The 57,671-nt window shown below is 51.6% G+C and carries 53 protein-coding genes and 1 other RNA gene (2 of these 54 only partly in view); 23 read left to right on the top strand and 31 right to left on the bottom strand.

The features are described 5' to 3' along the window. The 4 genes from X965_RS01055 to X965_RS01040 all read left to right on the top strand — a co-directional run. Window positions 1–9: the 3' portion of an efflux RND transporter periplasmic adaptor subunit gene (locus tag X965_RS01055; RefSeq protein WP_015422955.1), read on the top strand. It extends 1,188 nt beyond the left edge of the window; only the last 9 of its 1,197 coding nucleotides appear in the window; its start codon lies off the left edge, out of view; it ends in the stop codon at window positions 7–9. A 14-nt stretch (window positions 10–23) separates the two neighbouring features. Continuing rightward, the gene (locus X965_RS01050) at window positions 24–3,200 is read left to right on the top strand and encodes an efflux RND transporter permease subunit (RefSeq protein WP_015422956.1); all 3,177 of its coding nucleotides are present in this window, start codon (window positions 24–26) and stop codon (window positions 3,198–3,200) included. A gap of 562 nt (window positions 3,201–3,762) precedes the next feature. Next, a complete protein-coding gene (gene tomB / locus X965_RS01045) occupies window positions 3,763–4,122 on the top strand; it encodes an Hha toxicity modulator TomB (protein WP_004236473.1) in 360 nt (119 codons plus the stop codon). A gap of 63 nt (window positions 4,123–4,185) precedes the next feature. Further along, entirely contained in the window at window positions 4,186–4,389 is a 204-nt protein-coding gene (locus X965_RS01040; protein ID WP_024474604.1) for an HHA domain-containing protein, read from the top strand. A gap of 550 nt (window positions 4,390–4,939) precedes the next feature. Here the strand turns inward: X965_RS01040 and ffs are convergent. Then, window positions 4,940–5,036: signal recognition particle sRNA small type (gene ffs / locus X965_RS18810), an RNA gene on the bottom strand. A 225-nt stretch (window positions 5,037–5,261) separates the two neighbouring features. On the opposite strand from ffs, the gene tesB reads away from it, so the two are divergent. After that, the gene (gene tesB / locus X965_RS01035; protein ID WP_032097922.1) at window positions 5,262–6,125 is read left to right on the top strand and encodes an acyl-CoA thioesterase II; all 864 of its coding nucleotides are present in this window, start codon (window positions 5,262–5,264) and stop codon (window positions 6,123–6,125) included. 60 nt (window positions 6,126–6,185) lie between these two features. On the opposite strand, the gene amtB is transcribed toward tesB, so the two are convergent. From amtB to X965_RS01010, 5 genes are all read right to left on the bottom strand, one after another. After that, entirely contained in the window at window positions 6,186–7,475 is a 1,290-nt protein-coding gene (gene amtB, locus X965_RS01030; protein WP_015422958.1) for an ammonium transporter AmtB, read from the bottom strand. 19 nt (window positions 7,476–7,494) lie between these two features. Further along, window positions 7,495–7,833, bottom strand: a complete 339-nt coding sequence (locus X965_RS01025) for a P-II family nitrogen regulator (protein ID WP_004236467.1) — start codon at window positions 7,831–7,833, stop codon at window positions 7,495–7,497. 201 nt (window positions 7,834–8,034) lie between these two features. Next, window positions 8,035–9,831: a SmdB family multidrug efflux ABC transporter permease/ATP-binding protein gene (locus X965_RS01020; protein WP_004236466.1), complete on the bottom strand. Its 1,797-nt coding sequence runs from the start codon at window positions 9,829–9,831 to the stop codon at window positions 8,035–8,037. Then, window positions 9,824–11,563 (bottom strand): SmdA family multidrug ABC transporter permease/ATP-binding protein, encoded by a 1,740-nt coding sequence (locus X965_RS01015; protein ID WP_036416661.1) that lies wholly within the window; start codon window positions 11,561–11,563, stop codon window positions 9,824–9,826. The genes X965_RS01020 and X965_RS01015 overlap by 8 nt, the downstream gene beginning before the upstream one ends. A gap of 30 nt (window positions 11,564–11,593) precedes the next feature. Next, window positions 11,594–12,070: an Lrp/AsnC family transcriptional regulator gene (locus X965_RS01010; RefSeq protein ID WP_024474599.1), complete on the bottom strand. Its 477-nt coding sequence runs from the start codon at window positions 12,068–12,070 to the stop codon at window positions 11,594–11,596. 114 nt (window positions 12,071–12,184) lie between these two features. Between X965_RS01010 and X965_RS01005 the strand changes: the two genes are divergently transcribed. Together X965_RS01005 and queC are read left to right on the top strand one after the other, a co-directional pair. Then, on the top strand, window positions 12,185–13,225 hold the full coding sequence (locus X965_RS01005) for a PLP-dependent cysteine synthase family protein (protein WP_004236463.1): 1,041 nt from the start codon (window positions 12,185–12,187) through the stop codon (window positions 13,223–13,225). Between the two features lie 46 nt (window positions 13,226–13,271). Next, a complete protein-coding gene (gene queC, locus X965_RS01000; protein WP_004236462.1) occupies window positions 13,272–13,970 on the top strand; it encodes a 7-cyano-7-deazaguanine synthase QueC in 699 nt (232 codons plus the stop codon). 51 nt (window positions 13,971–14,021) lie between these two features. Here queC and X965_RS00995 read toward each other — a convergent pair whose 3' ends face one another. The 9 genes from X965_RS00995 to bolA form a co-directional block, all read right to left on the bottom strand. Continuing rightward, window positions 14,022–14,432, bottom strand: a complete 411-nt coding sequence (locus tag X965_RS00995) for a thioesterase family protein (protein WP_004236461.1) — start codon at window positions 14,430–14,432, stop codon at window positions 14,022–14,024. A 77-nt stretch (window positions 14,433–14,509) separates the two neighbouring features. Continuing rightward, window positions 14,510–14,842, bottom strand: coding sequence for a helix-hairpin-helix domain-containing protein (locus X965_RS00990; protein ID WP_004236460.1), 333 nt, complete (start codon window positions 14,840–14,842; stop codon window positions 14,510–14,512). 152 nt (window positions 14,843–14,994) lie between these two features. Beyond that, on the bottom strand, window positions 14,995–16,863 hold the full coding sequence (gene ppiD / locus X965_RS00985) for a peptidylprolyl isomerase (RefSeq protein ID WP_004236459.1): 1,869 nt from the start codon (window positions 16,861–16,863) through the stop codon (window positions 14,995–14,997). A gap of 157 nt (window positions 16,864–17,020) precedes the next feature. Then, window positions 17,021–17,296 carry a nucleoid-associated protein HU-beta gene (gene hupB / locus X965_RS00980; RefSeq protein WP_004240390.1) on the bottom strand — a complete coding sequence of 92 codons (276 nt, stop codon included), beginning with the start codon at window positions 17,294–17,296 and terminating at the stop codon, window positions 17,021–17,023. A 220-nt stretch (window positions 17,297–17,516) separates the two neighbouring features. After that, window positions 17,517–19,874, bottom strand: a complete 2,358-nt coding sequence (gene lon, locus X965_RS00975) for an endopeptidase La (protein WP_024474593.1) — start codon at window positions 19,872–19,874, stop codon at window positions 17,517–17,519. A gap of 193 nt (window positions 19,875–20,067) precedes the next feature. Next, window positions 20,068–21,348, bottom strand: coding sequence for an ATP-dependent protease ATP-binding subunit ClpX (clpX, locus tag X965_RS00970; protein ID WP_004236456.1), 1,281 nt, complete (start codon window positions 21,346–21,348; stop codon window positions 20,068–20,070). A 108-nt stretch (window positions 21,349–21,456) separates the two neighbouring features. Beyond that, window positions 21,457–22,077, bottom strand: a complete 621-nt coding sequence (gene clpP, locus X965_RS00965) for an ATP-dependent Clp endopeptidase proteolytic subunit ClpP (protein WP_004240392.1) — start codon at window positions 22,075–22,077, stop codon at window positions 21,457–21,459. A 267-nt stretch (window positions 22,078–22,344) separates the two neighbouring features. Then, window positions 22,345–23,655 (bottom strand): trigger factor, encoded by a 1,311-nt coding sequence (gene tig, locus X965_RS00960; RefSeq protein ID WP_004236454.1) that lies wholly within the window; start codon window positions 23,653–23,655, stop codon window positions 22,345–22,347. A gap of 270 nt (window positions 23,656–23,925) precedes the next feature. Continuing rightward, a complete protein-coding gene (gene bolA, locus X965_RS00955) occupies window positions 23,926–24,255 on the bottom strand; it encodes a transcriptional regulator BolA (protein WP_015422960.1) in 330 nt (109 codons plus the stop codon). A gap of 178 nt (window positions 24,256–24,433) precedes the next feature. On the opposite strand from bolA, the gene X965_RS00950 reads away from it, so the two are divergent. From X965_RS00950 to X965_RS00910, 9 genes are all read left to right on the top strand, one after another. Next, window positions 24,434–25,015 (top strand): YajG family lipoprotein, encoded by a 582-nt coding sequence (locus tag X965_RS00950; protein WP_004240394.1) that lies wholly within the window; start codon window positions 24,434–24,436, stop codon window positions 25,013–25,015. A gap of 93 nt (window positions 25,016–25,108) precedes the next feature. Beyond that, window positions 25,109–26,596: a muropeptide MFS transporter AmpG gene (gene ampG, locus X965_RS00945; RefSeq protein ID WP_015422961.1), complete on the top strand. Its 1,488-nt coding sequence runs from the start codon at window positions 25,109–25,111 to the stop codon at window positions 26,594–26,596. Window positions 26,597–26,837: 241 nt separating this feature from the next. Then, a complete protein-coding gene (locus X965_RS00940; RefSeq protein WP_004236449.1) occupies window positions 26,838–27,596 on the top strand; it encodes an outer membrane protein OmpK in 759 nt (252 codons plus the stop codon). Window positions 27,597–27,953: 357 nt separating this feature from the next. Further along, window positions 27,954–28,913, top strand: coding sequence for a cytochrome o ubiquinol oxidase subunit II (gene cyoA, locus X965_RS19270; RefSeq protein WP_024474587.1), 960 nt, complete (start codon window positions 27,954–27,956; stop codon window positions 28,911–28,913). 3 nt (window positions 28,914–28,916) lie between these two features. Beyond that, the gene (cyoB, locus tag X965_RS00930) at window positions 28,917–30,908 is read left to right on the top strand and encodes a cytochrome o ubiquinol oxidase subunit I (RefSeq protein WP_004240399.1); all 1,992 of its coding nucleotides are present in this window, start codon (window positions 28,917–28,919) and stop codon (window positions 30,906–30,908) included. Further along, on the top strand, window positions 30,898–31,512 hold the full coding sequence (locus X965_RS00925; RefSeq protein ID WP_024474586.1) for a cytochrome o ubiquinol oxidase subunit III: 615 nt from the start codon (window positions 30,898–30,900) through the stop codon (window positions 31,510–31,512). The genes cyoB and X965_RS00925 overlap by 11 nt, the downstream gene beginning before the upstream one ends. Further along, window positions 31,512–31,844 (top strand): cytochrome o ubiquinol oxidase subunit IV, encoded by a 333-nt coding sequence (locus X965_RS00920; RefSeq protein ID WP_004236445.1) that lies wholly within the window; start codon window positions 31,512–31,514, stop codon window positions 31,842–31,844. Before X965_RS00925 ends, X965_RS00920 begins: the two co-directional genes overlap by 1 nt. Window positions 31,845–31,855: 11 nt before the next feature. Next, complete coding sequence (cyoE, locus tag X965_RS00915) at window positions 31,856–32,740, top strand: heme o synthase (protein ID WP_024474585.1); 885 nt, start codon at window positions 31,856–31,858, stop codon at window positions 32,738–32,740. Between the two features lie 108 nt (window positions 32,741–32,848). After that, on the top strand, window positions 32,849–34,210 hold the full coding sequence (locus X965_RS00910; protein WP_024474584.1) for an MFS transporter: 1,362 nt from the start codon (window positions 32,849–32,851) through the stop codon (window positions 34,208–34,210). Window positions 34,211–34,252: 42 nt separating this feature from the next. Here the strand turns inward: X965_RS00910 and X965_RS00905 are convergent, their stop codons facing one another. Then, a complete protein-coding gene (locus X965_RS00905) occupies window positions 34,253–34,744 on the bottom strand; it encodes a YajQ family cyclic di-GMP-binding protein (RefSeq protein ID WP_004236442.1) in 492 nt (163 codons plus the stop codon). 158 nt (window positions 34,745–34,902) lie between these two features. On the opposite strand from X965_RS00905, the gene panE reads away from it, so the two are divergent. Both panE and yajL read left to right on the top strand, forming a co-directional pair. After that, window positions 34,903–35,805 (top strand): 2-dehydropantoate 2-reductase, encoded by a 903-nt coding sequence (panE, locus tag X965_RS00900; protein ID WP_036416659.1) that lies wholly within the window; start codon window positions 34,903–34,905, stop codon window positions 35,803–35,805. Continuing rightward, window positions 35,774–36,394 carry a protein deglycase YajL gene (gene yajL, locus X965_RS00895; RefSeq protein ID WP_024474582.1) on the top strand — a complete coding sequence of 207 codons (621 nt, stop codon included), beginning with the start codon at window positions 35,774–35,776 and terminating at the stop codon, window positions 36,392–36,394. Before panE ends, yajL begins: the two co-directional genes overlap by 32 nt. On the opposite strand, the gene X965_RS00890 is transcribed toward yajL, so the two are convergent. Together X965_RS00890 and thiI are read right to left on the bottom strand one after the other, a co-directional pair. Further along, window positions 36,385–38,166: a DUF4153 domain-containing protein gene (locus X965_RS00890; protein ID WP_036416657.1), complete on the bottom strand. Its 1,782-nt coding sequence runs from the start codon at window positions 38,164–38,166 to the stop codon at window positions 36,385–36,387. The genes yajL and X965_RS00890 overlap by 10 nt on opposite strands. Before the next feature lie 145 nt (window positions 38,167–38,311). Then, on the bottom strand, window positions 38,312–39,760 hold the full coding sequence (gene thiI, locus X965_RS00885) for a tRNA uracil 4-sulfurtransferase ThiI (RefSeq protein WP_004240408.1): 1,449 nt from the start codon (window positions 39,758–39,760) through the stop codon (window positions 38,312–38,314). A 212-nt stretch (window positions 39,761–39,972) separates the two neighbouring features. On the opposite strand from thiI, the gene xseB reads away from it, so the two are divergent. Genes xseB through dxs form a run of 3 tightly spaced genes read left to right on the top strand, consistent with a single transcriptional unit; the run spans window position 39,973 to window position 43,111 of the window. Next, window positions 39,973–40,227, top strand: a complete 255-nt coding sequence (xseB, locus tag X965_RS00880; RefSeq protein ID WP_004236437.1) for an exodeoxyribonuclease VII small subunit — start codon at window positions 39,973–39,975, stop codon at window positions 40,225–40,227. 34 nt (window positions 40,228–40,261) lie between these two features. Beyond that, on the top strand, window positions 40,262–41,185 hold the full coding sequence (gene ispA / locus X965_RS00875) for a (2E,6E)-farnesyl diphosphate synthase (protein ID WP_004236435.1): 924 nt from the start codon (window positions 40,262–40,264) through the stop codon (window positions 41,183–41,185). A gap of 57 nt (window positions 41,186–41,242) precedes the next feature. Continuing rightward, the gene (gene dxs / locus X965_RS00870) at window positions 41,243–43,111 is read left to right on the top strand and encodes a 1-deoxy-D-xylulose-5-phosphate synthase (protein ID WP_024474579.1); all 1,869 of its coding nucleotides are present in this window, start codon (window positions 41,243–41,245) and stop codon (window positions 43,109–43,111) included. 63 nt (window positions 43,112–43,174) lie between these two features. Here dxs and thiL read toward each other — a convergent pair whose 3' ends face one another. The 10 genes from thiL to queA form a co-directional block, all read right to left on the bottom strand. Next, window positions 43,175–44,164: a thiamine-phosphate kinase gene (gene thiL, locus X965_RS00865; RefSeq protein WP_036416654.1), complete on the bottom strand. Its 990-nt coding sequence runs from the start codon at window positions 44,162–44,164 to the stop codon at window positions 43,175–43,177. 97 nt (window positions 44,165–44,261) lie between these two features. Next, the gene (gene nusB / locus X965_RS00860; RefSeq protein WP_004240412.1) at window positions 44,262–44,675 is read right to left on the bottom strand and encodes a transcription antitermination factor NusB; all 414 of its coding nucleotides are present in this window, start codon (window positions 44,673–44,675) and stop codon (window positions 44,262–44,264) included. A gap of 26 nt (window positions 44,676–44,701) precedes the next feature. After that, window positions 44,702–45,172 carry a 6,7-dimethyl-8-ribityllumazine synthase gene (ribE, locus tag X965_RS00855; RefSeq protein WP_004236430.1) on the bottom strand — a complete coding sequence of 157 codons (471 nt, stop codon included), beginning with the start codon at window positions 45,170–45,172 and terminating at the stop codon, window positions 44,702–44,704. 121 nt (window positions 45,173–45,293) lie between these two features. Then, on the bottom strand, window positions 45,294–46,403 hold the full coding sequence (gene ribD, locus X965_RS00850) for a bifunctional diaminohydroxyphosphoribosylaminopyrimidine deaminase/5-amino-6-(5-phosphoribosylamino)uracil reductase RibD (protein WP_036416862.1): 1,110 nt from the start codon (window positions 46,401–46,403) through the stop codon (window positions 45,294–45,296). A 5-nt stretch (window positions 46,404–46,408) separates the two neighbouring features. Next, on the bottom strand, window positions 46,409–46,858 hold the full coding sequence (nrdR, locus tag X965_RS00845; protein ID WP_004236428.1) for a transcriptional regulator NrdR: 450 nt from the start codon (window positions 46,856–46,858) through the stop codon (window positions 46,409–46,411). 111 nt (window positions 46,859–46,969) lie between these two features. Further along, entirely contained in the window at window positions 46,970–47,938 is a 969-nt protein-coding gene (secF, locus tag X965_RS00840; protein WP_004240415.1) for a protein translocase subunit SecF, read from the bottom strand. Between the two features lie 10 nt (window positions 47,939–47,948). After that, complete coding sequence (gene secD / locus X965_RS00835; protein ID WP_004240417.1) at window positions 47,949–49,796, bottom strand: protein translocase subunit SecD; 1,848 nt, start codon at window positions 49,794–49,796, stop codon at window positions 47,949–47,951. A 35-nt stretch (window positions 49,797–49,831) separates the two neighbouring features. After that, on the bottom strand, window positions 49,832–50,167 hold the full coding sequence (yajC, locus tag X965_RS00830; protein WP_004236424.1) for a preprotein translocase subunit YajC: 336 nt from the start codon (window positions 50,165–50,167) through the stop codon (window positions 49,832–49,834). A gap of 101 nt (window positions 50,168–50,268) precedes the next feature. Further along, a complete protein-coding gene (gene tgt, locus X965_RS00825; protein ID WP_004240418.1) occupies window positions 50,269–51,393 on the bottom strand; it encodes a tRNA guanosine(34) transglycosylase Tgt in 1,125 nt (374 codons plus the stop codon). A 98-nt stretch (window positions 51,394–51,491) separates the two neighbouring features. Continuing rightward, the gene (gene queA, locus X965_RS00820) at window positions 51,492–52,568 is read right to left on the bottom strand and encodes a tRNA preQ1(34) S-adenosylmethionine ribosyltransferase-isomerase QueA (protein WP_036416652.1); all 1,077 of its coding nucleotides are present in this window, start codon (window positions 52,566–52,568) and stop codon (window positions 51,492–51,494) included. A gap of 110 nt (window positions 52,569–52,678) precedes the next feature. Between queA and X965_RS00815 the strand changes: the two genes are divergently transcribed. Both X965_RS00815 and X965_RS00810 read left to right on the top strand, forming a co-directional pair. Next, on the top strand, window positions 52,679–53,266 hold the full coding sequence (locus X965_RS00815; RefSeq protein WP_004236418.1) for an ACP phosphodiesterase: 588 nt from the start codon (window positions 52,679–52,681) through the stop codon (window positions 53,264–53,266). Window positions 53,267–53,470: 204 nt separating this feature from the next. Continuing rightward, complete coding sequence (locus X965_RS00810; protein WP_004240420.1) at window positions 53,471–54,073, top strand: peroxiredoxin C; 603 nt, start codon at window positions 53,471–53,473, stop codon at window positions 54,071–54,073. Between the two features lie 112 nt (window positions 54,074–54,185). On the opposite strand, the gene brnQ is transcribed toward X965_RS00810, so the two are convergent. The 3 genes from brnQ to phoB all read right to left on the bottom strand — a co-directional run. Further along, the gene (gene brnQ, locus X965_RS00805; protein ID WP_015422964.1) at window positions 54,186–55,517 is read right to left on the bottom strand and encodes a branched-chain amino acid transport system II carrier protein; all 1,332 of its coding nucleotides are present in this window, start codon (window positions 55,515–55,517) and stop codon (window positions 54,186–54,188) included. Window positions 55,518–55,911: 394 nt separating this feature from the next. After that, complete coding sequence (gene phoR, locus X965_RS00800) at window positions 55,912–57,207, bottom strand: phosphate regulon sensor histidine kinase PhoR (RefSeq protein ID WP_036416650.1); 1,296 nt, start codon at window positions 57,205–57,207, stop codon at window positions 55,912–55,914. A 30-nt stretch (window positions 57,208–57,237) separates the two neighbouring features. After that, window positions 57,238–57,671, bottom strand: the 3' portion of a protein-coding gene (gene phoB, locus X965_RS00795; RefSeq protein ID WP_004236414.1) for a phosphate regulon transcriptional regulator PhoB. The gene runs 256 nt beyond the window's last position; the window shows 434 of its 690 coding nt (coding positions 257–690); its start codon lies off the right edge, out of view — the gene reads right to left on this strand; the stop codon is at window positions 57,238–57,240.

Below are 57,671 nucleotides of genomic sequence, written 5' to 3'. Positions count from 1 at the left end.
TCCCAATAAGGAGTCAGTGATTCATGCCAAAGTTTTTTATTGAAAGACCGATATTTGCATGGGTAATCGCCATTATTACCATGCTTGCAGGTCTGTTGGCGATCATGAAACTGCCGGTGGCACAGTATCCGACTGTTGCCCCGCCGGCGATTTCGATTTCCGCAACCTATCCGGGTGCGGATGCCGAGACGGTTCAGAATACGGTAACCCAGGTTATCGAACAGAACATGAACGGTATCGACAAAATGGTGTACATGTCTTCAACCAGTGACTCAGCAGGTAACATGAGTATCTCGCTGACCTTTGAAGCTGACGCCGATCCGGATATTGCCCAGGTTCAGGTACAGAACAAACTGCAGCTGGCTATGCCGTTACTGCCGCAGGAAGTGCAGCAACAGGGGATTACGGTTCAGAAATCAACCAGCTCCTTCCTGTTGGTTGCCGCGTTTATTTCCGATGATAAAGACATGACGCAGGATGATATTGCGGACTATGTCGGTTCAAACGTGAAAGACCCGCTCAGCCGTGTAACCGGTGTGGGGGAAACCCAGCTCTTCGGTACCCAGTACGCCATGCGTATCTGGCTCGATCCCGATAAACTGGTGAAGTACAACCTGACCACTGTCGATGTTATCAATTCGATTAAAATTCAGAACAACCAGGTTGCTGCCGGTCAGCTCGGGGGAACGCCCTCTGTTAAAGATCAGCGTCTGAACGCATCGATCATTGCACAGACCCGGCTGAATACTCCTGAGCAGTTCCAGGAAATCATGCTGCGCGTGAATACTGACGGTTCTGTTGTCCGTCTGAAAGACGTTGCTTATGTGGAACTCGGTGCAGAGAACTACGGGATTATCGCGCGTTATAACGGTAAACCATCTGCCGGTATCGGGGTTAAACTTGCCACAGGGGCCAACGCCCTGGATACAGCAAACGCAGTTCGTGAAAAACTGGCTGAAATGCAGCCGTATTTCCCGGACGGAATGCAGGTTGTTTATCCATACGATACAACACCATTCGTTAAAATCTCCATTTTCGAAGTGGTGAAAACACTGGTCGAAGCAATCATGCTGGTGTTTGTGGTGATGTATCTGTTCCTGCAAAATTTCCGTGCAACATTGATCCCGACTATCGCTGTTCCGGTCGTGTTATTAGGTACATTCGCCGTTCTTGCCGCCTTCGGGTATTCGATAAATACCCTGACGATGTTCGCGATGGTGCTGGCCATCGGCCTGCTGGTGGATGACGCCATCGTGGTGGTGGAAAACGTTGAACGTGTTATGCAGGAAACCGGCCTGCCGCCGAAAGAAGCCACAAAAGTATCGATGGGGCAGATTCAGGGTGCCCTGATGGGTATCGCCATGGTGCTTTCTGCGGTATTTATTCCGATGGCGTTCTTCGGGGGTTCAACCGGGGCAATTTACCGTCAGTTCTCTGTAACTATCGTATCAGCCATGATCCTGTCAGTATTAGTGGCATTAATTCTGACACCGGCCCTGTGTTCCACCATGCTGAAGCCTATCAAACAGGGCAGCCACGGTGCTCAGACCGGATTCTTCGGCTGGTTCAACCGGATCTTTGAGAAACAGACTCACCACTATACTGACAGCGTGGGTCGCATGCTGCGCGGTACCGGTCGTTATCTGCTGCTGTATGTTGTGCTGGTTGCAGCCATGATTGTGATGTTTGTCCGTCTGCCGTCTTCCTTCTTACCGGAAGAAGACCAGGGGGTATTCCTTGCCATGGTTCAGTTACCTCCGGGCTCCACACAGGAACAGACTCAGGTTGTCCTTAATGAAGTCAGTGATTACTTCATTAATACTGAGAAGAATGTGGTGGAATCTGCCTTTACCGTTAACGGCTTCGGTTTCGCCGGTCAGGGACAGAACATGGGTCTGGCTTTCGTTGTCCTGAAAAACTGGGATGAACGTAAAGCGAAAGAAGATAAAGTGGAAGCTATTGTCGGCCGTGCCAACGCGAAATTCAGCCAGAATTCAGGCGCAATTATTTATGCGTTCAACATTCCGGCAATTGTTGAGCTCGGCACATCCAGCGGCTTTGACCTTGAACTGATGGACAATGCCAACCACGGACATGAAGCTCTGACTCAGGCCCGTAACCAGTTACTGGGACTTGCAGGCAAACATCCGGATATGCTGGTTCAGGTTCGTCCGAACGGGATGGAAGATACATCTCAGTATCATCTCTATGTTGATCAGCAGAAAGCTGAAGCATTAGGTGTGGACATCAGCACTATCAATGCGACAATGAGCACCATGTTCGGCGGAACATACGTCAACGACTTTATCGATCGCGGACGTGTCAAAAAAGTCTATATTCAGAGTGATGCACAATTCCGTATGCTTCCTCAGAATATTTCTGAACAGTATGTCCGCAATAACAACGGTCAGATGGTTCCGTTCTCCGCCTTTGTTGATACGAAGAAAGATCCGTGGTCATTTGGTTCACCACGTCTGGAGCGTTACAACGGTTTACCGGCTATGCAGATTCAGGGGAGTGCCGCACCGGGTAAAAGTAGTGGTGATGCGATGAACCTGATGGAAGACCTGGCAAAAGAATTGCCGCCTGGCTTCGGCGTTGAGTGGACAGGTATGTCTTATCAGGAAAAAATGTCCGGTAACCAGGCGCCTGCGCTGTATACCATCTCACTCATTATCGTCTTCCTTTGTCTGGCAGCGTTATATGAAAGCTGGTCGGTTCCGTTCTCTGTTATGCTGGTCGTTCCGCTCGGGGTTATCGGCGCGCTGTTGCTGACCCATGCACGCGGGCTGGAAAACGACGTGTACTTCAAGGTCGGCCTGCTGACAACCATCGGTCTGTCGGCGAAGAACGCCATCCTGATTGTGGAATTCGCCAAAGACCTGATGGAGAAAGAAGGTAAAGGGCTGATTGAAGCAACACTGGAAGCCGTTAAGATGCGTCTGCGTCCTATCCTGATGACATCACTGGCCTTTATGCTCGGGGTTATTCCGTTAGTCCTGAGTAACGGTGCCGGTTCCGGTGCACAGAACGCCGTAGGTACAGGTGTGTTCGGTGGTATGATCGCCGCAACCTCACTGGCTATCTTCTTCGTACCGGTCTTCTATGTGGTTATCCGCCGCCGCTTCAGTAAGAAGAATGAGGACATTGAGCATGCTCATGCGGTAACGCAAAAGAGCGATAGTCCTGACGGATTTTAATCCTGCTTAAACATAAAAAGGTCACATTAGTGACCTTTTTTATTTTTTTGACATGATGAATATTTTTAAATTTGAGTAAGAAAAACTTAAATAAACAATAGATGAATGTAAATTATAACATTTTGCAAATGTAAGGTTTTGTCATAACACGTTATGATTCATCACCTGCCCTTTCCCATAAAAATTCAGTAAATTTAAGCAGATGAGTAATTATAACCTGTGTATCAGCGCATTTATTCTGCATTTAAATTTACTTTTTTTGTATTTTGGCTAGTGACAAGAGCGGAAATAGTGTTATATTACTAACAGGGTTAACTCAGACCTTTTTATTCACATCTTTTTCCGGAACATCACGTTCACTGACTGAAACAGATTAACACGTAATCAGCGTCTGGTTATCCGCTTGTGCTGAACGGAACTTTACATTACCTTTATTTATAACTAAAGGCTGATGATATATATAATACACCGACGTCGATAACGTAATAACTTACTCATGTGTTAATTATAATTTAACGTTTTTCAGCGCCTTATCATTCCCGGTTACATTCAGGAGGTGATTATGGACGAGTATTCTCCACGAAATTACGATATTGCGGTACTGAAGTATCTGTGTGATGAACTTTGCCGTGAAGGCACACAAACCCTCATCAGAAGCAATAATTATTGGGTTAATGATTTAGCCTCAGATTCAAACTTAAAACTTAACGAATTATTAGGTTACATTGCTGACGTGGCCTGGAGTTTTAAGATAAAACATACACAAAATAAGGATCTCATCTCATTTGTCGATGAATACATCGATGAAACTTACGCGCTGTTTGGTCAGATGGAAGTTTCGTTTAATGACGTTGAGGAATGGAAGAAGATGGCATCACTGGTAAGCAGCATGCTGACCAGCGAGGGGCATCTTGTCCACTAACGGAATACAGACTTATATATCAGTATATTGCGTACTAACAACTCAGCAAGAAGATAACATATGATGACTAAACTGGACTATCTCATGCGCTTACGTAAGTGCACTTCTATTGAAACACTGGAACGTGTCATTGAGAAAAACAAATATGAACTGACTGATGATGAGCTGGAGGTTTTTTATTCAGCAGCCGATCATCGTCTGGCCGAATTAACCATGAATAAACTGTATGACAAAATCCCGGCATCTGTCTGGAAATTTGTCCGTTAATTCAAACTGCTGTAACCGCCTCTCTTTCAGGCAATAGTCTTATTTTTAGTGATCCCGGGCCAAAGGCACAGCTGACTGACTTTGGCTTCCGATCATGCCCGCTATTTATCCCGCTATTCTTTACGTATATTACGATACAGATATAATTTATAACAAAAGCATATATTTTATGTTTGTTTCACTCACCAGATTATTAAATGACGATACCCATTTATTAAACTCAATGTATAGCGAAAATTTCATTTTCACTGTTTACCACTATAATGGGTTAAATCAAAAATAAGATTTTTACCTGAACATGCGATTTTATGTGAAACTCTCTCTTTTACACTAAGAACATAAAACAAATTTTACCTATATTGCTATATCCTTATATCTGATGTTGCCCGCTGAATGCCGGAGTTTGTGCGGACAGGGATAATGTTAAATTATGAATATATGAATAATATGCGCCGGATGAATAACGGGAGAAACTCGCTGTGCAGACAGAGGCAAACGGTATCAATAACGGGATAATCACAGAGACGGGTACAACAGAAATGGGTGGGGGCCTTGCCAGCGACATCCCGGCACACAATTCCCCTGCTATGGCTGCTTCCTTCCGGACCTGACCGAGTTAACAAGTTCATGTTGCGGGAGAACCAACAAAGCCCCCATAGGAACCCTCAATAATGAGGCTGTGCCATTATCCGGGATCAGCACTGAAATAGCAAGGCAACCGGTGCTGACCGCTGTATTTTTACACACTACTGACACAACGACATACCTCTGCCGGTCAGGAACCGCACATAACGGCGGTTTATCATTTTTCAATTGCACTGACAGCGATTAGAATGACCGGTTCCTGCTGAAAATACTTAATAAGGGTAACCATGAGCCTGGCATTAGAAAATCTGATAAACCTGATGGCACTCGAAAAACTCGAAGACGGGTTATTCCGGGGGCAAAGTGAAGATCTCGGCCTGCCGCAGGTCTTTGGCGGACAAGTTGCCGGACAGGCACTGTATGCAGCGGGACAGACCGTTCCGGCTGATCGCCGCGTTCATTCATTCCACAGCTATTTTCTGCGCCCCGGCGACAGCCATAAACCGATTATTTATGATGTGGAAAATCTGCGTGACGGCAAAAGTTTCAGTGCCCGCCGTGTCAGCGCGATTCAGAACGGAAAACCGATTTTCTATATGACCGCCTCTTTCCAGGGGGAAGAGAGCAGTTTTGAGCATCAGAATGCCATGCCGGAAGTTCCGGGCCCTGACGAACTCGCCTCTGAAACTGATATTGCCCGCAAGATCGCCGCGAATCTGCCACCGAAAATGCAGGCACTGTTCCTGCGTGAGCAGGCTATTGAATGGCGGCCGGTGCGTTTTTACAGCCCGTTTCAGAACCCGGAGAATCCGCCGGTGCGTTATACCTGGCTGAAAACCAACGGCACCATACCGGATGATCAGGCGCTGCATCAGTATCTGCTCAGTTATGCTTCTGACTACAATTTCCTGCCGACTGCCCTCCAGCCACACGGCTACGGCTTTATGCAGCCGGAAATTCAGATTGCCACGATTGATCATTCCATGTGGTATCACCGCCCGTTCCGGCTGGATGAATGGCTGCTGTATGCCGTGGAAAGCCCGACAGCGTCCGGCGGACGCGGGTTTGTCCGTGGTCACTTCTATAATCAGACCGGCGTGCTGGTTGCATCCACTGTACAGGAAGGCGTTCTGCGCTTGCGGGATATTTAAGCGCCTGCGGTAAAAAAGCCCCCGCTGTACATCGGTGAGCGGGGGCTTACTTTTTTTCAGCTATGAGCGGTTATAGGCCTGTTCACCATGCGTACTGATATCCAGCCCGCTGATCTCATCTTCTTCTGTGCAGCGTACACCGGTTGTCAGTGCCGCGCATTTGAATGCGATGTAAGTAATCACTCCGCTCCAGAGCACAGTAACCAGGATGCTTTCCGCCTGAATCCATACCTGATGCAGCATAGTGACACCTTCTGCATAACCGGTACCGCCGAGAGCGGACGCAGTAAACACGCCGGTCAGCAGACAGCCCGCAATACCGCAGACGCCGTGGATCCCGAAGACATCGCAGACATCATCCGCTTTCAGGCGGCGCTTCAGTGCAGTGACGCCCCAATAACCGGCAATACCGCTGATAAGGCCGATAACTATCGCCCCCGCGACGCCCACGGTCCCGGCCGCCGGGGTGATCCCGACCAGACCACCGATACAGCCGGAACACGCACCGAGAAGTGAGGGCTTACCCCGCATGCACCACTCTGCAATCACCCACGCCAGCACGCCCGCCGCCACCGCAATCACGGTATTCAGAAAAGCCAGTGCTGCAATACCATCCGGTTTTCCGGCCGATCCGGCATTAAACCCGAACCAGCCGATATAGAGGATCGCCGTACCGGTAAATACCATCGGCAGACTGTGCGGTTTGGTGGCGGTTTTCCCCGGTAACAGGCGCGGTCCCAATATGTAAGCACCAACTAACCCGGCAACCGCCGCGTTGATATGCACAACGGTTCCCCCGGCAAAATCCAGTGCACCATCTTCCGCCAGCCAGCCGCCGCCCCAAACCATATGCGCCATCGGTACATAAGCCAGAGAGAACCAGATAACGGTGAACAACAGAAAGGCCGTGAATTTGATCCGTTCTGCCAGCGCACCGGTGATAAGTGCAACAGTAATTGCCGCAAAAGAGCCCTGGAAAATAACATGTGTCAGCTGGCTGATACTGCCGCTGTTACTGACAGGCGTGATCCCGCTGAGAAATGCATGAGACAGACCGCCAATCACCCCATTTCCGTCAGAAAATGCCATGCTGTAGCCATAAAAAACCCATAACAGCAGCACCAGCGCGAAGCTGACAATCACCTGTGTCATGACTGATAACACATTCTCACGTCGTACCAGTCCGCCGTAAAACAGCGCGATACCGGGAAGTGTCATAAAATACACCAGTGCGGCACAAATCAGCATAAAACCATTATCCGCACGCTCCATTCCTTCCGTTGCACTGAATGCCGGAAGCGGCAGCGCCGCGGACATCACAACAGGCAAGACCATTTTTCGTTTCATCATCTGAGCATCTCCGCGCGGTTTAAATAGCTTCATCATTTTGTTCACCGGTACGGATCCGCACCGCCTGAGTAATGTCTGAAACAAATATTTTCCCGTCACCGATACTGCCGGTATATGCCGAGCGGCAAATTGCCTCAATAATGCGATCAAGAGAATCATCAGGCACAACAATCGTAAGCTGCGTCTTCGGCAGAAAATCCGTGCTGTACTCTTCCCCCCGGTACAGCTCAGTGTGCCCCTTCTGTCTGCCCGCACCCCGTACTTCCAGTACAGTTAATCCCTGAATACCCTCTTCGTTCAGCGCATCTCTGACGTCATTAAGTTTAAAAGGCTTGATGATGGCCATTATCATTTTCATCGCATTCTCCGCTTCAGGTTGCTGGTGTCCTGAGGACAAATTGCAAAAGTGATGCCAATAAGCAGAATGGAAATTAAATCTATTAATTACAATGAGATAAAAATAAAAAAGGTGTCTGATTCATCAGACACCTTTTCCTGTTATGCGGGGATTGCACTTTTTTACAGCATCATGCACCTGTTTATGTGAACGATCTCACAATTATAGTGCAGGGGTATAGTTCTCTTCCGGGGCGTTGAGTGATTCCCCGACCTGCTGCAGCTGATACATCTGGTAATAGCGGCCCTTCTCTGCCAGTAACGCCCGGTGAGAGCCGGATTCCGCCATTTCGCCGCGGTTGAGCACATAAATGGTGTCCGCATCGACAATCGTGGACAGTCGGTGTGCAATCACCACCAGTGTGGTTTCACGGCGGATCAGCTGTAAGGCTTTCTGGATAGCCTGCTCAGTACCGGAATCGATATTGGCGGTTGCCTCATCCAGTATCAGGATTTTCGGGGTCTGCACCAGCACCCGTGCCATGGCCAGCAACTGTTTCTGCCCGTCAGACAAGGTGTTACCCTGCTCACCCAGTTCGGTATCCAGCCCGTATTCAAGCTGTGAGACATGCTCACTCAGCTGAACCATCTCCAGCACCCGGTGAATGCGCTCATCATCAATATCCCGTCCGAGGGTGATATTGTCGCGGAAAGAGGCGGCCATAATGACCGGATCCTGCTGCACCATCGCGATGCCCTGCCGCAGTGCTTTATGTGAGAATTGTTCCAGCGGACGCCCACCGAGGCTGATTTCCCCGGCCTGCCACGGATAGTAGCCCATCAGCAGGTTTGCCAGTGTGCTTTTCCCGCTGCCGGTATGCCCGACAAAGGCGACAAAACTGTGCTCCGCCACATCGATACTGATATCACGCAGCACCGGTTTTCCGGGTTGATAGGCAAATGTCAGGTGTGATACACGGATACTGCCGCCGGTCAGCGGCTGATCATCTGCCCCGTATTTCTGCTGCGGGCTGTCCATCAGCTCAAAAACACGCTCACCGGAAATCACCGCCTGCTGTAAAACAGACTGCTGGGATGTCAGCGTGATAAGCGGTTCATTCAGCCGCCCGAGGTAGGTGATAAACGCATATAACACCCCGACGCCGATAACGCCGGTGCCCTCAACCCCGAACAATAACATCAGACCACAGAGGATCGCCGCCGAAAACAGGCTCAGCAGCGGACGCAGCAAAATGCCGTCCAGCCGCAGTGCCGCCATTCTGACCTCATAATGACGGCGGTTGGCGGCAAACATCCTTTCCCCGAAACGCGCCTGCTGGCGGAACTGCTGAATCACTGTCATGCCGCTGATAATTTCATGGAAACCATCGTTAATATCGGCCAGATAACTGCGCACCCGGCGCACAATCGGCGTGCTCAGCCGCTGATAGATCCACATCACCAGCATCACCGCCGGGAACATCGCGGTTGCCACCAGCGCCATCCGCCACTCCAGGGAGTACATGGCAATCAGCATCACCACAATCAGCGCCACGCTGCGGAACAGCGTCGGCAGCACGTTGACAAACAGGTCTTTGATCATCTCCGTGTCATTGGTGACACGGGAGATCAACTGCCCGACCGGCTGGGTGTCAAATGCACTCAGCGGCTGGCGCAGTGCGGCATCCATCACATCGGCGCGCAGTGTCTGGACCACGCCGACAGCGGCCTGGTTGAAATAAATCAGCTGAAAATAGTGCAGCAGCGATGCGGCAATCTGTAAGGCGACAAACCCGGCCACCAGCAATAATGTCACTGACAGGACAATCTGATTTTTCGCCACCATATTGTCGATAAAATAGCTCACCAGAACCGGTGCGGCGACTTCAGCAATGGCTGTCAGCCACAGCATCACAATGGCAACGGCCATCGGACGGCGGTAGTTACGGCCATAGCCGAGCAGACGTTTCAGCGACGGCCACAGGTTTTTTGCCGCTTCCGGGCGGGTCTGTTCACTCATCGAGCGCGGCCTCTAACTGCTGATAATGATACATTTCGCGATACCATCCGTTCTGATTAATCAGCTCCTGATGACGCCCCTGTGCACTGATACCGCCCTGTTGCAGCACCAGAATATTGTCGGCTTCAGTCAGCGCCGAGAGCCGGTGCGCACTGATAATCACCGTACGGCCCTCCCCCCAGCGCCGCAGATTTTGCAGGATCCGGTATTCCGTCTGCCCGTCCACTGCGGAAAGTGCATCATCGAGGATCAGGATCTCCGCATCCATCAGCAAAGCACGGGCAATGGAGATCCGCTGTTTCTGCCCGCCGGACAGCATCACGCCCCGCTCACCGGCCTGAGTTTCATAACCGAGCGGCAATCGTTCAATATCATCATGAACACTGGCCAGCCGGGCCGCGTGTTCAATTTCTTCCTGTGTCGCCCCGGGCCGCCCAAGCGCAATATTATTGGCGATAGTATCGGAGAACAGAAACGGCGTCTGATTCACCACCGCCAGCCGGGCATGCCAGCCGGCGAAGGTCAGTTCCGGCAGCGGTCTGCCCTGAAAACAGATGGTTCCCGCTGTCACATCATAATGACGCTGGATTAGTGCCAGCAGCGTGGATTTACCGCAGCCGGTCGGACCGCACAACCCGAGCAGTTGGCCCGGTCTGAGGGTAAAACGGATATCATGCAGAACCGCCCGGCGGCTTTCCGGATAGCAGAATTCATTCACGGCAACGGACAGCTCGCCGCGTCCCGGTTGCGGGGATTCTGTACCATCCGCCAGTACCGGCGGGGTTTCAAGAAGAGATTGGATCCGGCTGTAGGCCGCGCTGCCGCGCTCCACAATGTTAAACATCCAGGCTAATGCCAGCATCGGCCAGATCATCAGCCCGAGATACATAATAAAGCTGGTCAGCCCGCCGAGCGTCAGTGTGCCCTGCATCACCATCCAGCTGCCGCCGGCAACCGCGAGCAGGTTTGACATCCCGATAGCCATTATAATGGTCGGGTCGAAACGGGCATCTATCTGTGCCACATGCATATTTTTGCGTCCGGCTTCCGCCGCAACGGATTCAAACCGGGAAGACTGATGATCTTCCAGGCCAAAAGCTTTAATCATCCGGATACTGCTGAGGCTTTCCTGCGCGTGGTTATTCAGGGAGGAAAATGCACCCTGCGCTGTTTTAAAGCGCTGATGCAGCTGCTGCCCGTAACGTTTGATAGCCAGAGCCATCAGCGGCATCGGCAGCAGGGAAAGCAGTGTCAGCTGCCAGCTGATCTCAATACTCATCGTCAGCAGGACCACCAGTCCCATGACAAAAGAATCCACCAGCGTCAGCACCCCCTCTCCGGCGGCAAACACCACTTTGTCCACGTCATTGGTACTGCGGGCAATCAGGTCACCGGTCCGGTAACGGTGATAAAAGGCCGGAGACTGGCGGCTGAACTGCTGATAAAAATCCTGACGCAGACGTACCGCCAGCTTGTAGGAGGCACCGAATAACCAGACCCGCCAGATATAGCGCAGAATATAAATCACCAGTGCGATAAGCAGCATCACGCCGACCCAGCCCCACAGCGTGGTGGTGGTCATCGTCTCTTTGGTCACGCCGTCAACAATGATGCCGACAAAGCGCGGCGGCAGGATCTGTAACACCGCGATAATGATCAGAAAAGTGACCGCACCGGTATAGCGCCGCCATTCACTGAGGAAATACCATTTTAATTGGGCAAATAATCTCACAGGATCCCGTATAACATCTCAGGTTAATAATCAGTCCGCTTTGCATTTCTCCGGAATCGGCAATGCGGTGGTGTACTTTATGCGCTCCATCGCAAAATTGGAAGTCACATCAATTAAACCGGGCACACCGTTAACCAGTTTTTTGTAAAAATGATCGAAGCATTTCATGTCCACCACCTCGACCTGCAGCATGTAGTCAAATTCCCCGGCCATCCGGTAAAACTCCACCACATCAGGCATCTGCTGAACAAATTCCACAAACTGAGTATACCACTCACTGCTGTGGTGCTGTGTCTTGATCATGACGATCACCGTCAGTCCCAGCCCGAGCTTCTCCGGGTCCAGCAGCGCCACACGTTTGCGGATATACCCTTCATCTTCCAGCCGTTTCAGCCGTTTCCAGCAGGGAGTGGATGTCAGGTTCACCGCTTCGGACAGGGTGTTCAGTGATAATGCAGCATCTTCCTGCAAAAGTTGTAACAATTTACGGTCTGTTTTATCTAACATATCACCACCAGAGAGAATAAATTTCTCCATATCATGCATGATACAGAAAATAGAAAAAGCCTTTTCTCTCACAGAATTGCTAAGATGCATCAACAGACCGTGAGGAGATACTACATGACAACCCAATGGACCACATCCGCCATTAATGCCATTCAGGCCGATTATCAGCGCAGTGCTGACACCCACCTGATCCCGCTGGAATTACCCGTTTACCCGGGGGTTTCATTATATCTCAAAGATGAAAGCACTCACCCGACCGGCAGCCTGAAACACCGCCTGGCGCGTTCGCTTTTCCTGTACGGCCTGTGTAACGGCTGGATCCGCGAAGGCACACCGGTGATTGAAGCGTCCTCCGGCAGCACCGCTGTCTCTGAAGCGTACTTCGCCCGTCTGCTCGGCCTGCCGTTTATCGCCGTGATGCCGCGCTGCACCGCACGCCGCAAAATTGAACAGATTGAGTTCTACGGCGGACAGTGCCACTTTGTGGACAGCAGTGCGCAGATTTATGCAGAATCCGAGCACCTGGCCCGCGAAACCGGCGGCCACTATATGGATCAGTTCACCTATGCCGAGCGTGCCACTGACTGGCGCGGCAACAACAATATTGCCGAAAGTATTTACCGTCAGATGTCACGGGAAGCCCATCCGGTACCGCGTTACATTGTGATGAGCGCAGGTACCGGCGGTACTTCTGCCACGCTCGGCCGGTTTATCCGCTATCAGGGACATGACACAAAACTGGTTGTCGTCGATCCTGAAAACTCTGTTTTTTATGACTGCTACCATCAGAAATGCTCGCATCTGCGCTGCGATACCGGCAGTAAGATTGAAGGCATCGGCCGTCCGCGCGCAGAACCGTCTTTTATCCCGGGCGTGATTGATGATGTGATCAAAGTCAGTGACCAGTGCAGTATCGCCACCCTTTACTGGCTGGAAAAACTGCTCGGCCGCCGCACCGGTGCCTCCACCGGTACCAACGTCTGGGGCGCACTGCAACTGGCGAAACAGATGCATGAACAGCAACAGACCGGCTCAATTGTGACACTGATTTGCGACAGCGGCGAACGCTATCCGGACACCTATTACAACCCGCAGTGGGTGGCAGACAACATCGGCGATCTGACTGACGCACAGGCAACACTACCCAAATGGTGATGCAGCCGTTACCATAAACCTTATCTTTTTATAATGAGGTTTACCGATGAAACGTGCTGTGGTCGTATTCAGTGGCGGGCAGGACTCCACAACCTGCCTGATTCAGGCACTACGCAACTATGATGAAGTGCATTGTGTGACGTTTGATTACGGACAGCGCCACAGTCAGGAAATAGACGTTGCCCGTAAACTCAGCCTGAAACTGGGTGCAGCGGCACATAAGGTGCTGGATGTCTCTCTGCTGAATGAACTGGCGGTCAGCAGCCTGACCCGTGATAACATCCCGGTGCCCGGGTTCAGTGAAAGTGAACAAAGTGATATTCCGAATACCTTTGTCCCGGGCCGTAATATCCTGTTTCTCACCCTGACGGCGATTTATGCTTATCAGGTCAATGCAGAAGCGATTATCACCGGTGTCTGTGAAACCGATTTTTCCGGTTATCCGGATTGCCGGGACGAGTTTGTCAAAGCACTGAACAAAGCCGTCAACGCCGGTCTTGCCCGTGATATCCGCTTTGAAACCCCGCTGATGTGGCTGGATAAAGCACAAACCTGGGCGCTGGCTGATTATTACGGACAACTGGATACCGTCCGCACAGAAACACTGACCTGCTATAACGGCATTCAGGGGGATGGCTGCGGGGAATGCGCCGCCTGCCATCTGCGCCGCAACGGACTGGACAGCTATCTTGCTGATCGCAGTGCTGTTATGGCCGCCATGAAAAAAATTACCGGCCTGCATTAAGTGCCTGTTACGCCCGGCAACCCGCCGGGCGCTCTTCTGCTCTGACGGTGATCAGTCCTCTTTCGGTGCCGTCAGCAACTCAAATTTATCGCGGATCTCCCCTTCAATCGGGATCGCTTTACCGGTTTTCATATTTACAAAGACAAAGGTCACTTCCGCATCCGCCACAACCTGCTTATCTTCCTGACGGGTAATTATCTGTTTGAGAACACCGCTTTTCTGCCCCGCGTGCTGTAAATAGCTGTCTATCACCAGCCGCTCTCCCACATACACCGGCAGCCGGTAGTTAATATTGATATTCACCACCACCACGGCGATATCCATCTGTTTGAACCAGCGGTAAGCATCGTAGCTTTCCAGCCAGTCCCAGCGGGCGGCCTCCAGAAACTCCAGATAACGCGCATTGTTAACATGTCCGAAGGCATCAATATGGTAGCCAATCACTTTAATTGTGGTGCTCATAATATCTCTCCCTTTACTCTGTTTCCGGTATTCCCTTCCCCGTCAGCCCGGGGAAGGGAAATCAGCCTCTGCTGATATTACAACTCTATCTTATCGCTGTTCATCGTAAAAATACGCTCACCAATACCATATACATCCTTCAGTTGTTCCGCAGAAGTAAATGGTCCGTTTTCCGTGCGGTACTCCACAATCCGCTGTGCTTTTTTCGGCCCGACACCACTGAGTTCCCGGGCCAGTTCTTCCGCAGTCGCGGTATTAATGCTGATGCGGTTTGTTTCCTGTGCAACAGACTGCTGAACCTGCGCACTGTCTGCCGGTGGTGCAGCCTGAGCCAGTGCGGAAGTACTGAAAAAACCGCCGGTTAACAGTGCTGATGTTAATAATAATGCAGATGTCCATTTTGTTTTCATGCTATTTCTCCTTTTGTGTTTAGCACGAAACGGAGTGTCGCAAAAATTTTTTCTGCCGGGGGATTTTCAGAACAGAAATGCGAAAGGCTGCGAACGCAGCCTTTCAGATGATGTAAAACGACATTTTATTTTTCGGTACAGATCGAAAAATTTTAGTTCATATTTCTCACATCAATATCTGCGTTAGCACGCAGGTTCAGCAGTAATGATTCCAGCTCAGTGGACGCCATTTGCTGACGCAGCACTGTACGCAGCTCAGTTTTTTCCTGATCTGTTGCCGTACCGGCTGTGACTTTATCCAGCTGTACCAGAACAATGTTACCCTTGCCGTCAATGGTGCGGCTGTAGGTCGGTTTACCGTCCGCAGGATGCGGCTGGGTAAAGGCAGCATTGATAACCGGGTCTGACGGATTCAGGCGCTGAACAGTCTGCTCTGCACCGAATTTCACACCGGCTTCTGTTAACGCGGCGTCGCCTTTACCTTCTTTCAGTGCCGTCAGCAGTTTATCCGCTTCCGCATTCAGCGCGGCTTCCGCTTTGCTGCGCTTCACCAGCGCGTCAATGTCTGACTTCACTTTTTCAAAGGATTCCACTGCTTCCGGACGATATTCATCAACACGGATCACAAAGGCACGGTCACCGGAAACGGTGATGATGTCAGAGTTAGCACCGGAAGGTCCTTTCTCATCAAACAGTTTGTTTTCCGTTAATGCTTTTAACACTTCCGGATAGTTAACCGCATCCGGCAGACTGTTCAGGGCAAACCAGTCAGTCTGTACAGCTTTAACGCCGGTTGCCTGCTCAACACCCATCAGGGATTCGTTATCGTTCGCAGCAGCTTCACTGGCTTTCTGCTGGAGGTCAAAGAAGGCTTTGCTTGCCGCTTCGCCTTTGGCCAGACGGGTGGCTTCTTCTTTCACATCCGCCAGCGGTCTGACGGTTTCCGGCTCGTACACATCCAGACGGAAAATCGCGTAGCCGTTATCCACTTTCAGAACCTCTGAAATCTGACCGGCGGTTGTCAGCCCGGCACCTTTAATTTCAGGGATCAGCGCAGCATCTTCCATCCAGCCGATCACGCCGCCGTTACGGGCAGTCAGTTTATCGGTGGATTTTTCTTTAGCCAGGGTTTTGAAATCCGCCCCGTTTTTCAGTTCATTCAGTACCGCTTTGGCATCATCTTCCGTCGCCAGGGTGATCTGACTGTACTCGCCTTTTGCCGGCACAGTAAAACGCGGGATATTTTTGTCGTAGTAGTCCTGAATCTGTTCTTCAGTGACTGATGTGTTGTCCTGGATATTCGCGGCATCCAGCTCAACAAAACTGATTTTTAAGGACTGCGGCGCAATGAAGCTGTTTTTATTCTTCGCGTAATAAGCCTGCAGCTCTTCATCGGTTGTGGTCTGTTTTGCCTGAGCAGAAGCCAGATCCAGTGTCGCGGTACGGATGGTACGTGACTGGAGTAAAACAGCTGCGGCATTGGTCACTTCGGAATCAAGCACAAATGAGTCACGCACAAACGGCTGAACCAGCTGTGCCTGAATCATCTGCTTGCGCAGATAAGTTGCGTAGTTGTCACCGGTGATACCGTTACGGGACAGGAATGTCTCATACGCCTGCTGGCTGAACTGACCGTTAACCTGAAAATCAGGCTCCTGACGAATTGCGCTGATAATCTGGTCATCACTGACGGTGATACCTAATTTCCGTGCATACTGTTCCAGCAGAATGGTGTCAATCATCTGGTTCAGCGCCTGAGAACGGATTTGTTTAACGCCCTCTTCGGTGCTGACTAACTGCGAGAACAGATCACCCAGCTGAGCCTGCTGGCGGTTACGCTCTTCCTGGAAGGCGCGCTCTAACTGCTGGACCGATATTTCAGTATCGTTCACTTTGGCAGCATAGTTAGAACCGCTGACGAGGTAACCACCCACACCTGTCAGAATAAATGACAGGATAATGATGGCGAAGACAATTTTAATCACAGGGTTGTTCGCCGCTGTGCGCAGGTTTTCCATCATAAGAAATCCAAACTCCGCTTTGGTAAAAGAAAAATCAGGTCAGGGGAAATTATGCCCTAAAACAAAAAAAAGCGCATCATTCTGATGCGCTTCCTGTTTAGCTTTATACGGTTTTTGTGCCCGGGACAGATAAATATCCCGGTGCCTGAGGAAAAACTCAGCCGTTTACTGCGTCTTTAAGACCTTTACCTGCACGGAAAGCCGGGACTTTCGCAGCGGCGATTTTGATCTCTTTTCCGGTCTGCGGGTTACGGCCTGTACGTGCTGCACGCTCACGAACAGTGAAAGTACCGAAACCAACCAGAGCCACGTCATCCCCGCCCTTCAGAGAATCGGTTACTGAACCAATAATTGCATCTAACGCGCGACCAGCCGCAGCTTTAGAAATATTAGCGTCTGCAGCAATTTTATCGACCAATTGTGACTTATTCACTATTATCATCCCCTTTCAGAATTTTCGGCCCGGATTTACGAAGTATGTTCCTGACAGCCACAGCCGTTATATCAAGCCTTTTCGCTCTTGGCAAGATTGCAGACTTCGCATGTTTCGTAAGAATGTTCGCTAAATTAGCGGGACAAAAAAAGGCTGACAAGTCCTAAAGTACCTGTCAGCCCTTTATTTATCTGAACTTCTTGACGCAGGTCACTATTTCCTACGCCTTTTTACTTACCACTTCCATACCAAAAGCAGGATTCACTAAGGCAAGTGAAAGAACTTCATCTATTGTTTTAACCGGATGAATATCCAGATCCGCTTTTACGTTATCCGGAATTTCTTCCAGATCACGGCGGTTTTCGTCCGGAATCAGAACAGTCTTAATGCCGCCGCGGTGTGCTGCCAGCAGTTTTTCTTTCAGACCGCCGATTGGCAGCACCAGACCACGCAGGGTAATTTCCCCGGTCATCGCCACATCCGCACGTACCGGGTTACCGGTCAGTGCGGAAACCAGTGCGGTACACATTGCGGTACCGGCACTCGGGCCGTCTTTTGGTGTTGCACCTTCCGGTACGTGGACGTGAATGTCGCGTTTTTCATAGAAATCATTATTGATCCCTAATTTATCCGCCCGGGCACGCACCACGGTTAACGCTGCCTGGATAGATTCCTGCATCACTTCACCCAGTGAACCGGTGTAGGAGAGTTTCCCTTTACCCGGAACCGCTGCGGTTTCGATGGTCAGCAGGTCACCGCCGACTTCTGTCCACGCCAGACCGGTAACCTGGCCCACACGGTTTTCAGTATCAGCACGGCCGTAATCCACTTTCTGCACACCCAGGTAATCTTTCAGGTTGTCCTGATTAATCTCGATGTGTTTCAGTGTCTTATCCATCAGCAGCTGTTTCACCGCTTTACGGCACAGTTTGGAGATTTCACGCTCCAGTCCGCGCACGCCCGCTTCACGGGTGTAATAACGGATAATGCCGAGGATCGCGCTGTCATCAATATGCAGCTCGGTTTTCTTCAGTGCGTTGCGCTCAATCTGCTTCGGCAGCAGGTGGCGCTTGGCAATGTTGAGTTTCTCATCTTCCGTATAACCGGACAGACGGATCACTTCCATACGATCCAGCAGCGGTGCCGGAATATTCATGGAGTTGGATGTCGCGACAAACATGACGTCGGACAGATCGTAATCCACTTCCAGGTAGTGATCGTTAAACGCGATATTCTGTTCCGGATCCAGCACCTCAAGCAGTGCGGAAGCCGGATCGCCGCGCATATCCGATGACATTTTATCGATTTCATCCAGCAGGAACAGCGGGTTTTTCACGCCAACTTTTGCCATTTTCTGGATAAGTTTACCCGGCATAGAACCAATGTAGGTACGGCGGTGACCGCGGATTTCCGCTTCATCACGCACGCCGCCCAGCGCCATACGGACATATTTACGGCCGGTTGCACGGGCAATGGACTGCCCCAGAGAGGTTTTACCCACCCCCGGCGGTCCGACGAGGCACAGGATAGGCCCCTTGATTTTGCTGATACGGCTTTGTACCGCCAGATATTCAAGGATGCGCTCTTTCACCCGCTCCAGGCCGTAATGGTCACTGTCGAGGATTTCCTGCGCTTTAAGCAGATCTTTTTTCACTTTACTGCGCTTGACCCACGGAACCTGAATCATCCAGTCAATATAGCTGCGGACAACCGTCGCTTCCGCTGACATCGGCGACATCATTTTCAGTTTCTGTAATTCCGCTTCGGCTTTCTCTTTTGCCTCTTTCGGCATCTGCGCTTCTTCGATTTTGCGTTTCAGCGCTTCTGCTTCATCCGGCGCGTCGTCCATCTCACCCAGTTCTTTCTGGATAGCTTTCATCTGCTCATTGAGATAGTACTCGCGCTGGCTTTTTTCCATCTGCTTTTTGACGCGGTTACGGATGCGTTTCTCAACCTGTAACAGATCGATTTCCGATTCCATCATCGCCATCAGATATTCGAGACGCTCAACCACATCTGACATTTCCAGAACAGACTGTTTGTCCTGTAATTTCAGTGTCATATGGGAAGCGATAGTGTCAGCCAGTTTGGCGACATCGTCGATACTGTGCAGAGATGTCAGGACTTCCGGCGGGATCTTTTTATTCAGCTTGATATAGCCTTCAAACTGGTTGATCGCCGTGCGCAGCAATACTTCCTGCTCGCGCTCGTCCACGACAGGGGATTCCATCAGCTCTGCCTGGGCAGAGAAGAAATCGCCGTTGTCACTTAATGTTTTGATATGCGCACGTTGCAGGCCTTCGACCAGCACTTTGACGGTGCCGTCCGGCAGTTTCAGCATCTGTAATACAGACGCGACTGTCCCGACGGAAAATAAATCATTGACGCCCGGCTCATCCGTTGACGCTTCTTTTTGTGCTACCAGCAGCACTTTTTTATCCATATCCATCGCTGTTTCCAGACAGTGGATAGATTTTTCGCGCCCGACAAATAAAGGAATAACCATGTGGGGGTAGACCACCACATCGCGCAAAGGCAGTACCGGGATTTCAATGCGTTCAGCACGCTCAGGATTCATAGAGCACTCTCTTCGTTTAGCTTACGCCTTGTTGGGAACGTCGTGAAACGCGTTATCACGGGTTCCACTCCATAGAATAATCAATATATGGGGATGCATTTCTCACATTCAACACTTTATTTAGTAAGAAAAGCAAAATGAGGGAAAATTCCCTCATTTAGTTAATATTGATAACAACTGCGCTAACTTTCCGTTACTCGCCGGAAACCTGAGCTTCCGGTTTGCGGTAAATCAGCATCGGTTCGGTCTGGTTGGTTATCACGTTTTCATCGATAACCACTTTTTCGACATTTTCCATCGACGGTAAATCATACATCGTGTTGAGCAACGCAGCCTCAACGATGGAACGCAGACCACGGGCACCGGTTTTACGGTTCATGGCTTTTTTCGCAATGGCAATCAGTGCTTCACGGCGGAACTCAAGTTCAACATCTTCAATGCTGAACAGCGCCTGATACTGTTTTGTCAGCGCGTTTTTCGGTTCCTGAAGGATCTGAATCAGCGCATCCTCACTCAGTTCACCGAGCGTTGCCACGACAGGCAGACGGCCGATAAATTCCGGGATCAGACCAAATTTGATCAGATCTTCCGGTTCAACCTGAGCCAGTAATTCGCCTTCTGTCGCTTTGTCTTTCTCGCCGCGCACTTCCGCACCGAAACCGATACCGGAACGGGTGTTCAGACGCTGACCGACCACTTTATCCAGACCGGCAAACGCCCCGCCGCAGATAAACAGAATTTTCGAGGTATCAACCTGTAAAAACTCCTGCTGCGGATGTTTGCGCCCGCCCTGCGGCGGAACAGCAGCGATAGTCCCTTCAACCAGTTTCAGCAGAGCCTGCTGAACGCCTTCACCGGAAACATCACGGGTAATCGACGGGTTATCTGATTTACGGGAGATTTTATCGATTTCATCAATATAGACGATACCGCGCTGTGCTTTCTCCACATCATAGTCGCATTTCTGTAAAAGCTTCTGAATGATGTTTTCGACATCCTCCCCCACATAACCGGCTTCGGTCAGTGTGGTGGCATCCGCCATGGTGAACGGCACATCCAGGTAGCGGGCCAGAGTTTCAGCCAGCAGGGTTTTACCGCTGCCGGTCGGGCCGATCAGCAGAATGTTACTTTTACCCAGTTCCACACCGTCAGCGGTTTTATCGCCGTTGCGCAGACGTTTGTAGTGGTTGTATACCGCGACTGCCAGCACTTTTTTAGCCAGTTCCTGACCAATGACATAGTCATCGAGGTGCTGACGAATTTCATGAGGCGTCGGCAGTTCACTGCGCTCACTGCCACGGGCCGGGATCAGATCTTTAATTTCTTCACGGATAATATCGTTGCATAAATCAACGCATTCATCACAGATATACACTGACGGGCCGGCAATCAGTTTCTTAACCTCATGCTGACTTTTTCCGCAGAAAGAGCAGTACAGCAGCTTTCCTGAACCGTCTTTGCGTTTGTCTGTCATCAGTAAACCTCACTTAATCAGTACAGCTCACCGCCTGTGAGCCGCAAAAAATGTCACAGCACCGCAGTACCCTGCCGCCCGGCAGGATACGGGCAGTGCCTGTGTTACTTACCGGTGTGTGTAAATATGGTCAACCAGACCGTATTCCTGCGCTTCTTTCGCGGACAGGAAGCGGTCACGCTCGGTATCACGCTGAATTTCCTCAACGGATTTACCGGTATGGTGAGCTAATAAATCATTCATGCGCGCTTTCACTTTCAGAATTTCCTGAGCATGAATTTCAATATCAGTGGCTTGTCCCTGATAGCCGCCCAGCGGCTGGTGAATCATCACCCGGGAGTTCGGCAGACAGTAACGTTTGCCCGGCGCACCTGCCGCCAGTAAGAAAGAACCCATTGAGCAGGCCTGGCCCACACAGATGGTGCTGACCTGCGGTTTGATGAACTGCATGGTGTCATAAATGGACATCCCTGCGGTGATCACGCCGCCCGGCGAGTTGATATAAAGACTGATGTCTTTTTCCGGGTTCTCAGCTTCCAGGAAGAGTAACTGTGCCACGATCAGGTTTGCCATATGATCTTCAACCTGGCCGGTTAAAAAGATAATACGGTCTTTTAATAAACGGGAATAGATATCGTAGGAGCGTTCACCGCGTGAAGTCTGCTCGATAACCATCGGCACCAGCGCCATGTTGGGTGCGAAAGTATCCTGATTGTCGTGATATGACATGTCCATCTCCTGATTGAATTTTATTGGTGCCTGGCGGATACCGGTTATTTTACTTGAGATCCGGTGCGATGACCATGCGCTATACGCGATCCGGTCACATAAGCAGCATATACTGTCCGGCAGATACCCTGTATGGCAAATATGGGGGATAACCACCGCAGTTTTCAAGGAATATTGTCAGAAATGACGAAAAAACCGCAGACAATACACATTGCCTGCGGTTTTATATCAGATAAACAGCCTTCGGCCGTTCACAAAGAGAGAGGATTAACCTGCTGCCTGAACCTGGTTCATCAGATCAGTGAAGCCGGTTTCTTTATCTGTCACTTTTGCTTTCGCCAGAACAGTTTCAACAGCCTGCTCTTCCAGTGCCAGATTACGGATACCATCCATCATCTGTTTGTTTTTGTTGTAGTATTCCACAACTTCAGCCGGATCTTCGTACGCTGATGCCATTTCGTCGATCAGCGCATTAACGCGATCGTCTTCGGCTTTCAGTTCGTTAGAAGAAATCACTTCGCCTAACAGCAGACCAACCATTACACGGCGCTTAGCCTGACCTTCAAACAGTTCGCGAGGCAGTTCCATCGCCTGTTTTTCAGAGCCACCGAAACGCTGTGCCGCCTGACGGCGCAGTTCTTCGATTTCGCTGTCAACAGCTGCTTTCGGTACATCGATTTCGTTTGCTTTCAGCAGACCGTCGATAACCTGGGTTTTGATACGGTTGCGTACTGCGTTTTTCAGTTCGCGTTCCATATTTTTGCGGATTTCCGCTTTCAGACCTTCCAGGGAACCGTCGCCGATACCGAAACGTTTGATGAACTCTTCAGTCATTTCCGGCAGTTCGCGCTCTTCCACTTTTTTCAGGCTGATAGCGAATTTCGCTGCTTTCCCTTTCAGGTTTTCAGCGTGGTAATCTTCCGGGAATGTCACTTCGATGTCGAATTCTTCACCGGCTTTGTGACCCACGATACCGTCTTCGAAGCCCGGGATCATACGATTCTGGCCCATGACCAGGACGAAATCAGAAGATTTGCCGCCTTCGAACTCTTCGCCGTCAACAGAACCGGTGAAGTCGATAGTGATGCGATCGTCAGCTTTAGCTGCTCCTTCAGTCACTTTCCACTCAGCCTGCTGTTTGCGCAGAGTCTCAACCATGCCGTCGATGTCTTCGTCTTTAACTTCAACAACCGGTTTTTCAACTTCGATTGTTTCCAGACCTTTCAGCTCAATTTCAGGGAAGACTTCGAACTCAACAGTGTAAGTGAAATCCTGACCTTCTTTATACGGCTCATCAACTTTGTAGTCAGGCGCGCCGACAGGGTTGATTTTGTTTTCGATGATAGCGCTGACAAAGTTACGTGACATCAGGTCGCTCAGTGCATCCTGAACCGCCACATCGCCGTAACGCTGTTTGATGATGTTGTGCGGCACTTTACCTTTACGGAAACCGTCGATACGTGCTTTCTTGGCGATTTCAGCTAATTGTTTAGTTACTTCTTTGTCAATATCGGCTGCAGGAACGGTGATTAATACACGACGCCCAAGGCCTTCAGTCGTTTCAACAGAAACTTGCATCTTATTACCTCAAAAAAGTCTATTGCTCGGTCAACTCCATATCTCACACCGGCCCGATGCCTGTGTGAAACGATAATGAACCGGGGCGGTCGCATTTAAAAACCGAGTTCCCTTATATTCAGAAGCGTCCCGAAACCATACGGAATTTCAGACGCGACATTATAGCGATGCTGACAGGCCGCGTCGAGAAGTGCAGACAAAAGAGTCTGAATTTCACCCTTTTTCTGTTAAATTTTGTGCTGTGCGCTGCTTTTTCACTCAAACAGCGGCTTACTTTCCGCCACCATGACAACGCGGGGACGGATTCACCCCGCCCTGACTGTGATTCCACTCATCCGGGGTATAAGTATGCAGCGCCAGAGCGTGAACCCCGCCAGCCAGCTCATCAGCCAGCAGCGTGTACATATGACGGTGACGTGCCACCGGGCGCATGCCCGCAAAGGTCTCACTGACCACCACCACCTTAAAATGGGTTTCCGATCCCGCCGGAACATTGTGCTGGCTGCTCTCATTCACCACACTGATATAATGAGGCGCAAGCGCGTGATTCAGTTTTTCTTCAATACGCTGCTGCATTACAGCAGGAAATGATGCCGACATAACTATCCTTCCGGTCAATACTGGCTTTCAGAGAAAGCTCAGTGTAGTGAGTTTTTTATCAAAATCCATACCATTCGCGGATAAAGCCGATTATCATCATGCGTTAAGCCGAACACTCACACCCCGGCGTTTATCCGGTGCTGTGACTGACTTCAACAACTTGTAACGGATTCATATTATGTTGAAAAAATACCTCCTCCCGCTGTTCGCAATGCTCTTACTGGCCGGGTGTCAGGCGCCGTCCAACACCCTGTCCATTGAACCGGTGATGAAATTACCGTCTGCGGATCCGACGCTCGGTGCCGCCACTATCTCGATTACCGGTGTGGATAAACGCCCGTCACAGACTCTGGCCGAATTCAGCCGTAACGGCCAGCTGGCACAGCTGCGCCCGTCCCGTGACCTGCGTTTCCTGATGCAGGAAACCCTGGAAAAACAGATGACAGCGCGCGGTTTTATGATTGGCTCACCGGCAAATGCCAATGTGCAGATTTCCATCAATACCTTTAAGGCGGATGTACAGGAAGGCAGCCTGCGCCATAATATCACCGTCAATATTGATATTACCATTCTCGCCACCGCGCAGAATAACAGCACAAAGAGCCGGACTTTCCGCACCAGCTATAATGTGCAGGGCCCGTTAAGCGCCAGCAATGAAAAAATCACTGACGCCTTTAACCGCGCACTCAGCGATATCGTCGCGGACATGGCTCAGGATACCCAAATCAGCCAGTTCATTAAGCAGAACACCCGCTACTAATCTGCCGTGCCGCCTGCTGCCGGATAACGCCGGGCGGCCCGCAGTTTTCAGTCACTGTCAATGCGCCGCAGTCTGCGGCGTGTGAGGATAATCATGCTCCGGAGTATTTGGGCGACTTACAGCGAGCGTAATGCCCGTATTCTTTTACTGCTCGGTTTCGCATCCGGATTACCGCTGGCACTGACCAGCGGCACACTCCAGGCCTGGATCACCGTCGAAAACGTGGATATCAGGACCATCGGGTTTTTCACCCTTGTCAGCCAGGCCTATGTGTTTAAATTCCTGTGGGCACCGTTTATGGATCGCTACCAGCTGCCGTTCCTCGGACGCCGCCGCGGCTGGATGATCGCCACCCAGCTCCTGCTGGTTGTCAGTATCGCCGGTATGGGGATGCTGAAACCGACGGAACACCTCTGGTGGCTGGCTGCTGCCGCCGCGATTGTCGCTTTCTGCTCCGCCTCACAGGACATCATTTTTGATGCCTATAAAACGGATTTGCTGTCCGCGAAAGATCGCGGTACCGGGGCTGCGATATCAACCTTAGGTTACCGGCTGGCCATGCTGCTCTCCGGCGGGCTGGCGCTGTTTATCGCCCACCGTTATACCGGCTGGCAGAATATGTACCTGCTGATGGCGGCGATGATGCTGATTGGTGTGTTCGCCACACTGCGCGCAAAAGAGCCGGAAACCGATGCCCCGCCGCCGCGCACACTGCGTGAGGCTGTCCGGGAGCCGCTGGCGGAGTTTTTTTCCCGTAACAACACCTGGCTGCTGTTACTGCTGATTGTCCTTTATAAGATGGGGGATGCCTTCGCCCTGACACTGAGCACGCCGTTTCTGATCCGCGGAGCCGGGTTCGGTCCGGACGAAGTGGGACTTATCAATAAAACCCTGGGGCTGGCCGCCACGATTGTCGGGGCCCTGTACGGCGGTTATCTGATGCAGCGCTGGAGCCTGTTTAAATCCCTGATGTTCTTCGGGATCCTGCAGGGATTTTCCAACCTCGGCTACTGGGTGTTATCTGTCACACCACAAAATATCTATATGATGGGCGGCGTGGTATTTATCGAGAATATCTGCGGCGGGATGGGCACAGCCGCCTTTGTCGCCCTGCTGATGACACTCTGTAACCGGTCCTTCTCCGCCACACAGTTTGCCCTGCTGTCAGCACTGTCTGCTGTCGGCCGCGTCTATACCGGCCCGTTTGCCGGCTGGATGGTGGAGGCCTACGGCTGGAGCTGGTTCTATCTGTTCACCGTGTTTGCCGCAATTCCGGGATTGCTGCTGCTGATGTTGTGCCGCAAAACGCTGCTATACACCCAGAAAACGGAGCAGTTTCTGCCGAGGCAGCACTTCCGCAACGGCTACCGGACGGCGATGTCACTGCTCGGTATCACCGCAGTACTGTTCGCGGCCAGCCTGATCCTGCTGCTGACCGGGGTATTTGAACTGACACCGGGCTTTATTCCTGACACGCTGAAAGGCGACCTGTTTATTTACGGCCTGAATATCGGTATTGCCGGGTTGTTCCTGGGCGGACTGCTCGATTATTGTGCACTCCGCCGCGATAAACTGGCCTGACAGGCTGTCACGAATATCAGAAAAAATTCAATCAAAAGTTTATAAAGCCGGTTTTTACCGGCTTTTTTTATGTTTAATTTTAGATTTCCATCACATTTTTTGTAATTTATTTCTTTAAATTACATTCAAAACCACAAATACGTCACATCACCCATTTTCCTTTTTGTGCCTTCACCCTATATTCGCGCTGTTACTTCTGACTTCGATACTCTTTAACGACCAAATAAACAGCTAATAAATTATGAAAAAAACGACTATTGCAGCCCTGATCGCTGCAACCGCCGCGTTTTCTGCGCAGGCTGAATATCAGTGGGGATTTGCTAACGTCAGCATGAACTATCTGGACTGGACCCCGCATACCACTCACAAAAGCGGCAACAGCACGCACAAAGATGACTTTGCGTATCTGGAGCTTGAGGGCGGTGCCGGTTTCAGCTGGGGTGAGCTTTATGGTTTCTTCGACCTCGAGAACGCGTTTAACAGTAAAAACGATTCCGATGCCGGTGATAACCAGCGTTACACCTTCAAAACCACGGCGCGTATCTACCTCGGTGATACCGGTTTCAACGCCTACGGCCATGTCTACGGTACTTACTCTCTGCCGGGTAACGGCGGTAACTTCCATGAAGTGAACACCCTGTATGGTATCGGTTATAACACCGAATTCAACGGCTTATGGTTCAAACCATTTGCTGCCCTGCACTATGTTGATCAAACGTTTTACAGCGGCAACAACGGCTATGTCCTCGGCTGGGTTGCCGGTTATGACTTTAACCTGTGGAATGAAAAATTCAGCGTCACCAACTGGAACGAAATCGAGCTTAACCGCAACGATCGTTACGGCAACGGCGGGCGTGACGGCGTCAACGGCGCGCTGGCCTTATGGTGGACACCGGTTCCGTCAGTGACAACCGGCATTCAGTACCGCTATGCGGATAACAAACTGGGTGAGGACTTTTACCAGCAGGCTGTGGTTTACAGCATAAAATATAACTTCTAGATCACATTTTTCCGCTGCGGGGGGCAAAATCCCCCCGTATTTTTACCAGGAAACTGTTTCTGAACAAAAAAATTTCACCATTACGTCATATAAAGTGTAATAATCAGTGTTTCATCCTTTCGGTATTTCCTTCCCTAATCTAAGCTTAAATATAAATTTGTCTCCCGATTGTTAAAATTGTGATTTTTATTTCACGATTTCACAAAAATTGGCTCACTTGTGATCCTTTTAACATAAAGAGGCAACAAACCAACCAATCTTATTACATATATTTACACTGATCTTACCTTGCCGTAATATGTGCGGACTGATGAAACGACAAGAGTACTTGAGTACCTTTGTTTTTGGGGTCGTTGGATGAGACTTATGAACTACAAAAAGAGTATTGGGGTAATCTCGCTGCTCGCATCTGCACTTTTGCTGGGCGGATGCGATATGGCACTGATGAACCCGAAAGGCACTATCGGTGCTGAGCAAAAAACACTGATTTTAACCGCCATTGGTCTGATGCTCATTGTGGTTATTCCGGTCATTATCATGGCAATCGTTTTTGCCCTGCGTTACCGGGAAACCAGAAAAGCAACTTACCGTCCTGACTGGGCGCATTCCAATAAAATCGAGCTGGTCGTCTGGACTGTTCCGATCATTATCATTCTGATCCTGGGTACCATTACATGGAAAACCACCCATGAGCTGGATCCGTACAAGCCGCTGGTCAGTGACCAGGAGCCTGTCACCATCCAGGTTATCTCAATGGACTGGAAATGGTTATTTATCTATCCGGATCAAGGCATTGCCACTGTCAATGAGATCGCATTCCCTGTCGGTGTTCCTGTCAATTTCAAAATCACCTCTGATTCTGTGATGAACTCGTTTTTCATCCCGCAGTTAGGCGGCCAGATTTATGCGATGGCAGGTATGCAGACCAAACTGCATCTGATTGCGGAAGAACCGGGCGTGTACAAAGGCATTTCTGCCAGCTACAGCGGCCACGGTTTCTCTGACATGAAATTTACCGCCACTGCCACCCCGACACGCGAAGCCTTCGATGAATGGGTTGCGAAGGTGAAAGCCTCACCGGACACCCTGACCACCACCGAAGCGTTTGACGCACTGGCAAAACCGAGTGTGAACAACCCGGTTGTCTATTTCTCCGCTGTCAAACCAAACCTGTTTGTGGACACCATTAACAAATTTGGTCACAGCGGCCACGGTGCCGGGAAGACACACGAAGGCGAAAGCCATTCAATGATGAACATGAGCGCAGATGAACACAGCAGCCATATGCCTGCAGCTCATGCCGGGAATGAGGGGTAAAGCATGTTCGGAAAATTAACACTGGATGCCATCCCCCTGCATGAGCCTATCGTTGTAATTACGGTACTGGGTATCATTCTGGGTGGTGCTGCACTTGTCGGTCTTATCACCTACTTCCGCAAATGGACGTGGTTATGGACTGAATGGTTGACCACCGTTGACCATAAAAAAATCGGTATTATGTACATCATCGTTTCAATGGTGATGCTTATCCGTGGTTTTGCTGACGCCATAATGATGCGCGCCCAGCAGGCCCTTTCGTCTGCCGGTGAAGCCGGATTCCTGCCGCCTGAACACTACGACCAGATCTTTACCGCCCACGGCGTTATTATGATCTTCTTCGTCGCGACACCGTTTGTTGTCGGCCTGATGAACCTGGTTGTGCCGTTACAGATCGGCGCCCGTGACGTCGCCTTCCCGTTCCTGAACTCCCTGAGCTTCTGGTTCTTCGTGGTCGGCGTGATGCTGGTGAATATCTCTCTGGGTATCGGGGAATTTGCACAGACCGGCTGGCTGGCCTATCCGCCGCTGTCGGGACTGGAATATAACCCGGGCGTCGGGGTCGATTACTGGCTGTGGAGTCTCCAGATATCCGGTATCGGTACATTGCTGACCGGGGTGAACTTCTTCGCCACCGTACTGCGTATGCGCGCGCCGGGCATGTCGATGATGAAAATGCCGGTCTTCACCTGGGCGGCATTCTGTACCAATATCCTGATTATCGCCGCGTTCCCGATTCTGACTGTCACCTTAACCGGCCTGACATTAGACCGCTACCTGGGCACCCATTTCTTCACCAATGATATGGGCGGCAACATGATGATGTACATCAACCTGGTGTGGGCATGGGGCCACCCGGAAGTGTATATCCTGGTTCTGCCGGTCTTCGGGGTCTTCTCTGAAGTCACTGCGACATTCTCGAAAAAGCGCCTGTTCGGCTATACCTCACTGGTATGGGCAACTATCGCGATTACCGTACTGTCCTTTATCGTCTGGCTGCACCACTTCTTTACCATGGGCTCCGGTGCGAACGTCAACGCCTTCTTCGGTATCGCCACGATGATCATCTCCATTCCGACCGGGGTGAAGATATTCAACTGGCTGTTTACCATGTATCAGGGTCGTATCGAATTCAAAACCCCGATGCTCTGGACGGTCGGCTTTATTATCACCTTCTCCGTCGGTGGTATGACCGGGGTTCTGCTGGCCGTGCCGGGGGCAAACTTTGTCCTGCATAACAGCCTGTTCCTGATTGCACACTTCCATAACGTCATCATCGGCGGTGTGGTCTTCGGTTGCTTCGCCGGTACCGCTTACTGGTTCCCGAAAGCCTTCGGTTTCACCCTGAACGAAAAATGGGGTGTCCGCGCATTCTGGTGCTGGTTCATCGGTTTCTTTGTTGCCTTTATGCCGGTTTACGTGCTGGGCTTCATGGGAATGACCCGCCGTATCAGCCAGAACATTGACCCGACCTTCCACACCATGCTGTTAATCGCAGCCGTCGGCGTGGCGATTATCGGTGTCGGTATTCTGTGCCAGGTTATTCAGTTCTACGTCAGTATCCGTGACCGTGACCAGAACCGCGACCTTACCGGGGATCCGTGGGGCGGCCGCACGCTGGAGTGGGCAACCTCTTCACCACCTCCGTTCTATAACTTTGCTGAAGTACCGGATGTTCAGTCCCGTGATGAATGGTGGGATATGAAAGAAAAAGGCACCGCGCATAAACGTCCTGCAAAATATGAAGAAATTCATATGCCGAAAAACACGGCAGCAGGTGTGATTATCGCCGGTTTCAGCCTGATCTTTGGTTTCGCCATGATCTGGCATATCTGGTGGCTCGCGATTGTCGGTTTCGCCGGCATGATCGTCACCTGGATTGCAAAAAGCTTCGACGAAGATGTGGATTACTATGTTCCTGTGGCTGAAGTCGAAAAAATCGAAAACGCCCACTACGAACAACTGAGCAAGGCAGGTGTGGATAATGTCAACTAATACCCTGACTCAACATAATAACGCCCATGATAATCATGGGCATCACGATGCAGGTGCGACCAAGGTCTTCGGATTCTGGGTCTACCTGATGAGTGACCTGATTCTGTTTGCGAGTCTGTTCGCCATTTATGTGGTGCTGAAAGACGGCACCGCCGGCGGCCCGACCGGCAAAGAGATCTTTAACTTACAGTTTGTACTGGTGGAAACCTTCCTGCTGTTATTCAGCAGTATCACCTACGGCTTTGCCATGCTGGCAATGAACCGCAATCAGGTGGGTCAGGTTAATCTGTGGTTATTTGTGACTTTCCTGTTCGGCCTCGGCTTCGTAGCGATGGAAATCTATGAATTCCATGAATTAATCAGCGAAGGTTACGGCCCTGACCACAGCGGCTTCCTGTCCGGTTTCTTCACCCTGGTGGCAACACACGGTCTTCACGTCACAGCCGGTCTTATCTGGATCATCATCATGATCATCCAGACCAGCCGCCGCGGCCTGACCGAAGTGAATAAAACCCGCCTGAACTGCTTAAGCCTGTTCTGGCACTTCCTGGACGTGGTCTGGATTTGTGTGTTCACCGTTGTTTATCTGTTGGGGGCACTGTAATGAGTCATTCAAATACAGCCGGTACCGGGGCAAGCCACGGTAGTGTGAAAACCTATCTGATCGGCTTTATATTGTCGGTCATTCTGACAGTCATCCCGTTTTATATGGTGATTGAGGGAACCGCCTCAACATCTGTTCTGCTGGCGACTGTTGTGATTACTGCTGTTGTTCAGATTCTTGTTCACCTGGTGTGCTTCCTGCACATGAATACCGCGTCTGAAGAGCGCTGGAACCTGATTGCGTTCCTGTTCACGCTCCTCATTATCGGTATCGTGGTCGTGGGTTCACTGTGGATTATGTACAACCTGAACATCAATATGATGGTTGATTAAGAGTTGCCGATATGATGAAGCAATACCTGCAAGTGACCAAACCGGGAATTATTTTCGGAAATTTAATTTCTGTGGTCGGGGGATTCCTGCTCGCCTCCAAAGGTGACATTGATTACCCCCTGTTCATTGCGACATTGCTCGGTGTCTCGCTGGTCGTGGCCTCCGGTTGTGTTTTTAACAATTACATCGACCGCGACATCGACTCCGTCATGGAACGCACGAAAAACCGCCCTCTGGTAAGAGGGCTTATTGACCCGAAAATCAGTCTGGTTTATGCCTCTGTGCTGGGTATTGCCGGCATGGTGCTGCTGTTAGTGGCAGCCAATGCGGTGGCAATGCTGATTGCTGTTGTCGGCTTTGTGGTTTATGTCGGGGTTTACAGCCTGTACATGAAACGCAAATCGGTCTACGGCACACTGGTCGGCAGTCTGTCCGGTGCCGCACCGCCGGTTATCGGCTACTGCGCGGTGACAGGCCAGTTTGATACCGGCGCACTGATCCTGCTGTTAATCTTCAGTTTATGGCAGATGCCGCACTCCTATGCGATTGCCATCTTCCGTTTCAAAGATTACCAGGCGGCCAATATCCCTGTACTGCCGGTGATTAAAGGTATTTCTGTGGCGAAAAACCACATTATCCTGTACATCATCGCCTTTATGTTTGCCACACTGATGCTCGCCATCAGCGGGTATGCGGGATATAAGTACCTGATTGTCGCCGCAGCGGTCAGTGTCTGGTGGCTGGGCATGGCGTTATCGGGCTATAAGACAACCAATGATCGTGTCTGGGCGCGTAAATTGTTCGTGTTCTCCATTGTCGCTATCACGTCACTCAGTGTGATGATGTCTGTTGACCCCAGCGTCTCCGGTGATGTTCTGCTGGCCTACAGTCGTTAACACACACTTTCTGTAATAACAAAATGGCAGGGCTCCCCTGCCATTTTGTGTTTAGTAAAAACCACAAATCTCATTAGAATGTGGTGTCTGTCTTTTTGAGGTTATCCCATGAACGATAATAAAATGACCCCGCTTGAGCGTCGCGCGACCTGGGGTTTAGGCTCGGTATTTTCTCTGCGCATGCTCGGCATGTTCATGGTATTGCCTGTTATCACCACGTTCGGACTCGATTTTAAAGACGCCACCAGCACCCTGATAGGCTTTGCCATTGGTGTCTACGGCCTGACCCAGGCCATCTTCCAGATCCCCTTCGGCCTGCTTTCTGACAAAATCGGCCGCAAGCCGCTGATTGTCGGCGGGCTGATTATTTTTATGGCGGGCAGTATTGTTGCCGCACTCAGCCACTCTATCTACGGTGTGATTGCCGGACGGGCGCTCCAGGGCGCAGGAGCGATATCTGCTGCCGTCATGGCATTACTGTCCGATACCACCCGCGAACAAAACCGCACCAAAGCGATGGCGTTTATCGGCATCAGTATCGGGATCACCTTTGCAGTTGCTCTGGTACTCGGCCCGGTACTGGCGGATATCGTCGGTCTGTCCGGCCTGTTCTGGGGTATTGCCCTGCTCGCCTTCCTCGGGATCCTCGTCACCCTGTATGTGGTGCCGGACAACAAAGAGCACCGTCAGAACAGAGAAACCGCCGTGGTAAAAGGCGCGATTAAGCAGGTGCTGATGGATAAGCAGCTCGCCCGGCTGAATTTCGGGATCCTCGCCCTGCACACCCTGCTGATGGCCACCTTTGTCGCGCTTCCTCTGGTAATGAGTGATGCCGGGCTGGCGCGGGAATCTCACTGGAAGGCGTATCTGTACACGATGCTGATCGCCTTTGTGTCTGTTCTGCCGTTTATTATTTATGCGGAAAAGTACCGCAAAATGAAGCAGGTTTTTGTCAGTTGCGTAATCATGATGGCGCTGGCAGAAATCGTGTTTCTGCTGGCAGACAAAAACCTGTGGCTGCTTTACGGCGGATTACAGATTTTCTTTATCGCCTTCAATGTGATGGAAGCGATTCTGCCGTCACTGATCAGCAAAGAAGCGCCGGCGGGCTACAAAGGGACGGCGATGGGGATTTACTCCACCAGCCAGTTTATCGGCGTGGCACTGGGCGGCAGCCTCGGCGGCCTGCTCTACGGCATCAATGGTGCGGTAACGGTTTTCGGCGGTGGTCTGATACTGACACTCATCTGGCTGGCTGTTAGTCTGACACTGCGTCAGCCGCCGTATGTCAGCAGTCTGCGTCTGGAGTTACCGGAAAATGACGTAAATAATCCGGATATTGCTGTGAAATTACGCGAACAGCCGGGTGTGAGTGATGTAGTGATTATTGCGCAGGAACGGGCGGTGTATGTGAAAACAGATACCAGACTGTCAAACCGCAAACAACTTGAGGCCGTTTTACAGGGCTGACAGGAACCGGCAACCGTACTGATGCAGGTTGCCGGATAACACTCAGTCGCGGAAGTTTTTGAACTGGAAAGGCTGCCCCAGTTTTCCTTCGCGTACCAGTGCCATTACAGACTGTAAATCATCACGGGATTTGCCGGTCACCCGGACTTCTTCTCCCTGGATTTGCGCCTGCACTTTCAGTTTGCTGTCTTTGATCAGCTTGACGATCTTTTTCGCCAGTGCAGCATCGATCCCCTGTAACAGGGTTGCCTCAACACTGTACAGCTTACCGCTGTGAACAATCTCATCCGGTACAGTCAGAGACGCACCGTCAATTCCGCGTTTCGCCAGTTTTTCCCGCATAATATCAACCAGCTGATTGACCTGGAAATCAGATTCACTGGTCATTTTAACACTGTTATTTTTCTCATTGAGCTCAATCGTGGCGGTAATGTTGCGGAAATCCCAGCGACTGGTCACTTCACGCTGTGCGTTTTCCACGGCATTGCGCACTTCATGTAATTCAACTTCAGAAACAATATCAAATGATGGCATCGGAAGACCTCCCTATATTCAACTGACCGGCATAATACCGGGTTTATCAGACCAACAAAAGCACTATATTTCCCGCTATATTTACTAAGGTGCAAACGGCCAAAAAGTGGTACTATTCAGTGATATTGCTCACATCTTTTTCGCTGTCCGGAGTCCTTATGAAAATAACAGTACTGGGTTGCGGCGCAATCGGGAAACTCTGGCTCGCTGCACTGTCAGGCAATCATGAGGTGCAGGGATGGATGCGTATTCCCCAGCCCTACCTGAATGTGAATATTGACTCTCTGAACGGGGAGCCGTTTTACGGGCAATTTACCACAAACGATCCGGAATTCCTCGCACAAACCGAATTATTACTGGTTTGCCTGAAAGCCTGGCAAACCTCCGAAGCGGTCAATCAGTTGCTGCCGCAGATACCGGAATCCTGCCCGGTGTTACTGCTGCACAATGGCATGGGCGTGGCGCGTGAGTTATCCCCCTGCCCGAATCCGCTGCTGACCGGCATCACCTCCCACGGCGCATATGAAGAAAACGGCCTGCTGCATCACAGCCGCCGGGGACTGACCCATATTGGCCCTGTGAATGAACGCGCCCGTCATTACGGCCATCTGGCGGATATTCTGCATGATGCACTGCCGGATGTGGCCTGGCATGATGAAATCGATGCGGCCAGCTGGCAAAAACTCGCCGTGAACTGCGTTATTTCTCCGCTCACCGTTATCTATGACTGCAAAAACGGCGGACTGATGGCGCACCTGCCGCAAATCCGCGTACTGTGTGATGAAGCTGCTGAAGTGATGCTGCGCGAAGGGATCCACACTGACGGTGATAATATCTATGAATATATTCTTCATGTGATTGAAAAAACTGCGGATCACAGCTCATCCATGCGCCGGGATATTCTTTACGGCCGTTATACCGAAATTGATTACATCACCGGCTATCTGCTGCAACGTGCCCGTTATCACGGGATCCTGCTGCCGGAACATATTCACGTTTACAGCCTCGTCAAACAAAAAGAGGAACAAAATGCCCCCTTCAGTTCTCATTTGTCTCGCTGACGGCTGCGAAGAAACCGAAACCGTCACCACCGCTGATTTGCTGGTGCGTGCCGGTGTAACGGTCACACTCGCCAGTGCCAATGATGACGGCAGTTGCCTGATCACCGGCTCACGCGGGATCCGCATTATGGCCGATGTGCCGCTGGTGCGGGTAGCGGACACCCCGTTTGATGCCATTGTGCTGCCGGGTGGCCTGAAAGGCGCGGAGAATCTGCGTGACAGCCCGCTGGTGATTGAAAAAATCCGCCGCATGCATTGTGACGGGCACATTGTTGCCGCTATCTGCGCAGCGCCGTCTGTCATTCTGGTGACCCACAATCTGTTTCCGCTCGGCAATATGACCGGTTATCCGGCGCTGGAAGATAAAATACCGGCAAAACAGTGGGTCAATCAGCGGGTCTATTTTGATGAGCGCGTTAATCTGCTGACCAGCCAGGGCCCGGCCACCGCCATCGATTTTGCCCTGCGTCTGACAGAGCGCCTGTGCGGACAGGAAACCGCAGCAAAAGTGGCGGCAGAATTAGTACTGCCGCCGGGGATATGGGATTATCAGGATTCCCCTTACCGCACGCTGGCTGATCAGGGCTGAATAACAAGCGGAGCCGGTGTTGCGGGCGTCTGTATTACCTCAGGAGCCTGTTCCGGTTCTGCACCCTTTTCAGGCTCCGGAACCACCATCATCCAGACTTTGGGTTTCAGTGAATAATGTCCCGCTTTCAGTGCCGCCCAGGCCGCCTGCTTCTCTTCTTCAGAGGCATACTGAATATCCTGGTAATCCCGCTCTTCCCAGACCTGTTTATCCGGCTGACCGTCTGTGACTTCCGTGGCTTGCTGCCAGATCTGACAATAGAACGATGAATCAGAAGAACCGGTAATACAGACCACCGCATCATCCTGTCCGTTGCCGTCCGCATCCGCCATAAAGCCGATGCACTCCCCGCCTGCAGAGGATTCGGTACAGAACCAGCTGCGCGTGACATCAGGATTTCCTTCCCACCAGGACTCCGGCAACGCCGGTCTGCCCGCTACTGTGAGCATGACCTCCCGCAGTGTCCGGCGGTTATCCTGATCATAAGAGGAGTATGTCAGTGCTTTACTGTATTCCGGATTTTCATTCAGCACCGCGAGTACCGCCTCTCCCCGTTTACCCAGGTCTTCCAGGGTATAGCGGATATCAGAGGTGACTTTGATTCTGCCCTTTTCAATACCCGCCAGAATACTGTTTGCCGTGATCTGTTTAAAATCCGCCAGCGGACTGCTGATCACCAGGATAATCGCCATCAGTATCAGTAATCCGGCTTTGTTGACCGGCCCGAGCAATCCGGCCCATCTGCTGCGTTTCCATAACAGTGCCGCGCTGTACGCCAGCACAACCACCGCCAGAAACAGTGCGATACAAAATCCGTATAACCGGTCGATACTCCAGCTGTACTGATTAACACGCACCAGAATGCCGTAAACCGATAACAGCGAAAAAACGTTCAGCAACAGCACACCAGCCAGCACCAGCCCGTTGAGCCATGAGCGGAAACGCGGCACACATTCATTGCCGTAAACCAGATTCAGCAGCAGGATATTCAGCGAAACAAACCAGATCATGGTGAATGAACCCAGCCCGCTGACACGGACGCCGGTCACCACGGATAACAGCAATCCGCCTGCCGCAATCACACCGATAACAGTCAGCAGCGGTAACAGTACCCGCGCCACATAACCGGCGATTTTGCCGGTGCTGAAGGTGAATACCGTGCGGATAAACACAAGGCTGATATTGAATCCGAGACAAAAACTCATCCAGAAATACAGAGAATCATTCAGCCAGTCACTGAGAAATTCCAGATTCACAATCCGGAACAGGTAAACCGCCAGAAACAGCATTCCCATCACCAGCAGGCCGATAAGCCCCGCCAGCGCACCCAGCACGGTATTTCTGACATACTGCTCTGTCAGCAGCGCATAATCCGGGTTCCACGAGCCGGACAACTGCCGCAGCTGAAACCACGGCAGGATCAGCCAGAACAGCAGAACCATCAGAGGAATGAGTGAAGAGAGTTCACGGGTGTGGCCCGCCGTTGCCTCACTCAGATACCAGAAATTCATCCAGACACAGAGAACGGCAGTCAGCAGCAGCCCTGCCCAGAGTGCCGCCGAAGAAAAACGGTTAATCAGATAACTGAATACCGACGGCACAAACAGCGCCAGCAGCATCGGCAGCCAGACCAGCGACCCCGGCACCTGCCACGAACTGCGGATAAGGTAATCGGATGTTGCATTCAGTGTAAGCCCCTGAAGGAGCGCCACCACAATAACAATAACATAGACAAAACGGCTTGCCGGTGCCTGAAGCGCACTGTTTTTCATTCTGAAACCCCGTCAGTAATATAGGTTGCTGCCGGACAGCATAGTGCCGGAACCGGCACAACGGTATCCCTTAAACTCTGAAAAAAGACAATAAAAAACCCCGCCTCCACAGAGGCGGGGTTCAGAAATAAATGACAGCTGCGACTCAGGGACGATACACCTTCACATTGGTATAGCCCTGCTCTGCCAGATACAGCGCCTGCAGACGGCTCATCACCCCGCGATCGCAGTAGAGCAGATAAGTGGTCTCCGCCGGTAAATCACCGAACTGAGTGCTGAGTTTGTAGAACGGCAGTGTGCGCACTTCCGTTCCCTCAATTTTCAGCGGATGCGCTTCCTGTTCATCCGGCGAGCGGATATCCAGCACCACATCCGTGGCAGACAGTTCTGATACCATCTCCACTTCAGTAACCTGCTGCTCACTCTGCTGCGCGATCACACGGATATCCATGTTCTGCGCGTTGAGCACCACATCATCCAGAATTGCAAAATCGAATTTCTCTTCTTCGGCTTCGATTTTCTCTTTCACCGCTTTCACAGTCGGGTTTTTCGAGATCACGCCGCAGAATTCCGGCATGGTACGGGCAAAATCTTCAGTACCGATCTGACGGGCAAGATTGATAATGGTTTCTTTGTCGTGTGAGATCAGCGGACGCAGCACCAGGGTGTCTGTCGCGTTGTCGATCATGCGCAGGTTAGTCAGCGTCTGGCTGGAAACCTGTCCCAGTGCCTCGCCGGTCACAATCGCCTGTACGCCGTAGCGTTCCGCGACGCGGGATGCCGCGCGGACCATCATCCGCTTGAGTACCACGCCCATCTGGCCGTCATCCACTTTTTCCAGAATTTCCGCTACCACCGGCTCAAAGTTCACCGCCACAAAGCGGACTTTGTGCGAGCTACCGAAACGGTTCCACAGGTAATGCGCTACCTGTTTCACACCGATTTCATGTGCCGCACCGCCTAAATTAAAGAAGCAGTAGTGAACACGGCAACCACGGCGCATCAGCATATAGCTGGAGACACCGGAATCGAACCCGCCGGAGATCAGAGACAACACATCTTCCTGAGTCCCGATCGGGAAACCGCCGATCCCTTCCAGACGGCGTACCACAAGGATCAGTTTGTCATCTTCCACTTCCAGATTCACCGTCACATCCGGATGCGTCAGTTTTACCTTCGCGGACGGAATATGCTGATTCAGACCGCCGCCGACATAGCGCTCCAGCTCAATGGAGCTGAACGGATGCTTACCACGGCGCTTGGCACGGACACAAAAGGTTTTGTTTTCCAGTGATGCGGCATACATTTCGAAGGTCTGCTCATAGATATTATGCAGATCGGTAAATGCGCGCTCTTCCACCTGTAAAATATGGTGGATACCGGGAATGCGGGTCAGGCGATCAGCCACACCTTCGCCAAGCTCTTCTTTCTTCACGCGGACTTCAAGATAGTCCCAGTGACGGACAACCGCCACATCTTCGGCCAGATCTTTAAGCACATTGCGGATATTGCTGGTCAGAATTTTAATAAAGCGCAGGCGGACACTCTGGCTTTTGATGGTAATTTCAGGAAATAATTTAATGATAAACTTCATAACGGTTTACTGGCTATCGGCTTGATTTGCAAAGGACGGAGCAGCCGGTGTCAGGCAGCGGCAATCCCCGTTGATGAAATTGAAAGGCGGCAGTATATCACCATATCTCGATCTGCCCCGTAAAAATCGTAAATGAAAGGCACAATTTTCACTGAAAAGTGTAAACTAGGAATTATTTGCGACATAAATGCAACATCACTGAAAAACAGACCATGACCAAAAAAACATCCGCAACGAAAACCGATGCACTGAGCTTTGAAGCATCACTCGATGCCCTTGAAGGGATCGTCACCCGTCTGGAAGCGGGTAACCTGCCGCTGGAAGAAGCCCTGGCCGAGTTTGAACGCGGTATCGCACTGACCCGCACCAGCCAGAAAACCCTGATGGCAGCCGAACAGCGGGTTCAGATCCTGCTGAATGATGATGAAAACGCCCCGCTGAGCGATTTTACACCTGAAAACGACTGACCGCCCGGATCCGGCGGTTCCTGTGTGAACGAGAATGACCATGCCAGAACAAACTCCCGAAACATTCCGCAACCAACTGACACAGGCCAGAGAGCGTGTTGATCACGTTCTTGATGAGATCCTGACCACGCTGCCGTTTGCCGCCACCGACATGGGTAAAGCCATGCATTACGGCGCCCTGCTCGGCGGAAAACGTCTGCGCCCGTTCCTGGTGTACGCCACCGGTGAGATGTTTGGTGTGACGGCTGAAAACCTGGATGCCCCGGCGGCAGCGATTGAGTGTATTCACGCCTATTCCCTGATCCATGACGATTTACCGGCCATGGATGACGACACACTGCGCCGCGGCAAACCGACCTGCCACGTCGCCTTTGGTGAAGCGAATGCTATTCTGGCGGGGGATGCCCTGCAAACCCAGGCATTTGCAATTCTCGCCGCCCGGCCGATGCCGGATGTCCGCCCGCAGGACCGTCTGGCGATGATCGCCGAACTGGCGGATGCCGCCGGTCTTGGCGGAATGTGCGGCGGCCAGGCACTTGATCTGGCAGCAGAAGGAAAAAACATCGGTATTCATGCGCTGGAACAAATACATAACCATAAGACCGGTGCTTTAATCCGTGCTTCCGTCCGTATGGGCGCGATGAGTGCCGGTGAAGCAGGCTATGCCGTATTACCGGCTCTCGACACTTACGCACAGGCTATCGGCCTGGCGTTTCAGGTTCAGGATGACATTCTGGATGTTATCGGTCATACGGATGTGATCGGAAAAAGCCAGGGTAGTGATGCCGCTCACGGGAAGAGCACATATCCGTCACTGCTCGGGCTGAAAGCAGCTCAGGATAAAGCACAGGCGCTTTATCAGGAATCACTGGCTGCGCTTTCACAGCTTGAAGAACATCATTACAACACAGCAACCCTGCGTGAGCTTGCTAATTTTGTGATTGAACGTAACAGCTAATCCGTCCGGCACATTCCGGTATTTTCAGAAACTTTAATAAGAATTAGTGAGCATTACATGAGTATTGATATCGCTAAATATCCGACTTTGGCACTCGTTGAGACGCCTGATGATTTGCGTCTGTTACCGAAAGAGAGTTTACCGAAACTCTGCGATGAACTGCGGCAATATCTGTTAAACAGCGTCAGCCGTTCCAGCGGGCATTTCGCCTCCGGTCTGGGCACGATTGAACTGACCGTGGCACTCCATTATGTCTATCAGACTCCGTTTGATAACCTGATCTGGGATGTCGGCCACCAGGCCTATCCGCATAAAATCCTGACCGGGCGCCGCGACCGCATTGACACTATCCGCCATAAAAACGGGCTGCACGCCTTCCCGTGGCGCGAAGAGAGTGAATATGATGTCCTCAGTGTCGGCCACTCCTCCACCTCCATCAGTGCCGGTGTCGGGATGGCGGTTGCCGCTGCCCGTGAGGGACGCAACCGTAAAACTGTCTGTGTGATCGGCGACGGCGCGATCACCGCCGGAATGGCCTTTGAGGCAATGAACCACGGCGGGGATATCAAATCCGACATGCTGGTGATCCTCAATGACAACGAGATGTCTATCTCCGAAAACGTCGGTGCCCTCAATAACCACCTGGCACAGCTGCTTTCCGGCAAGCTCTACACCACACTGCGTGAAGGCGGAAAGAAAGTGTTCTCCGGCCTGCCGCCTATCAAAGATCTGCTGAAGAAAACCGAAGAGCACATCAAAGGCATGGTGGTGCCGAGCACGTTCTTTGAAGAGCTGGGCTTCAATTACATCGGCCCGGTGGACGGACACGATGTGCTTGCGTTAATCCAGACCCTGAAAAATATGCGTGACCTGAAAGGTCCTCAGTTCCTGCATATTATGACGAAAAAAGGGCGCGGTTATGAACCGGCTGAAAAAGATCCGATCAGCTGGCACGCCGTCCCGCAGTTTGATCCGTCAACCGGCACACTGCCGAAAAGTAAATCGTCCAAACCGACCTTCTCAAAAATCTTCGGTGACTGGCTGTGTGAAGAAGCAGAGCACGATCCGAAACTGATGGCGATCACCCCTGCCATGCGCGAAGGTTCCGGTATGGTGCGCTTCTCCAAATCCTTCCCGGATCAGTATTTTGATGTCGCGATTGCTGAACAGCACTCCGTCACCTTTGCCGCCGGGCTGGCTATCGGCGGTTACAAGCCGGTTGTCGCAATTTACTCCAGCTTCCTGCAGCGCGCCTACGATCAGGTGATCCACGATGTCGCGATTCAGAAACTGCCGGTCCTGTTTGCTATCGACCGCGCCGGGATTGTCGGCAACGACGGTCCGACACACCAGGGCGCGTTTGACCTCTCCTTCCTGCGCATCCTGCCGAACATGGTGATCATGACCCCGAGTGATGAAAACGAGTGCCGCCAGATGCTGCACACCGGTTATCACTACGGCAAAGGCCCGGTTGCGGTGCGTTATCCGCGCGGCGGCGGCTGTGGTGCCACACTCCAGCCACTGACTCAGATTGAGATCGGTAAAGGTATTGTGCGCCGTGAAGGGGAAAAAACCGCAATTCTGGTCTTCGGTACCCTGCTGGAGGAAGTCCTGAAAGCGGCAGAGAATCTGAATGCCACTGTGGTAGATATGCGTTTTGTCAAACCGCTGGATGAAGCCCTGATCCTGGAGATGGCAGCGCGCCATGACACACTGGTGACTGTCGAGGAAAACGCCGTTATGGGCGGTGCAGGCAGTGGCGTGAATGAATTCCTGATGGCGCAGCGCAAGCCGGTGCCGGTGCTCAATATCGGTCTGCCGGACAGCTATGTGCCGCAGGGCGACCAGGAAGAGATCCGCAGCGATATGGGCCTGGATGCAGAGCATATTCAGAAATCCATCGAAGCGTATCTGACAAAAGCCTGATTATTCTTCCGGACATAAAAAACCCTGCTGCTGCAGGGTTTTTTATGTCATCAATAATGCCGCTTACTCCGCCGCCGCTTTCACCGCAAAGTGATCAAACCCGCTCAGGGCCGGTTTTACTTCCTCACCTTTGCTGAAATAGCGGATACCGTCACTCTCCGGTTTCATCTGCCCGATACAGCAGAAAGGTGCGCCGGTATGTGCCAGTGCCATTTCCAGTGCGCCACGGTTGATTTCCGGAACGGTAAAGCACAGTTCGTAATCCTCACCGCCCGCCAGTGCACGGGCAAGCGCCTGCTCCGGTGATGAACAGGCTTTCAGTGCCTCAGACATCGGTAAGTTATCCAGCTCAATCCTGGCACCGCAGCGGCTGGCTTTCAGGATATGGCCGAGATCGGAAATCAGACCGTCAGAGATATCTATTGCAGAGGATGCGAGATCGCACAGTGCCTGTCCCTGCAAAATACGCGGTTGCGGCCGCAGATGGCGTTTCAGCAGATACTCTTTATGCGCAGGATCATCAGGCTGCAGTTCACCCAGCAAGATTGCCAGTCCGGCGGCGCTGTCACCCAGTGTGCCGGTGACGTAGATCCAGTCGCCGTTACGGGCACCAGCGCGTTTCATCGCCCGCCCGGCCGGGACCAGACCATGAACCGTCAATGTCAGGCTCATCGGGCCGCGTGTGGTATCGCCGCCGATTAACTGCATGCCGTAATAATTCAGTTGCTCAAAGAAGCTGTCGCTGAACTCGCCCAGCCACGCTTCATCAATGGACGGCAGTGTCAGCGCCAGGGAAACCCAGGCCGGATCCGCACCGATAGCGGCCAGATCACTTAAATTCACAGCAAGGGATTTCCACGCCAGATCACGGGCAGAAACGGAAGGCAGAAAATGAATACCGGACACCAGGGTATCCGTGCTGACAGCAACCTGCTGTTTTTCCGCTACGGTCATCAGAGCGCAATCATCCCCGATACCCAGTTCAACGTCCCGGCGGTAATAGTGCTGCCGGTCAAAAAAACGCCGGATGAGATCAAATTCACCACAAGCCATAATCAGAAATTCCGCAATCAGATAAAGACAAAAGGCCGGTTAAACCGGCCTCTTTTATATCATGTCATTTATGTCCTTGCATAAAAGTATCAGATGATTACTTTCTGCGGGCATTTGGCGCGGCTTTATCAAGCACGCCATTGACAAATTTGTGGCTCTCTTCCGCGCCGAACACTTTTGCCAGTTCAATCGCTTCGTTGATAACCACTTTGTAAGGGACATCCTCACGGTAGCTTAATTCATACATCGCCAGACGCAGAACCGCTTTTTCCACCTGACCTAACTCCTCCAGCTGGCGGGAGAGGTACGGAGCCATCAGTGCATCAAGGCGCACCGCATTCGTTGCCGCACCGAAGAACAGCTCACGAAAATAGGCGACATCAACGTCTTTGACATCCTGCTCTGACAGAAATTCTGATTCAACATCCGCAATATTATTGCCGGATAACTGCCACGAATAAAGCGCCTGAACGGCACATTCACGAGCACGACGACGAGCTGCAGGTTTCACACATATCCCCTTACTAAAATCCGGATTCAGCCTTTGATGGCTTTAATTACATTAATCATTTCCAGCGCGGTCATCGCGGCTTCCGCCCCTTTGTTACCGGCTTTGGTTCCCGCACGTTCAATGGCCTGTTCAATATTTTCGGTGGTCAGCACCCCGAAAGTAACCGGAATCGAGCTGTTCATCGCAACGGCAGATAACCCGGAGCTGCATTCACCGGACACATATTCAAAATGTGCGGTGCCGCCGCGGATAACAGTACCCAGTGCAATAATAGCGTCATATTTTCCGGTATCAGCCAGTGTTTTCACTGCCAGAGGCAGTTCATAAGCACCCGGCACCCAGACCGTTGTAATGTTCTCAGAGGAGACCTGGCCAATACGCTCAAGCGCATCAACCGCACCGTCTAACAGGCTGTCGTTGATGAAGTTGTTAAAGCGGGCAATTGCGATGGCGATACGCGCACCCGGCGCACTGACAACACCTTTAATGACGTTCATAGCCTTTCCTTCTTACGAGTTTCATACTGCGGGGCGCGGATTTTATCACATTCTTTCCGTCACCGCGCCTGTGTTTTTCAAACTCCGGAATAAAAATTAAATTCCGGCGTAAATTCAGAGGTTAATAAACCGGGGTCAGCCGCAGGCGGAGATCCGGCCCGACCATCGTGCAGTCGTCGATCCGCAACTGCGGCGCATCACGCAGATGCGCAAGCGGCGGCAGTGTAAAGAGATCCTGCGCATCACTGCCCAGAATCTTCGGTGCCAGATAAAGCACGATTTCATCCGCCAGTCCGGCTTTCAGCAGTGCGCCCGCCATATGTGAGCCGCACTCTGTCCAGATATGATTAATATTGCGTTTGCCGAGCTGCATCATCAGCAGAACCAAATCAACACCACAGCCGTTCTCCGGCAGGATCATTTCCTCAACGTTGCCCTGCCAGTTATCCGGCTGAGAAGCGGTCCGCGCCAGCCAGCAACTGCCCGGCAATTGTGTGACGCGGTGCTGAGCGGTCACCCGCTGACGGCTGTCTGTGATAATCCGCACCGGCTGACGGATATCCGTCTCCGGATAGCTCTGCTGCAGCGATGCCGGGAAATCCGCATGGCGGACAGTCAGGCCCGGATCATCTGCCAGAACCGTGGCACTGGTGGATAAAATCGCCCCGGCCTGTGCACGGAACTGCTGCACATCCTGCCGCGCGGCTTTTGAGGTGATCCACTGGCTTTCGCCGTTGGCTAATGCGGTTTTGCCGTCGATCGACGCAGCCATTTTCAGCTGAATATACGGGAAACCGGTACGCATCCGCTTAAAGAAGCCCTTATTCAGGGCTTCCGCTTCCTGCATCAGTACGCCGTGGCTGACCTCAATACCGGCTTCGCGCAGTTTAAACAGTCCGCGTCCGGCCACCTGCGGATTCGGATCCTGCATGGCGGCCACCACCCGGCTGACGCCGGCATTTATCAGCGCTTCGGCACACGGCGGTGTACGGCCGTGGTGACTGCACGGCTCCAGTGTGACATACGCGGTGGCGCCACGGGCTTTATCACCGGCCATGCGCAGCGCATGCACTTCCGCATGCGGTTCACCGGCACGCTGATGGTAACCTTCACCAACGATTTCGCCGTCACGGACAATCACACAGCCGACATTCGGGTTCGGCGCTGTGGTAAAACGACCCAGCGCCGCCAGTTCAAGGGCGCGGGCCATATAAAATTCATCAGAATGCATCATGTTCAGTCCTGCAGGCGGGCAATTTCCTCGCCGAATTCACGGATATCCTCAAAACTGCGGTAAACCGACGCAAAGCGGATATACGCGACTTTATCCAGCTTTTTCAGCTCGCTCATCACCAGTTCGCCGACAAACTTAGCAGAGACTTCCCGTTCGCCGGTAGCCCGTAACTGCGATTTGATGTGACTGAGGGAGGTTTCGATATCGTCAGAGCTGACGGGGCGTTTTTCCAGCGCCTTCTGCATACCGCGGCGCAGTTTTTCTTCGTCAAACGGTTCTCGGCTGTCATCACTTTTGACCACACGCGGCATCACCAGCTCGGCGACCTCAAACGTGGTAAAACGTTCGTGGCATTCCAGGCACTGACGGCGGCGGCGGACCTGAGAACCATCACCCACCAGGCGTGAGTCGATGACTTTGGTATCAACGGCGGAGCAAAACGGGCAATGCATAAATTATCCTGCGGGTCAATGAACTGTTGCGGTAGTTTACCCTGTTTATACATAAAAAACACCCTGCATGCATGCACATGCAGGGTGTTTTATGTTTTTTCGCGGCAGAAATTACGGCAGGATAGATTCCTGGTCCGCGCCTTCTTTTTCCACTTTCTGCACAATCAGGTGCTCACGCTTCATACCCAGTTTCAGGGCCAGCGCAGACGCCACGTAGATTGAGGAAATCGTACCGATAGACACACCAATCAGCATGACCAGCGAGAAGCCTTTCAGCATTGCACCACCGAAGATATAGAGCATCAGAACCACTAACAGGGTGGTTGCCGATGTCATAATGGTACGGCTTAACGTCTGAGTCAGGGAAACGTTCATGATCTCATACGAGGTACCACGGCGGATTTTGCGGAAGTTCTCACGGATACGGTCAGATACCACGATGCTGTCGTTCAGTGAGTAACCGATAACCGACATCAGGGATGCCACAATGGTCAGGTCAATCTCAATATGGAACAGCGACAGTACGCCGAGGGTGATGATAACGTCGTGCGCCAGCGCGATAACCGCACCTAACGCCAGACGCCATTCAAACCGCATCGCCACATAGATCAGGATACAGATTAATGCCGCGATCAGCGCCATTGCGCCGGTCTGAGCCAGTTCCGCACCCACACTCGGGCCGACGAACTCGATACGTTTGACCACCGCACTCTCATCAATGTTTTTATTGATCACATTGATAACGGTTTTACCCAGTTCCTGACCCGCAGTACCTTCTGCCGGCGGCAGACGTACCATGATGTCACGGCTGCTGCCGAAGTTCTGGATCAGCGGATCTTTAAACCCGGCCTGCGCAACGGTATCACGGATTTTATCCAGATCTGCCGGCTGGCTGAAGTTAACTTCAATGACGGTACCGCCGGTGAAGTCCAGACCCCAGTTAAACCCTTTCACGCCGATGATTGCCACAGAGGCAATCAGCAGCAGTGCCGAGATGGTAAATGCCACGTTGTCCCAGCGCATAAAGTCATAGACTCTGCGGCCGTGGTTTAATTGTTCAACAGTATAATCCTGTGCCACAACGTGCTCCTTAAATAGACAGCTTATTAATACGTTTACCGCCATACAGCAGGTTCACGATGGCACGTGTACCGATAATCGCTGTAAACATGGAGGTTGCCACACCAATGGCTGTCGTAATCGCAAACCCTTTAATCGAACCGGTACCGACCGCGTAAAGAATGACAGCAGTAATCAGTGTGGTTAAGTTTGCGTCGATAATACTTGAGAAGGCGCCTTTGTACCCTTCATGGATTGCCTGCTGGACAGAACGCCCGTTGCGCAGTTCCTCTTTGATACGTTCGTTTATCAGAACGTTCGCATCAACCGCAACCGCAAGGGTCAGCACGATCCCCGCAATCCCCGGCATGGTCAGCGTAGCGCCCGGTAACAGCGACATCACCCCGACAATCAGGATAAGGTTCGCCAGTAACGCGCTGCTCGCGATCAGACCGAATTTACGGTAGTAGATCACCATGAACAGAATTGAGGCCATCAGCCCCCACAGACATGCTTCCAGGCCCTGCTCGATATTCTGCAGACCCAGAGTCGGCCCGATGGTCCGCTCTTCCACAATCTGGATTGGTGCAATCAGGGCACCGGCACGCAGCAGCAGTGATAACTGACGTGCTTCATTGGCATTATCAATCCCGGTGATACGGAAGTTTGATCCTAAACGGGACTGAATATTGGCAATGTTGATAACTTCTTCGTTTTTCTCAAGGATTGAGCGGCCTGCGGCATCTTTACGCCCGCTGTCTTTATATTCGACAAACAGGGTCGCCATCGGCTTATACAGGTTATCCTTGGTGAAATCGGACATGGTGTTACCACCGGCGCTGTCGAGCGAGATGCTGACCTGCGGCTGACCGTACTCATCACTCTGTGAAGTGGAGTCAGTAATGTGGTCACCGGTCAGAATCACACGCTTGTACAGGGCGACTTTGCGTCCGTCACGGGTGTATTTCACTTCAGTGTCACCCGGGATACGGCCTGCTTCGATAGCGGCAGGGTCAACAGCACCGTTGACCAGACGGAATTCCAGGGTGGCAGTTGCCCCGAGGATTTCTTTCGCCCGTGCGGTGTCCTGAATACCCGGTAATTCCACCACGATGCGGTCCGCACCCTGACGCTGTACCAGCGGCTCGGCAACACCGAGCTGGTTAACACGGTTACGCAGGATAGTGATGTTCTGCATGACAGCATAGCTGCGCGCTTCACTTAAGCGCTGGTCGCTCATTACGGCGGTCAGCGTGTTATCTGTACCGTCTTTGAAGACTAAATCGCGCAGGCGTTTAGATAACAGCGAGCTGGCTTCGGAACGTGATGCATCATCACGGAAGCGGACTTCCACGCCGTAATCCGCTGATTTGCGGACAGACGCAAACGGAATGCTGTTTTCACGCAGCAGCGAGCGGATACCGTCGAGGTTCTGCTCCTGCAGTTTACCCAGCGCGGTTTCCATATCCACTTCCATCAGGAAGTGAACACCACCACGCAGGTCGAGACCCAGTTTCATCGGCTCGCCACCCACGGCGGTCAGCCATTTCGGTGTCGCCGGGGCAAGGTTCAGGGCAACAACATATTGTTCACCTAAGCCTTTCACCAGCTCTTCACGGGCACGTAACTGGATATCAGGATTTGAGAAACGGGCAAGTATCACACCGTTTTCCAGTGCGACCGACTTACTCGCGATCTGATCTTTTTCTAAAATGGTCCGGACCTGATCCAGGGTCTGTTCATTGGCGGCGGTTCCCCGCGCGCCAGTGATTTGAACAGCCGGATCCTCTCCATACAGGTTTGGAAGCGCATAAAGCAAACCGATGAGGATCGCAGCGATCAGCATCAGATACTTCCACAAAGGATAACGGTTTAACACGGCAGTCCCTTCGGGAAAATCATACTACAGGAAGATTACAGCGCCTTCAGTGTACCTTTCGGTAAAACTGCTGCGACGAAATCACGTTTGATGGTTACTTCAGTTGTTTCGTTCAGTTCCAGAACGATGTAGCCGGTGTCAGACACTTTAGCCACACGACCGATCAGACCACCGGTAGTTAACACTTCATCACCTTTGGTGATGGAGTCCATTAATTGCTTGTGTGATTTAGCACGTTTCTGTTGCGGGCGCAGGATCATGAAGTAGAAAATCAGCACGAAAACGACCAGCATAACAATCAGAGACATCGGGCTGCCCTGAGAAGCGGCTGCACCGGTTGATGCTACTGCGTCAGAAATGAAAAAACTCATCAAACTATCCTCTTGTTATTCACATAATTATCAGGCAGATAAACCTGCCGGTGGTGTATCGCCTATGTTATACACCACCGGGTGATCCCGTTTCGGGGAAATCACTCACTTAACGGCGGAACGGGTTTCCCGATCCGCTGATAAAATTCAGCGGCAAATGCTTCCAGACGGCCTTCTTCAATTGCCTGCCGGATACCCGCCATCAGACGCTGATAGTAGCGCAGATTATGAATGGTATTTAAGCGCGCGCCAAGGATTTCATTACAGCGATCCAAATGATGCAGGTAAGCGCGCGTATAATTGCGGCAGGTATAGCAGTCACATTCCGCATCCAGCGGCGATGTATCTGATTTATACTTCGCATTACGGATTTTTACCACGCCGTCCGTCACAAACAGATGACCGTTACGGGCATTACGGGTCGGCATCACGCAGTCGAACATATCAATACCGCGGCGCACACCTTCCACCAGATCTTCCGGTTTACCCACGCCCATTAAATAGCGCGGTTTATCTTCCGGGATCTGCGGACAGACATGCTCGAGAATCCGGTGCATATCTTCTTTCGGCTCGCCGACAGCCAGACCGCCCACAGCGTACCCATCAAATCCGATTTCCACCAGTCCTTTCACAGACACATCGCGTAAATCTTCGTAAACACTGCCCTGGATGATACCGAACAGCGCATTCGGGTTACCCAGCTCATCGAAACGGTCACGGCTGCGTTTAGCCCAGCGCAGAGACATTTCCATGGATTTCTTCGCGTAGTCCCAGTCCGCCGGATACGGTGTGCACTCGTCAAAAATCATCACGATATCAGACCCGAGATCGTACTGGATTTCCATCGATTTTTCAGGACTTAAGAAGATTTTTTCACCGTTGATCGGGTTGCGGAAATGCACGCCTTCTTCTTTGATTTTACGCATCGCACCCAGGCTGAACACCTGGAAACCGCCGGAGTCAGTCAGAATCGGGCCTTTCCACTGCATAAAATCATGCAGGTCGCCGTGCAGCTTCATAATTTCCTGGCCGGGGCGCAGCCACAGATGGAACGTGTTGCCTAATAAGATTTGCGCACCGGTCTCTTTCACTTCTTCCGGTGTCATCCCTTTCACTGTGCCATAAGTCCCCACCGGCATAAATGCAGGGGTTTCAACAACGCCACGATCAAAAATTAAGCGACCACGGCGCGCACGGCCGTCTGTCGTCTGCAGTTCATATTTCACAAAACCTCCGGCATCAGAAAAACAGTCTGATGATGTTTAATTAGCGGCAGTCAGTCAGCAGTCGCTGAAATCTGCCGGATCAATAATTCTGTAGTATATCAGTCGTCGTGACCAACTTTTTCAAATTTCGCCTGCGGGTTGCGGGTAATAAACATCGCATCCCCGTAGCTGAAGAAACGGTAACGTTCACGCACCGCCGCTTCATACGCCTGCATGGTGTGCTGATAACCGGCAAAGGCGGAAACCAGCATAATCAGCGTGGATTCCGGCAGATGGAAATTGGTGATCAGCGCATCCACCACCTGATACTCATATCCCGGATAAATAAAGATTTGGGTATCATCAAAGAATGGCGCTATCAGTGCATCCTGTGCCGCTTTCGCCGCACTTTCCAGGGAGCGCACGGATGTTGTGCCGACCGCAATCACTTTATTACCCCGCGCTTTACACGCCAGCACGGCATCAACCACATTCTGCGGCACTTCCGCATATTCGGAGTGCATGATGTGATCTTCGATGTTATCCACACGCACCGGCTGGAAAGTCCCCGCCCCGACATGCAGGGTGACAAAGGCCATTTCCACGCCTTTTTCGCGCAGTGCCGCCAGCAGCGGCTCATCAAAGTGCAGCCCGGCAGTCGGTGCGGCCACCGCGCCGGGGCGGTCATTATACACGGTCTGGTATAACTCGCGATCCGACTCTTCATCAGGGCGGTCAATATAAGGCGGCAGCGGCATATGACCAATCTGATTCAGAATGGTCAGCACATCGCGCTCATCATCAAAACGGATTTCAAACAGCGCATCGTGACGCGCCACCATGGTGGCTTTCACGCTCTCATCTTCGCCCAGCAGCAGCTCCGCACCCTCTTTCGGTGCTTTCGATGCGCGGACATGCGCCAGTACACGGTGCTCATCCAGCATCCGCTCCACCAGCACTTCAATCTTTCCGCCGGAGGCTTTGCGGCCGAACATTCTGGCGGGGATCACGCGGGTATCATTAAATACCAGCAGATCACCGGGATTGAGTTTATTCAGCACTTCGGTGAAGATACCGTGGTTCAGTTCACCACTGATACCATCAAGCGATAACAGACGACACTTGCTCCGCTCCGCCTGCGGGTAGCAGGCAATCAGTTCGTCCGGCAGTTCAAAAGTAAAATCGGCAACACGCATGAGATTCTCGGTTTCATCTCAAAAAGAAAAACAGGCGCAATAGTCTAGTGCCCCGGTAAGCAGGGCGCAAGAAATAACCCGCCGACGGCGGAATAAAAGGCTGCGGTATTATGAATTTTCTCGCACATCTCCACCTTGCCTCACTGGCAAACAGCAGTTTTCTCGGCAATCTGATGGCCGATTTTGTCCGCGGCACACCGGAAGAACAGTACAGCGCACCGGTCGCGGCGGGGATCCGGCTGCACCGGCGTATTGATACCCTGACCGATTCACACCCGCTGGTGCGGGAAGCCCGTCAGCTGTTCCGCCCGGAATACCGCCGCTACGCGCCGATCACGCTGGATGTGGTCTGGGATCATTTTCTTTCCCTGCACTGGTCTCAGTTTGAACCGAAAACGTCGCTGACCGATTTCACACAACACGTCCGCACAGTGATTGAACCGCAACTGGCGTTCACGCCGGTGAAATTTCAGGAGCTGAATGAGTTTATGTGGCCGCAGCGCTGGTTAATCCGTTATCAGGAGATCCCCTATATCGGACAGGTGTTGGCGGGGATGGCAAAACGACGTCCGAAACTTGCCGCGCTCAGGGAGACAAATCAGGATTTTACCGATAATTATCAGTCTCTTGAAAAGATATTCTTCCGCTTCTATCCGCAGATGATGGACAGTGTGACAAAGCCGTTTACAGGTCAGTAACGGTTTTTACGTTCATTCACACAATTAGCACTTGAACTTTACTCAAATAACTCTATCTTATTCGGGTAGCAGATAGAATAATGAACTATTGATAGGTAAAACCTATTATATTAATCGGTATTATGATCTTTAATACCATCCCCGGATTCTTTATTCTGTCTGTTGTTTATTGCCATACTCTATATAATCTTACAGGAGTAAATTATGGTTCTGGTAACCCGTCAAGCCCCCGATTTTACAGCTGCAGCCGTTATGGGTAACGGTGAAATTGTTGATAACTTCAATCTGAAAAAACACCTGAACGGCCGTCCGGCTGTTATCTTCTTCTGGCCGATGGACTTCACTTTCGTCTGCCCTTCTGAGCTGATCGCATTCGATCACCGCTATGAAGAATTCAAAAAACGCGGTGTGGAAGTGATTGGTGTGTCTATGGACTCTGAGTTTGTTCATAACGCATGGCGTAACACTGCTATCGACGATGGCGGTATCGGTCCGGTTCAGTATCCGATGATTGCGGATATCAAACATGACATCATGCGGGCTTACGGTGTTGAGTTTCCGGAAGCCGGTGTTGCTCTGCGCGGTTCTTTCCTGGTGGACAAAAACGGTGTTGTCCGTCATCAGGTCGTCAACGACCTGCCGCTGGGCCGTAACGTAGACGAAATGCTGCGTATGGTTGACGCACTGCAATTCCACGAAGAGCACGGCGATGTATGCCCTGCACAGTGGGAAAAAGGTCAGGAAGGTATGAATGCATCTCCGAAAGGCGTTGCTGACTTCCTGAAAAAGAACTCCGGCAAACTGTAAGTTCCGGCAGTTAAGAGATACAAAAACCAGCCTGCGGGCTGGTTTTTTTGTGCCTGAATAACGGGCAAAAAAATACCCCGCACATGACAGGGTATTTTTATAATCCGGACTATCAGGCGTGTTTGTGATTCACTTCCGGCTCAGCGCCCATCAGGCGATCAACCACAATGGAAACCACCAGCACCGCCAGTGACGGCGCAAGCCACGCCAGGTCATATTTAAAGAACGGCAGCGACTCAATCCATGACGGCATATAAGGGCCGAACATTTTAGTGGCTTTCAGAGCACCCATCGTCCCGAGGATCAGGCTGACCAGCATTGCCGGCGCAACCACCCGTCCCGGTTTTTTCCAGAAACGCAGTGTGAAACTCAGCAGGATCAGCACAATACACGGCGGATAAATGGATACCAGCACCGGAATGGAGAATGCAATCAACTTGCTCAGCCCCAGGTTGGAGATCACCATGGAGAACGCACCGAGGATCCACACCAGAGTACGGTAAGAAATCGGCAGATAACGGCTGAAGAATTCCGCACAGGCGCAGGTCAGGCCGATCGCCGTTACCATACAGGCCACAAAAATCAGTACCGCCAGGAAGAAGCTGCCGTAGTTACCGAAAGTATACTGGACATACTCATGCAGAATTTCCGCACCATCGGCAGGGTTCGGGATAATCGACCCGCTGTTTTCCCCTAATTTGAACAGTGCCAGATAGACCAGAGTCAGCAGCACACCGGCAATCAGCCCGGCCCACATGGTATAGCGGGTCAGCAGTGAGGAGTTTTCCACTCCGCGCGAACGGGCGGCATTAACAATGACAATCCCGAAGACCATTGCGCCGAGGGTATCCATGGTCAGATAACCATTAATAAACCCGTTGGAGAACGCCATTTCTTTATACTCCGGCGTTGCCATAATGGCATCACCGGCCGGCCACATGACCGCAGCCACCCCGAGGATAGCCAGAGCCAGCATTTTAACCGGTGCCAGCACATGGCCGACGCTGTCCAGCAATTTACCCGGATACAGAGAAATACCGATCACACAGGCAAAATAGATTACGCTGTAAATCAGCAGGGAAATATCAGATTCTCCGCCTACCAGCGGCGCAATCCCGATTTTATAAGAAACGGTGGCTGTACGCGGCGTGGCAAACAACGGCCCGACGGACAGATAGGCCACAACAGCCAGCAGCAGCCCGGCGTATTTACCGACTGGTGTACTGAGTGCCTCAATACCGCCACCGACTTTTGCAAGTGCGATCACTGTCAGAACCGGTAAACCAACGCCGGTGATCAGGAACCCGGCTGCCGCCGTCCAGACCATTTCGCCGGCCTGAAGGCCGACCATTGGCGGAAATATAATATTTCCCGCCCCGACAAACAGCGCGAAGGTCATAAAACCTAAGGCTAAAATATCTCGTGAAGTTAAACGATGCGCCATATTATTTTTGTCTGTTACTGTTAATTTAATGTGAAATATTCAATAAAAATATCGGAAATAAAAATCCAACTCCCTGATCTGTCACCGGCGCTATCTCCTGCTGTTTTAACATTCTATTAGCACTACGTTATTCATATTAAGTTAATAACTATAGTGATTATATTTAAAAAACAGTGATATTTGCCAATAACTCACTACAAGTAAAACTTTTATAGCGCAGAAAGGCAATAGTCAAAGCAAAAACCAGAACTATATACCGAAGTCTATTTCCAAAGCAGCGATTGCTGTTATGTAAGCTTCAATAAACACTATATGATTTGTTTATATTTTAATCAGACATTTTAAATCTGCTGAAATTAGCAGCGATTAAATAAAGAAAGCGGCAAAAGCCGCTTTAATGAGAGGACTTAGCGATAAGCCGCGCAGGAATGGTAAAACTGAACTCCGTTCCCTGCCCGGGTTTGCTGGTAATATCCAGATGGGTGTGGTGATGCTGTAAAGCGTGTTTCACTATCGCCAGCCCCAGACCGGAGCCGCCGGTCTGCCGCGAACGGGATTTATCCACGCGGTAAAAACGTTCAGTCAGGCGGGACAGATGTTCCGCCGGAATGCCCGGACCGTTATCTTTCACACTGAACACCGCGTTACCGTTACGCAGCGCCCAGATGACCTCAATCCGTGTATTTTCCGGAGTATGATTTACCGCGTTATACACCAGGTTCGACATGGCGCTGCGCAGCTCTTCCTCATCCCCGAAAATCTTCAGTTTGTCATCCACCGCAAAGCGGATGTCATGGTTACCCCGGCTGAGCGTCACGGCTTCCTGCTGAAGCATTATCAGCATCCCCGGCACATCCACAACCTGATCCAGCCCGCTTTTGACAGCCACTTCAATTTTTGAGAGCTGCAAAAGCTGTTTAACCATGCCGTCCATACGGCGGGTCTGCTCCTGCATGGTCAGAATCGCTTTTTTATTCATCGGATTATCAAAATCCTGATCCGCGAGCATCTCCAGATAGCCCTGCAAAACCGTCAGCGGCGTGCGCAGTTCGTGACTGACATTGGCAAAGAAATCACGCCGCGAGTTTTCAAGACGGCGTTTTTCCGTCACATCGCGGGCAACCATCAGCAACTGCCCTTCTGAATACGGCATGATGCGCAATTCCATCATGCTGCCGTTATTCAGTTCCAGCGTCAGCGGCAGGGTATAGTCACCTGCAGTCAGATAACGGCTGAAATCCGGGTAACGCAGAAGGTTAAAGATGTGCTGCCCGTTATCATCCGGCCAGCGGAAACCGAGAAGGTGCTGGGCATGTTTGTTACACCAGAAAATATTGCCGTCTTCTGTCATCATCACCACCGCATCCGGCAGGGATTCTGCCCCGCTGCGAAAGCGTTTGATCAGGGTGGCGAGTTCACGGCGGCGCTTGCGGTTACGCTGCTGAAGCTGGTAGATACCGTAAAAAATCGGCTCCCAGCTGCTGCGGCCGGGCGGTGGCAGCATACTGCGATCCAGCCACAGCCAGTCAGACAATTTCAGTAAGTTATAGCTGTGCCAGACGGCAGCGGCAAACAGGGCACCGGCAAGAAACCAGCCGGTATAGCCGAAAAAAAGTGACAAAAAGAGTGCCGGCAGGCAGAAAACCAGTAATTCCAGTACAATTTTTTTCCACGAAAGACGCTCAAGCACGCGCGATCCTCTTGCGGTTTAACATTATTATCAGTAACGGACAGAGAAGCGGTAACCCGTTCCCCGGACTGTCTGTATCATTTTATCGTGTCCGTCCGCTTCCAGCGCCTTGCGCAGGCGGCGGATATGCACATCCACCGTGCGGTCCTCAACATAGACATTTTCCCCCCAGACATAGTTCAGCAGCTGTTCACGGCTGTAAACCCGCTCCGGATGAGTCATAAAGAAGTGCAGCAGTTTGAATTCGGTCGGCCCCATTTCCAGCGGGTTCTCATTACTGGTTACGCGGTGGGATGCCGGGTCGAGTGTCAGGCCGTTCATGGCGATAAGGTCATCCGCCGCCATCGGGGAGATGCGCCGCAGAATCGCTTTAACACGGGCCACTAACTCTTTCGGTGAGAAGGGTTTGGTCAGATAGTCATCCGCGCCGGTTTCCAGACCTTTGACACGGTCTTCCTCTTCAC

It is taken from the genome of Morganella sp. EGD-HP17 (genome assembly GCF_000512315.2).
Classification (GTDB): domain Bacteria; phylum Pseudomonadota; class Gammaproteobacteria; order Enterobacterales; family Enterobacteriaceae; genus Morganella; species Morganella morganii.
The sequence above is the reverse complement of the archived record's forward strand: the minus strand, read 5'-3'. Positions and strand labels throughout refer to the sequence as shown.

Excerpts from the sequence above, each read along its gene's own strand:
- X965_RS01050 (WP_015422956.1), top strand. The coding sequence starts at position 24 with ATGCCAAAGTTTTTTATTGAAAGACCGATATTTGCATGGGTAATCGCC.
- tomB (WP_004236473.1), top strand. The coding sequence starts at position 3,763 with ATGGACGAGTATTCTCCACGAAATTACGATATTGCGGTACTGAAGTAT.
- X965_RS01040 (WP_024474604.1), top strand. The coding sequence starts at position 4,186 with ATGACTAAACTGGACTATCTCATGCGCTTACGTAAGTGCACTTCTATT.
- tesB (WP_032097922.1), top strand. The coding sequence starts at position 5,262 with ATGAGCCTGGCATTAGAAAATCTGATAAACCTGATGGCACTCGAAAAA.
- amtB (WP_015422958.1), bottom strand. The coding sequence starts at position 7,475 with ATGATGAAACGAAAAATGGTCTTGCCTGTTGTGATGTCCGCGGCGCTG.
- X965_RS01025 (WP_004236467.1), bottom strand. The coding sequence starts at position 7,833 with ATGAAAATGATAATGGCCATCATCAAGCCTTTTAAACTTAATGACGTC.
- X965_RS01020 (WP_004236466.1), bottom strand. The coding sequence starts at position 9,831 with ATGAGTGAACAGACCCGCCCGGAAGCGGCAAAAAACCTGTGGCCGTCG.
- X965_RS01010 (WP_024474599.1), bottom strand. The coding sequence starts at position 12,070 with ATGTTAGATAAAACAGACCGTAAATTGTTACAACTTTTGCAGGAAGAT.
- X965_RS01005 (WP_004236463.1), top strand. The coding sequence starts at position 12,185 with ATGACAACCCAATGGACCACATCCGCCATTAATGCCATTCAGGCCGAT.
- queC (WP_004236462.1), top strand. The coding sequence starts at position 13,272 with ATGAAACGTGCTGTGGTCGTATTCAGTGGCGGGCAGGACTCCACAACC.
- X965_RS00995 (WP_004236461.1), bottom strand. The coding sequence starts at position 14,432 with ATGAGCACCACAATTAAAGTGATTGGCTACCATATTGATGCCTTCGGA.
- X965_RS00990 (WP_004236460.1), bottom strand. The coding sequence starts at position 14,842 with ATGAAAACAAAATGGACATCTGCATTATTATTAACATCAGCACTGTTA.
- ppiD (WP_004236459.1), bottom strand. The coding sequence starts at position 16,863 with ATGATGGAAAACCTGCGCACAGCGGCGAACAACCCTGTGATTAAAATT.
- lon (WP_024474593.1), bottom strand. The coding sequence starts at position 19,874 with ATGAATCCTGAGCGTGCTGAACGCATTGAAATCCCGGTACTGCCTTTG.
- clpX (WP_004236456.1), bottom strand. The coding sequence starts at position 21,348 with ATGACAGACAAACGCAAAGACGGTTCAGGAAAGCTGCTGTACTGCTCT.
- clpP (WP_004240392.1), bottom strand. The coding sequence starts at position 22,077 with ATGTCATATCACGACAATCAGGATACTTTCGCACCCAACATGGCGCTG.
- tig (WP_004236454.1), bottom strand. The coding sequence starts at position 23,655 with ATGCAAGTTTCTGTTGAAACGACTGAAGGCCTTGGGCGTCGTGTATTA.
- bolA (WP_015422960.1), bottom strand. The coding sequence starts at position 24,255 with ATGTCGGCATCATTTCCTGCTGTAATGCAGCAGCGTATTGAAGAAAAA.
- X965_RS00950 (WP_004240394.1), top strand. The coding sequence starts at position 24,434 with ATGTTGAAAAAATACCTCCTCCCGCTGTTCGCAATGCTCTTACTGGCC.
- ampG (WP_015422961.1), top strand. The coding sequence starts at position 25,109 with ATGCTCCGGAGTATTTGGGCGACTTACAGCGAGCGTAATGCCCGTATT.
- X965_RS00940 (WP_004236449.1), top strand. The coding sequence starts at position 26,838 with ATGAAAAAAACGACTATTGCAGCCCTGATCGCTGCAACCGCCGCGTTT.
- cyoA (WP_024474587.1), top strand. The coding sequence starts at position 27,954 with ATGAGACTTATGAACTACAAAAAGAGTATTGGGGTAATCTCGCTGCTC.
- cyoB (WP_004240399.1), top strand. The coding sequence starts at position 28,917 with ATGTTCGGAAAATTAACACTGGATGCCATCCCCCTGCATGAGCCTATC.
- X965_RS00925 (WP_024474586.1), top strand. The coding sequence starts at position 30,898 with ATGTCAACTAATACCCTGACTCAACATAATAACGCCCATGATAATCAT.
- X965_RS00920 (WP_004236445.1), top strand. The coding sequence starts at position 31,512 with ATGAGTCATTCAAATACAGCCGGTACCGGGGCAAGCCACGGTAGTGTG.
- cyoE (WP_024474585.1), top strand. The coding sequence starts at position 31,856 with ATGATGAAGCAATACCTGCAAGTGACCAAACCGGGAATTATTTTCGGA.
- X965_RS00910 (WP_024474584.1), top strand. The coding sequence starts at position 32,849 with ATGAACGATAATAAAATGACCCCGCTTGAGCGTCGCGCGACCTGGGGT.
- X965_RS00905 (WP_004236442.1), bottom strand. The coding sequence starts at position 34,744 with ATGCCATCATTTGATATTGTTTCTGAAGTTGAATTACATGAAGTGCGC.
- panE (WP_036416659.1), top strand. The coding sequence starts at position 34,903 with ATGAAAATAACAGTACTGGGTTGCGGCGCAATCGGGAAACTCTGGCTC.
- yajL (WP_024474582.1), top strand. The coding sequence starts at position 35,774 with ATGCCCCCTTCAGTTCTCATTTGTCTCGCTGACGGCTGCGAAGAAACC.
- X965_RS00890 (WP_036416657.1), bottom strand. The coding sequence starts at position 38,166 with ATGAAAAACAGTGCGCTTCAGGCACCGGCAAGCCGTTTTGTCTATGTT.
- thiI (WP_004240408.1), bottom strand. The coding sequence starts at position 39,760 with ATGAAGTTTATCATTAAATTATTTCCTGAAATTACCATCAAAAGCCAG.
- xseB (WP_004236437.1), top strand. The coding sequence starts at position 39,973 with ATGACCAAAAAAACATCCGCAACGAAAACCGATGCACTGAGCTTTGAA.
- ispA (WP_004236435.1), top strand. The coding sequence starts at position 40,262 with ATGACCATGCCAGAACAAACTCCCGAAACATTCCGCAACCAACTGACA.
- dxs (WP_024474579.1), top strand. The coding sequence starts at position 41,243 with ATGAGTATTGATATCGCTAAATATCCGACTTTGGCACTCGTTGAGACG.
- thiL (WP_036416654.1), bottom strand. The coding sequence starts at position 44,164 with ATGGCTTGTGGTGAATTTGATCTCATCCGGCGTTTTTTTGACCGGCAG.
- ribE (WP_004236430.1), bottom strand. The coding sequence starts at position 45,172 with ATGAACGTCATTAAAGGTGTTGTCAGTGCGCCGGGTGCGCGTATCGCC.
- ribD (WP_036416862.1), bottom strand. The coding sequence starts at position 46,403 with ATGCATTCTGATGAATTTTATATGGCCCGCGCCCTTGAACTGGCGGCG.
- nrdR (WP_004236428.1), bottom strand. The coding sequence starts at position 46,858 with ATGCATTGCCCGTTTTGCTCCGCCGTTGATACCAAAGTCATCGACTCA.
- yajC (WP_004236424.1), bottom strand. The coding sequence starts at position 50,167 with ATGAGTTTTTTCATTTCTGACGCAGTAGCATCAACCGGTGCAGCCGCT.
- queA (WP_036416652.1), bottom strand. The coding sequence starts at position 52,568 with ATGCGTGTTGCCGATTTTACTTTTGAACTGCCGGACGAACTGATTGCC.
- X965_RS00815 (WP_004236418.1), top strand. The coding sequence starts at position 52,679 with ATGAATTTTCTCGCACATCTCCACCTTGCCTCACTGGCAAACAGCAGT.
- X965_RS00810 (WP_004240420.1), top strand. The coding sequence starts at position 53,471 with ATGGTTCTGGTAACCCGTCAAGCCCCCGATTTTACAGCTGCAGCCGTT.
- brnQ (WP_015422964.1), bottom strand. The coding sequence starts at position 55,517 with ATGGCGCATCGTTTAACTTCACGAGATATTTTAGCCTTAGGTTTTATG.